The sequence below is a fragment of the Pseudomonas sp. MYb327 genome (assembly GCF_040438925.1).
Classification (GTDB): domain Bacteria; phylum Pseudomonadota; class Gammaproteobacteria; order Pseudomonadales; family Pseudomonadaceae; genus Aquipseudomonas.
In genome coordinates, this window is the sequence record NZ_CP159258.1 from 737,648 (window position 1) to 792,875 (window position 55,228).

The window sequence follows — 55,228 nt, forward strand, 5'->3', positions numbered from 1 at the left end:
CGCCCGAGGACCAATCCCGTGTCGCGCTGCAGGGCGGCATTGCCCGCGCCACCGAGAAACTGGTGGACAGCGGTGGCAAAGTGGCCGCGGCACCGGTGACCAAACCGGCGGCGCTGCTCAAGGTCCGGGTGGATCTGGCGGCCGATTTGAAAGCCAAGGTCCAGCCGGGCGACAGCGTGTTCATCTTCGCCCGCGCCACCTCCGGCCCACCCGCGCCGCTGGCGGCCAAACGCCTGACCGTGGCTGACTTGCCGGCGACGGTTGAACTGGGCGATGCCGACGCAATGATGCCGCAGTTGAAACTGTCGAACTTCCCTGAAGTCCAACTGGTTGCGCGCATCTCCCGCGCCGGCCAACCGACGGCGGGCGAGTGGATCGGTCGCAGCCAACCCTTGGCCAGCAGCACCACCGCGCCGCAAACACTGACCATCGACAGCCCGGATAAATAACAGGAAACGCCACTATGACCTCCATCGCTCGTATCACCCTGCTCAGCGTTGTTTTGGGGCTGAGCGCTTGTGCGGTCCAACGGCCTCCCGAGCAGCAAACTCCGCCACCGATTCCGCCGTCGCAGCCGAGCACCAAACCAGCGCCTTCGACGGTACCGAGCAAACCGACTACTCCGACCAAACCCGCTAAACCGTTGCCTCGCACTTCCGCGAGTTTTGCGCCGCCGCCGGGAGGGAATAGTCACTGGGATGCGAAGTTGGGTGTGTATGTGCTGGATGACCAGCCGAACACGTTCTATCGCCAGCGCACGTATTACCGTTGGGATAATGGCTGGAGCCGGTCGATCAGTCCGAAAGGGCCGTGGGAAGAGACGGATATCCACGGAGTGCCGGGTGGATTGGGACGGCAGTTCGGGCAGTGATGCAAAAGGCGACCTTCGGGGTCGCCTTTTTTGTGCGTGCGAAAAAATGTCGGGCTCGCCTGTAGGAGCTGGCTATAGCCGACCGGGTACTTGGACGGAGTGCATATCCATTTCTGCGGTAACGGCGGCTTAAGGTTCCGCCCTTACGGCGACTCACTTTTTTCAAACCGGTACGTGTCAAGGTACCTGTCGCCTTGCTCCTACAGTTGTTAGCCCGTTACGCCCTTAATCTCAGGGCGTTCTGGGTTTAGATACACGGCATCTGCCAGCCATGGCGGCCTGACAGCCGACCAGATTTTCATGTATCTCCCCCAACCTCTGTAGGAGCTGGCTTGCCAGCGATAGCGGTGTGTCAGTCGACGCATTGAACGCCTGGACGGCCGTCATCGCTGACAGGCCAGCTCCTACAGAGGAACGCGTATATCAGGAGGAAATTGCTCGGCTTTAAGGCCGCCATCGCTGGCAGGCCGGATCCTACAGGGATCTCAGGTGATGAAAGGGCTGCGCAAACAAAGACCAACTGGGCGACTGACCCGCTCAACCTTTCACAAAACCTTCATCAAATAGTTAATCCAGCGACATGTGCGAGTCATAGGGCTGACATGCCCGGTGCCTAAAGTCTGTTGAACTCAAATACAGCCACGGACGGCTGTTCAACCAGACAGAGAAGCCCATGAACGCAGCTATCCATGTCGATCACCTGAACAAGACCTTTGCGCGTAAAACCGCACTGGTCGACCTCGACCTGACCATCGCGGCCGGTGAGATGGTCGCGCTGATCGGCGCGTCCGGCTCAGGCAAATCCACCTTGTTGCGCCACCTCGCGGGCTTGGCCTGTTGCGATAAAAACAACGGCGGCAGCGTCAAGGTGCTGGGGCGGGAAGTGCAGGCGAGCGGGCGGCTCAATGGCAAGGTGCGGCGCCTGCGCGCCGACATCGGCTACATCTTTCAGCAGTTCAACCTGGTCAATCGCCTGAGCGTGCTCGACAACGTGCTGCTCGGTTGCCTGGGCCGCATGCCGCGCTGGCGTGGCAATTTGAGCTTGTTCAATGCCGAAGAAAAACAATTCGCCATGCAGTCTCTGGACCGCGTCGGCCTGGCTGATCTGGCGGCGCAGCGCGCTTCGACCCTGTCCGGCGGACAGCAGCAACGCGTGGCGATTGCCCGCGCCTTGACCCAGCGTGCCGAGGTGATTCTGGCGGATGAGCCGATCGCCTCCCTCGACCCGGAATCGGCGCGCAAGGTCATGGAAATCCTCGCCGACATCAACCGCCGCGACGGCAAGACCGTGGTGGTGACCCTGCATCAAGTCGATTACGCCACCCGCTATTGCCCGCGCGCCGTGGCGCTCAAGGGCGGGCGTATCCATTTCGATGGCCGCGCCGCCGAGCTCAGCGGGCAGTTCCTCAACGATTTGTATGGTGCCGACATCGACACCAGCCTGATGTGTTCCGACCAGCTTCGCCCGGTCGAAACCACGCCACGGCTGGTGATGGCGCGCGCGTGATAACTCTCGAATTCCCCAACCGTTCACCCTCAGGAAGCCTTTCCATGTTGAACCGTATCGGTCGCGTTTTTGCTGGTGCAGCACTGCTCGCCAGTTGCGTCATGGGCACCGCCCAGGCTGAAGAAAAAGCCATCAACTTCGGCATCATGTCCACCGAGTCCTCGCAGAATCTCAAGAGCATCTGGCAGCCGTTTCTGGATGACATGCAAAAGCAGACCGGCCTGAAGATCAACGCCACGTTTGCCTCCGACTATGCCGGCCTGATCCAGGGCATGCGCTTCAACAAGGTCGATGTCGCGTGGCTCGGCAACAAGGCGGCGATCGAAGCGGTGGATCGTTCCAACGGCGAAATTTTCGCCCAGACTGCTGCCGCCAGCGGCGCTGCCGGTTACTGGAGCGTGTTGATCGCGCGCAAGGACAGCCCGATCAACTCCGTTGAAGACATGCTGAAAAACGCCAAGAACCTGACCTTCGGCAACGGCGACCCGAACTCCACCTCGGGCTATCTGGTGCCGGGCTATTACGTGTTCGCCAAGAACCACGTCGATGCCGCCACTGCGTTCAAGCGCACCCTCAACTCCAGTCATGAGGTCAACGCGTTGAGCGTGGCCAAGGGCCAACTGGACGTGGCGACCTTCAACACCGAAAGCTGGGATCGCCTGGAAGTGACCCAGCCGGATAAAGCTGCGCTGCTGAAAGTGATCTGGAAGTCGCCGCTGATCCCCGCCGACCCGCTGGTGTGGAGCAAGGCCTTGAGCGACAGCGAGAAGCAGAAAATCCGCGATTTCATCTTCAGCTACGGCGACACCGATTCCGAGAAAGCCGTGCTCGCCGGCATGCAGTTAGGCAAGTTCCTGAAGTCCAGCGACGACCAGTTGTTGCCGATCCGTCAGCTTGAGCTGTTCAAGCAACGCACCACGATCAACGCCGACACCAAGCTTGAAGCGGCGGACAAGGCCAAGAAACTGGCCGACATCGATGCCGAGCTGGCCAAGCTGCAAGAGCGCATCAGTTTGCTTGAGAAGAGCGAAAAGAAGACCGCCAACGCCGGTTGATCCATGCCGCAGTAACTGTAGGAGCAAGCTTGCTCGCGATGACTGAGTGTCAGTCGACATTGATGCAGCCTGTCACGCCGCCATCGCGAGCAAGCTTGCTCCTACAGGGTTTTGTATCCGCCATGACGATGTGCATCGCTTCTTCGAACGCTTCTTAAGAGAAACCTCATGACCACTCTCCACGCTGAAGCCGTCGGCAAACAATCCTGGCCGCGATACGCCGGTTGGGGCCTGTTCCTGGTCTTGCTGGCCTGGGCCTGGCACGGCGCCGAAATGAATCCGATGGCGCTCTACCGCGATTCGGGAAACATGGCGACCTTCGCTGCCGATTTCTTCCCGCCGGACTTCCATGAATGGCGCTCGTACCTCAAGGAAATGATCGTCACTTTACAAATCGCCCTGTGGGGCACGGTGCTGGCCATTGTCTGCTCGGTGCCGCTGGGCATTCTCTGCTCGGAAAACATCACCCCTTGGTGGATTCACCAACCACTGCGCCGGGTGATGGACGCGTTCCGTTCGATCAACGAAATGGTCTTCGCCATGTTGTTCGTGGTGGCAGTCGGCCTGGGTCCGTTCGCCGGGGTACTGGCGCTGTGGATCAGCACCACCGGCGTGCTCGCCAAGCTGTTCGCCGAAGCGGTCGAGGCGATTGATCCAGGTCCGGTCGAAGGCGTTCGCGCCACCGGCGCCAGTGCCTTGCAAGAAGTGATCTACGGCGTGATCCCGCAAGTGATGCCGTTGTGGGTTTCGTACGCGCTGTACCGCTTCGAGGCCAATGTGCGCTCGGCAACGGTGGTGGGAATGGTCGGTGCCGGCGGGATCGGCGTGATCCTGTGGGAAAACATCCGCGCTTTCCAGTTCGTACAGACCTGCGCCGTGCTGCTGGTGATCATCGTCGTCGTCAGCCTGATCGACATCCTCTCGCAACGCCTGCGCAAGCGGTTCATCTGATTTTCGGAGGGGTGCCCACGGGCGCTTTTTTTAAAGCATGCAGTTGTCTAGACAAGATGAACCGGTGTACCGCGAACTGGCCGACATCCTGCGTCGGGAATTGGCTGGCTTTCGCGCCGGGGACTTCCTGCCGGCTGAAGTGCAGCTGGCCGAACGCTTCGGCGTCAACCGCCACACCTTGCGCCGCGCCATCGATGAGTTGGTGTTCGAAGGCAGCCTGTTGCGCCGTCAGGGCAAGGGCACGCAAGTGCTGGAGCGTCCGTTGATTTACCCAATGGCTGCCGACAGTGCCTACAGCCAGTCACTGTCGGCCCAAGGGTTGGGCGTCGAGGCGGTGTTGCTCAAGCGTCGCTACTGCTTCGCCAGCCGTGAAGAAGCGCAGCATTTGGGCATCGCCGAGATGGCACCGATGATCGAATTGCAGACTTTGCGCAAGCTCGATGGCCAACCGGTCAGCCTGATCCGCCATCGCTACTGCGCCAGCCATGCGCCGTTGTTGGCGGACTACAACGGTGGGTCTTTGCGCCAATACCTCCGTGAACGCGACTTGCCACTGACCCGCACCCAGAGCCTGATCGGCGCCCGTTTGCCCAACCGCGAAGAAGCCGCGCTGCTGATGATGCCCCGGCACTTGCCGGCGCTGAGTGTGTACACCCTTTCCCGCGATCGCGACGGCCGTGCGGTGGAGCTGGCCCAGTCCACCAGCCGTTCGGATCGCTTCCAGTACCAGGTCGTCACCTGATGGAGAACGCAATGCAAAACCCTGTTCCTCACACCGAACGGCAGCACTGGATCGGCGTGCTGGCCCGCGCTCGTCGCAGTGAATTGCACCCCTTCGAAGACGCACTGCGCGACATCGAATACCAACTGATCCGCGCCCCGGAAATCGGCATGACCCTGGTTCGCGGCCGAATGGGCGGCAACGGTGCGCCGTTCAACGTCGGTGAAATGAGCGTGACCCGTTGCGTGGTGCGCCTGGCCGACGGCCGTACCGGATACAGCTATCTGGCGGGGCGCGACAAGGTCCACGCCGAACTGGCCGCCCTGGCCGACGCGCATTTGCAGGGCGCGCAACAGCGTCATTGGTTGGCGGAAATGATCACGCCGCTGGCGCACGCGCAGTCCGAACGCAGGGCGCAGAAAGAGGCGGAAACCGCCGCCACCAAAGTCGAATTCTTCACCCTCGTGCGAGGAGAGAACTGATGAGCGCACAGCTGTTGCAACCGGCGTTCGCCGATCCGGTACTGGACGCCCAGCGCGGTTTTCGTGCGGCACTCAAGGCCCTGGCCGGCCCCGGTTCGATCCAGACCTTGCAGTCCACCCCCAGTCTCGAAGGGTTGGAACCGGCCACTTACGCACTGTGCCTGGCGTTGTTGGATGTCGACACGCCGCTGTGGCTGGCGCCGTCCTTCGACACGCCGTTGATCCGCGCCAACCTGTCGTTCCATTGCGGTTGCCCGCTCACCGCCAAGCGAGAGGACGCGCGATTTGCGTTGCTCGCCGCCAATGATCTGCTTGACCTCAGCGGCTTTGACCATGGCAACGACCGCTACCCCGATCAGTCCTGCACCTTGCTGGTTCAGCTGCCAGGCCTCGACGGCGGGGCAGGGTTGAAGTGGCGCGGACCGGGGATCGAAACCGAACACGGCGTGGCGTTGCCGGTGGCCGATGGCTTCTGGCGCGAACGTGAACGCCGCAACGAATTTCCCCGGGGCCTGGACCTGTTTTTTGCTGCCGGCCAAGACCTGATCGGTTTGCCGCGCAGCACCCGCATCGCAGAGGAGCGTGCCTGATGTACGTAGCCGTCAAGGGTGGCGAACAGGCCATCGACAACGCCCACCGTCTGCTGGCGAAAAAACGCCGGGGCGACACCTCGGTCACTGAACTGAGCGTTGAGCAGATCCGTCAGCAACTGCCGCTCGCCGTGGCGCGGGTCATGAGCGAAGGCTCGCTGTACGACGAAGAGCTGGCCGCGCTGGCGATCAAGCAAGCGGCGGGCGATCTGGTGGAAGCGATCTTCCTGCTGCGCGCCTACCGCACCACGTTGCCGCGCTTCAGCCCAAGCCTGCCGATCGACACTTCGAACATGCTGCTCAGTCGGCGCTTGTCGGCGACCTTCAAGGATGTACCGGGCGGGCAACTGCTGGGGCCAACCTTCGATTACACCCATCGCCTGCTGGATTTTGCCTTGCTCGCCGAAGGTGAATATCCGGGACCGCAAACAACCGCGAGCGCACGCCTCGAACCGTGCCCGCGCGTCCTCGGTTTGCTGGCCCAGGAAGGCTTGATCAAGAATGAGTCGGACAACAATGAAACCGTAGCGGACATCACCCGCGATCCGCTGGAACTGCCCGCCAGCCGCGCCGAGCGCCTGCAAGCGCTGGCCCGTGGCGATGAAGGTTTCTTGTTGGCGCTCGGCTATTCGACCCAGCGCGGTTACGGGCGCAACCACCCGTTCGCCGGGGAAATCCGCATCGGTGAAGTCGAGGTATGGATCGAGCCTGAAGAGCTGGGTTTCCCAATCAACCTGGGCAGCATCGAAGTCACCGAGTGCGAGATGGTCAACCAGTTCGTCGGCTCGGCCACCGAACTGGCGCAGTTCACTCGCGGCTACGGTCTGGCTTTCGGTCATGCCGAGCGCAAGGCCATGGGCATGGCGCTGGTCGACCGTGCGTTGCGCGCCGAGGAGTTCAACGAAGAGATCGAATCCCCGGCGCAGCAGGAAGAATTCGTGCTGATGCACTGCGATAACGTCGAGGCCGCCGGGTTTGTTTCGCACCTGAAATTACCTCACTACGTGGATTTCCAGGCCGAGCTGGAGTTGATCCGCAAACTGCGCAAACCTGCCGAGGGCAGCAATCATGAATGACCTGAAGCAGGCACCCGTGCGCGACGCGGCGTACAACTTCGCCTACCTTGATGAACAAACCAAACGCATGATCCGTCGCGCCTTGCTCAAGGCCGTGGCGGTCCCCGGTTATCAGGTGCCGTTTGGTGGGCGCGAGATGCCGCTGCCTTACGGCTGGGGCACCGGTGGCATGCAACTGACCGCGGCGATTCTCGGCGATGACGATGTGCTCAAGGTCATCGACCAAGGCGCGGACGACACTACCAACGCTGTATCGATCCGCCGCTTCTTCGCTCGCACTGCCGGTGTTGCGACCACGGAATGCACCCCGGACGCGACAGTGATCCAGACGCGTCACCGCATCCCGGAAACGCCGCTGCACGCCGATCAGATCATGGTTTACCAAGTGCCGATTCCCGAGCCGCTGCGCTTCATCGAACCGTCGGAAACCGAGACCCGGACCATGCACGCCCTCAATGATTACGGGGTCATGCACGTCAAACTCTACGAAGACATCGCCACTTTCGGCCACATCGCCACGGCCTACGCCTACCCGGTGATGGTCGACGAACGCTACGTGATGGACCCGTCGCCGATCCCGAAATTCGACAACCCGAAGCTCGACATGAGCCCGGCGCTGATGCTGTTCGGCGCCGGTCGTGAAAAGCGTCTGTATGCGGTGCCGCCGTTTACCCGAGTCACCAGCCTCGACTTCGAGGATCACCCCTTCGAAGCGCAAAAGTGGGACGAGTGCTGCGCCATTTGCGGTAGCCGTGAATCGTTCCTCGACGAGCTGATTCTCGACGATGCCGGCACCCAGAGCTTCGTCTGTTCCGACACTTATTACTGCGCCCAGCGCGTCAGCCAGCAGGAGCAGGGCCAATGAACCAGGCGCTGAAAAACGATCTGTCCGTGTCCACCGAACCTTTGTTGCAAGTGCGTGATTTGTCGCTGTTGTATGGACCTGAGAAGGGCTGTCAGGGCGTCAGTTTCGATCTGTATCCCGGCGAGGTTTTGGGCATTGTCGGCGAGTCCGGCTCGGGTAAATCGACCTTGCTCTCGTTGCTCAGCGGACGCCTGCCGCCGCAAAACGGCCGCATCAGTTATCGCGATAAACAGGGTCAATGGCTGGACCTGTACAGCGCCAGCGAAGCTGAACGCCGTACCTTGCTGCGCACCGAATGGGGCTTCGTCGAACAGAACCCGCGTGATGGCTTGCGCATGGGCGTTTCCGCCGGGGCCAACATCGGCGAGCGCCTGATGGCCCAGGGTGTGCGCAATTACCAGCAACTGCGCGGGGCGGGGATCGACTGGCTGAGCCAGGTGGAAATCGATCCACAGCGCATCGACGACTTGCCCCGTACCTTCTCCGGCGGCATGCAGCAACGCCTGCAAATAGCCCGCAACCTGGTGTCGAGTCCGCGGCTGGTGTTCATGGACGAGCCGACCGGTGGCCTCGATGTCTCGGTGCAGGCGCGCTTGCTCGATCTGCTGCGCGGCTTGGTGCGTGAGCTGGACCTGGCGGTGGTGATCGTCACCCACGACCTGGCGGTGGCGCGTCTGCTGGCAGATCGGTTGATGGTGATGCGTCGTTCGCGAGTGGTGGAAACCGGCCTGACCGACCAGATCCTCGACGATCCGCAGCACCCTTATTCGCAACTGCTGGTGTCTTCGGTGTTGCAGCCGTGAAGCCCCGTCCAACTGTGGAAACCGAGCGATGAATACCTTGATCGAGGTCCGTGACCTCTCGAAAACCTTCACCCTGCATCAACAGAACGGCGTGGTCCTCAATGTGCTGCGCGGCGTGGATTTCAGTGTGGCGGGCGGCGAATGCCTGGTGCTGCACGGCCAATCCGGCGCCGGCAAAAGCACTTTGCTGCGCACCTTGTATGGCAACTATCTGCCGGCGGGCGGCAGCATCCGCGTGCAGCACGACGGGCAATGGCTGGAGCTGGTGGGCGCCGAGCCTCGGGACATTCTTCAGGTGCGTCAACGCACCCTCGGATACGTCAGCCAGTTCCTGCGGGTGATTCCGCGAGTGGCCTGTCTCGATGTGGTCATGGAGCCGGCGCTGGCCCGTGGCTGGTCGAGACACCTGGCGCAATCGCGCGCCGAATTGCTGCTCACGCGCCTGAACATTCCGCAACGCCTGTGGCAACTGGCGCCCGGAACCTTCTCCGGGGGCGAACAGCAACGGGTCAACATCGCCCGCGGCTTTATGGTCGCGTGGCCAGTGATGCTGCTCGACGAACCGACGGCTTCGCTGGACGACAACAACCGTCAGGTGGTGCTGGAACTGATGAACGAAGCCAAAGAAGCGGGTGCCGCGCTGATCGGCATTTTCCACGACCGCGTCGCCCGTGAAGCGGTTGCCGACCGCCATCTCGACATGACGCCTGCCGTTGCAAGCCAAGAGGAATACGCCGATGCCCGTTGAACAGATCCTCAGCAATGCCCAACTGGTCACCGCTGACCGCGTGTTCTACGGCACCGTAGTGCTGCGTGACGGCTTGATCGCGGACGTCGCCGAAGGCCCGAGCCGCTTGCCCCAGGCCCAGGACCTCAACGGCGATTACCTGCTGCCTGGCCTGGTCGAGCTGCACACCGACAACCTGGAAAAACACATGACCCCGCGCCCCGGCGTGGACTGGCCGTCGCGTTCGGCGGTGCTCAGCCACGATGCGCAGATCATTGCGGCGGGCATCACCACGGTGTTCGACGCGGTGTCCATCGGCGACGTAAACCCCAAAGGCAATCGCATGCAGAAATTGCCGGCGATGCTGGAAGCGATCTCCAGCGCCTCCGACGCCGGGCTGACCCGCGCCGAGCACCGTCTGCACTTGCGCTGTGAACTGTGCCACCCGGACACCCTGAGTGTGTTCCGCGATCTGGTGGAGCATCCGTTGGTGCAACTGGTGTCGGTGATGGACCATTCGCCGGGTCAGCGCCAATTCGTGCTGGAGTCCAAGTACCGTGAGTACTACATGGGCAAATATCACCTGACCACCACCCAGATGGATGAATTCATTACCTTGCAAATGGCCAATTCCCGGGAATACAGCGACCGCTACCGCGCGGCGATTGTCGAGCATTGCCTGGGGCGCGGCTTGTCGGTGGCCAGCCATGACGACGCGACCCTGGCACACGTCGAGGAATCGGCGCGCTACGGCATGACCATCGCCGAATTCCCGACCACCGTCGAGGCGGCGCGTGGTTGCCGTGTGCAGGGCATGAAGGTGTTGATGGGCGCTCCGAACATCGTGCGCGGTGGTTCGCACTCGGGTAACGTGGCCGCCGCTGACTTGGCGGCACAAGGGCTGCTGGACATCCTTTCCAGTGACTACTATCCGGCGAGTCTGCTACAAGCGGCGTTTGCACTGGCAACGCAGAACAACCGGATCGGCCTGGCCGAATCGGTGCGCATGGTCAGCCTGGCGCCGGCCAAAGCCGCCGGGTTGAGTGATCGTGGTGAAATTGCATCGGGCTTGCGTGCTGATCTGCTGCAAGCGCGGAGCCTGGACGGCCTGCCGGTGGTCCAACAAGTCTGGCGACAAGCAAAGAGGGTGTTTTGATGGCGGGCAGGTTGATCTATCTCATCGGGCCTTCAGGTTCGGGCAAGGACAGCCTGCTCGATGCTGCGCGAACGCGGTTGGCTGAGCGTGGCTGCCGCATCGTGCGGCGGGTCATCACCCGTTCACCGGAAGCGGTAGGTGAAGCGGCGCAAGGCGTCAGCCCGGAGCTGTTTGCCGAGATGGAGGCTCAGGGCGCATTTGCCCTGAGCTGGCACGCCAACGGATTGGCGTATGGCATCCCGCGGGAAATCGATGACTGGCTGGCGGCGGGGCAGGATGTGTTGGTCAACGGTTCGCGCGGGCATTTGGCGCAAACCCGCGAGCGCTACCCGCACGTGCTGGTGTTGTTGCTCACCGTGGACCAAGTGGTGTTGCGTCAGCGCTTGTTTGCGCGCGGTCGTGAGTCCGTCGCGGAGATTGATCAGCGATTGGCGCGCAACGCGCGTTTCAGTGAAAGTCTGCTGGCTGACAATTCGGATGTGCATTTGCTCGACAACTCCGGCCCCATCGAACGTACGGTCGAGCGCCTGCTGGCCTGCATGCAAGAGCCAGCCGCATGCGCCTGACGCTGCTGGGCACTGGTGACGCCCGACAGGTGCCGGTCTACGGTTGCGAATGCCCGGCCTGCGTTCGGGCACGCGCCGATGACCGCTGGCGCCGACTGCCGTGCTGCGCGCTGATCGAATGTGGCGATCAGCGCTGGTTGATCGACAGCGGCTTGCCAGACCTCACCGAACGCTTCCCGCCGCGCAGCTTCAACGGCATCTTCCAGACTCACTACCACGCCGATCATGCCCAGGGGTTGTTGCACCTGCGCTGGGGCCATGGACTGGTGATTCCGGTGCACGGGCCAGTGGACCCGGAAGGGTTGGCTGACCTCTACAAACATCCCGGCATCCTCGATTTCAGCCAGCCTTTCGAGGCCTTCGAAACCCGATCCTTCGGCAGCCTGAGCGTGACGGCGCTGCCTCTGCTGCACTCCAAACCCACCCTTGGCTATTTGCTGGAAGGCGAAGGGCGGCGCATTGCTTACCTGACCGACACCGTTGGCCTGCCACCGGCCACCACGGAGTTTTTGCAACGTCAGCCGCTGGATGTGCTGGTGCTCGATTGCTCCATGCCCCCGCAGCCACAGGCTCCACGAAATCACAACGACCTGAACCAGGCGTTGCAGTGCATTGACGAGTTGAAACCGGCTTCGGCGGTGTTAACGCATGTCGGGCATACGCTGGATGCTTGGTTGATGGAGCATCGCGGCGCGCTGCCGGGTAATGTCCGCGTGGGGGTTGATGGGGGTGTGGTTTAACGCCAAAAACATCGCACCCTTCAAACCTGTTTCGTCAGCAATCCCTGCACATACTCCACAAACGCCCGAGCCTTGGCGCTGGCCATTCTGCCGGTGGGAAACACGGCCCACAGGTCTTGATCCGGCAACGTCCAATCCGGCATTACTTCCCTGACAGTACCGTCTGCAAGTTCTGGCGCAAACATCCACTCCGACGCCAAGGCCAGTCCTTGGTGGGTGAGTACGGCCGCACGCAGACCCTCGGCCGCGCTGACGCGGATGCGGCCGTTGATGATCACGGGCTGTTCTTCATCGGCCTTCTTGAACGGCCCATTGGCGCTGCCGCCCAGGCTGTAGATGATTGCCTGATGCGTGCTCAAATCAGTGGGGCAGGTGGGTTCGCCATGTTTGGCAAAGTAAGCGGGAGTACCGAGTACTACGCGCCGGCACTCGGCAATCTTGCGCGCGGTGAGGCCTGAGTCACTCAGGGCGCCCAGACGCAGAGCAAGGTCGACGCCTTCTTCGACGAGATTGATGTTGCGATCATCAAGCATCAGGTCGATGTTCAGTTGCGGGTTCTGTTCGAGGAACGGACCCAGGTGCGGCACGATGTGCAGCCGGCCGAAGGTCACGGCGGCGCAGATGCGCAGGTTGCCGCTCAGGCCGCTGGCGGCGCCGCGAGCGGCATTGTCAGCCTCGTCAGATTCTTCGATGGCGCGTTTGGCCCGTTCGAAAAAAGCCAGGCCGGCTTCGGTGGGGGTCAGGCCACGGGTCGAGCGCAGGAGTAGTCGCACCGCAAGCCGCGCCTCCAGTTGCGCGATGGCTTTCGAAACGGCGGGCTGGCCGATATCCAGGCGTCGGGCGGCAGCGGAAAACGAACCGGTTTCTACCACGTAGACGAAGGTTTCCATTGCGGCGAGGCGGTCCATCGTAGATCCCTGTGCAAGTTTGATTGTTATCGATTTGATGCTGTGAGCCGGGAGCCTGAGTGTAATCCGGGCTGATCCTGGCGCAACGGATCACACTCTGTAAAACAACCGGACGTCGTGATCGGCGTTTCTGTGCTTGAGTAAAGATAACTCTAGGGTTACTTTTGTTTGACCGAGGCAAGGAGGCTGTTGGTGCAGAGCAGGCTATTGATCAAGGAGCTGGAAGAGGCTGGTTGGGTGCTGGATCGAATCACGGGCAGTCATCACATCTTCGCTCACCGATACAACCCACACACGATTCCCGTCCCCCATCCGAAAAAGGATTTACCGATCGGGACGGTCATGAGCATCAGGAGGCGAGCCGGGCTGTTTTGCCCGCCCGCCAGTTACGCAGGAGATCCATAATGCAATATCCCATCTGTATCGAGTGGGGCGACGAGAACACCGCCATCGGTATTCAGATCCCCGATATTCCTGGTGCGGCGACCGCTGGGGATACGTTTGAAGATGCCTATAACGCCGCTGTGGAAATTGCCCACATATTGCTGCAGGAAATTGCCGCCGAAGGTCGGGATATTCCGATGCCAACATCGACGGCTGAACATCTCGGCAATCCTGATTTCATCGGGATGGGCTGGGGCATGCTGGAAATCGACATCTCGCCCTATATGGGCAAGACCGAAAAGGTCAACGTGACGTTGCCTGGTTATGTGATCCAGCGTATCGACCGTTATGTTCGCGAGCACAACGTCAAAAGCCGTTCGTCTTTTCTGGCGGATGCGGCGATGGAGAAGCTGGTTCGACACTGAGTCTTGTCGGCTCAACCGCCTTCGCGAGCAGGCTCGCTCCCACAAGGTTCGTATAAACCTGTGGCAGCGAGCCTGCTCGCGATGCTTTTTGGCTTGTTATGCCGTCGCCAATGAAGGCTTCTCTGAAACAGTCAAAAACCGCAACAGCGCCAACAGCGGGAACGCACTGCCCACGATCACAATCCACAACCAGCCACCGTGTTCATACACCGCACTGGCCACCGACGAGCCGAACGCGCCGCCGATGAAGATACTGGTCATGTACAACGCATTCAGGCGGCTGCGGCTTTTGGCGTCGAGGGCGTAGACCGCGCGTTGGCCGAGAACCATGTTCATCTGCACGCAGAAATCGAGCACCACGCCGGTCACCGCCAGGCCGATGACGCTGTAGGCCGGATGGATGAACGCCGGCAGGAAGCTCAGGCTGGCGAACAGCAGGGCCAGCAACGAAGCGACGCGCGTGTGGCCGGCATCCGCCAGTCGCCCGGCGATGGGCGCGGCGATGGCACCGATGGCCCCGACCAGCGCGAAAATGGCGATCTGCGATTGTGACAAGCCGTGATTGCGCGCCAGTTCCAGCGGCACGGCGGTCCAGAACAGGCTGAACGTGGCGAACATGCAACCCTGGTAAAACGCGCGCTGACGCAGGACCGGTTGTTTACGCAACAAGGTCCAGAGCGAACCCAGCAACTGTCCATAAGAAGCGCTGTGATCAGGCTGGCGCTTGGGAATCGTCAGGGCCAGCACGATGCTGATGGCCGCCATCAACACTGCCGCAATCACAAACATCGCGCGCCAGCCGAAGTGGTCGGCGATGACGCTGGACACCGGCCGCGCCAGCAGAATCCCCAACAGCAAACCGCCCATGATCCCGCCGACCACTCGACCGCGTGACTCTTCCGGTGCCAGGTGTGCCGCCAGCGGAATCAGGATTTGCACCGACACCGAGCTAAAACCCACCAGCAACGAAATCAGCAAAAACACATTCGGCTGATCAGTGAAAGCCGCGCCGAGCAGGCTGGCAATCGCCACCAGTGTGGTGATGATCATCAGCCGCCGGTTCTCCAGCAAGTCCCCCAGGGGCACCAGGAAGAACAGACCCAACGCGTAGCCGATTTGGGTCAGTGAAACGATCAGGCTGGCCATGGTGTTGGTCAGGCCAATGTCAGGCGCGATCAAACCGATGATCGGTTGCGCGTAGTAGATGTTGGCCACGATGGCGCCGCAGCAAAAGGCGAACAGCATCACCATGCCTCGGGTCATTGTCGCGGTGCCGTGGGGCACTTGGGTTGCTGGGTTCATAACGTGTCTCGCTGAACAGATGGGAATGCGCGCAGGCTAAAGGGCTGACTGAAACGGCGGAAGTGGGATTGGAGTGATAGCAGTCATTCCATTGCGGAATGAGTGACGAACGTGCGTGCCGTCGGCCGAGGGCCGTTGCGTCAGGACTTCAGAGTCCGATGATACATTCACTTACATCTTGTTCGATAGCGTGCTTATGTTCTCTCTTCATTGGAAGGCGTGACACCGCCGAATTGGTGTTTGCCGTCCTGACCGGCCATCCGAAGAAATGCCCACATTGGCCTGACAACTAGAATCAACAGGGGGATCACTTCAACGCGTCCTTTCAAGCGGGAGTATCACGATGAAAATCGTATCTTCGCTGGCGTTGGTGGTAGCGGTTGGGTCGATCTCTGGGTGCTCGACGGTGCCTGATCGTCAGGTCACCAACGTTCCCCTGAACGCTACTTCCATCAATGCCGGGAAAATTGCCCGGCCCATCATGATGTCTGACGGTAACGCAACGGTGTTCTGGTTCGCAGTCAGCGGCGAAAGCATGGGCAGTGCGCTGCCGGGGCGTTTGCAGGCTTATATCTACTCGGGAAGTTGTGCGAGCCTGGGTGCGAAACCGGCGTATGACATGAACGACGGTCCGAATGCACGGTTCTATTCAGCGGCGTCGCACCAGTATTTCTGGAAAAGCGCACCGGTCGCCTACGAGACGCTTCGAGCGGGCGGCTATTCGCTGGTTGTGCGTGAAAGCCCGGCGGACGGAAACCAGGATATTTTTTGCGGAAATTTGGGCTAGCGGCGGTCGTTAAACCTGTAGGAGCCGGCTTGCCGGCGATTGCGGTCGAACGGTCGACACTGATGTCGCCGGACCCATCGAAATCGCCAGCACGCCGGCTCCTACAGAAATGGACGTTTTCTCAGCCTTTACTGCGCATAAATCTGATCGAAAATCCCGCCATCATTGAAGTGGGTTTTCTGCACGGTGCGCCAGTCGCCGAAGGTTTTCTCAACCGACAGGAAGTCGACTTTCGGGAAACGGTCGGTGTATTTGGCCAGCACCGCCGGATCACGCGGACGCAGGTAGTTGGCAGCGGCGATTTCCTGGCCTTCCGGCGACCACAGATACTTCAGGTATTCCTCTGCGGCGGCACGGGTGCCTTTCTTGTCGACTGTTTTGTCGACTACCGATACCGGCGGCTCGGCTTCGGCGGAGACGCTTGGGTAGATCACTTCGAACTGATCGCGGCCGAACTCGCGGGCGATCATTTCCGCTTCGTTTTCGAAGGTCACCAGCACGTCGCCGATCTGGTTGGTCATGAAAGTAGTGGTCGCGGCGCGGCCACCGGTGTCCAGCACCGGTGCTTGTTTGAACAGCTTGCCGACGAAGTCTTTCGCCTTGTTTTCGTCGCCGCCGTTTTTCAGCACATAGCCCCAGGCTGACAGGTAGGTGTAGCGACCGTTACCCGAGGTCTTCGGGTTCGGCACGATCACTTGCACGCCATCCTTGAGCAGGTCCGGCCAGTCTTTCAGGGCTTTCGGGTTGCCTTTGCGGACGATGAACACGGTGGCCGAGGTAAATGGCGCGCTGTTGTTCGGCAGACGGGTGACCCAGTTGTCCGGGATCAGTTTGCCGTTGTCCGCCAGGGCGTTGATGTCGGTGGCCATGTTCATGGTGATCACGTCAGCCGGCAGGCCGTCGATGACCGAACGCGCCTGTTTGCTGGAACCGCCGAAAGACATCTGCAGGGTGATGTTTTCGTTGTGCTCGGCTTGCCAGTGCTTCTGGAACGCAGTGTTGTAGTCCTTGTAGAAATCGCGCATCACGTCGTAGGACACGTTGAGCAGGGTCGGTGCGGCCTGAGCCATGCTGGACAGTGCCAGGCCAGCGGCCAGAAGTGAGGCGCCAAAGATTTTTTTCACTGCGCATTCCTTGTTCATCAGAGTTTTTATTGAAAAGTGAGGCAATTTGCCAGCGACTATAGCCGGGCTGGCATAGGCCTTTAAAGATTAAAAAGCACTTTGCTTATTCCATTTTCTTGAACAATGCATTGCCGCAGCGCGAGCAGAAGGCCGCGCCGTGTTCGTGATTGCCTTTACGGCAGACCGGGCAATCGTGTTGCAGCTGTTCGCCACGCATCGCGTTGGCCAGTTCGGCGGTGAAAATACCGGTCGGCACAGCGATGATCGAGTAACCGGTGATCATCACCAGCGACGAAATCACCTGGCCCAAAGGCGTTTTCGGCACGATGTCACCGAAGCCCACGGTGGTCAGGGTCACGATGGCCCAGTAGATGCCTTTGGGGATGCTGGTGAAGCCATGCTCCGGGCCTTCGATCACGTACATCAATGTGCCGAACACCGTCACCAGCGTGCAGACACTGACCAGAAACACCACGATCTTCTGCTTGCTGCCGCGCAACGCAGACATCAGGTAATTGGCTTGCTTGAGGTAAGGGCTGAGCTTGAGCACACGGAAAATCCGCAGCATCCGGATGATCCGGATAATCAGCAGGTACTGCGCATCGGCGTAATACAGCGCGAGGATGCCGGGCACGATCGCCAGCAAATCCACTAGCCCGTAGAAGCTGAAGGCATAGCGCAGCGGTTTGGGCGAGCAATACAGCCGCAGGATGTATTCGCCGAGGAAAATGACGGTGAAGCCCCATTCGATGTAGGCGAGTACGTCGGCGTAGTTCTTGTGAATGCTGTCGATGCTGTCGAGCATCACGATCACCAGGCTGGCGAGGATGATCAACAGCAAAATGCCGTCGAAGCGCCGACCCGCCTTGGTGTCGCTCTGGAAAATCATGACGTAAAGGTCTTCACGCCAGTTTTTGCTGCTGTCCATGGAAAACGCCTGAACCGGGAATCAGCGCAGCCTAGGTTGATTCTCCCCGGGAGCGCAAGGCGCAGAGGCATTCGTGGCTTTGCCGAGCACTTGCGTCGTCGCACGGATCAGCCAGCAGGCAAGGATGAACGGCGTGGTCAGCGTTGGAAGACCAATAGCGGCGAACATTGGCGTCACCAGCAGCGCCAACGCAATGCCGACCAAGGGTCGCCACGGCTGCTGGCGTTGCGAATTGAAGGCGAGGGCGGCGAGCACCGCGTTATAGCCACCGAGGCCGAGCAGGGCGGTGTAAAAGTCGTGGTGCAGCAAACTCCAGCCCATGCCCGCCGCAGACGCCAACAACGCCCAGCAGAACGCGCGACGATCAGCGATCAGCAGCCCGGCGGCAATCAACGCACCGGCTAGCGGATGGCCGAGGAACATCACCTGGCCGAGACCCTTGAGTGGCGCGGCGAGCATATTCAGCGTGCTGACTTCGATCAAATGCGCCTGGGTCGAGGGCGTGGCGAAACACAGCAGCAACCAGCTCAGTCCGACGAAGGGCGCGGTATAGGCCGGCAGGTATTGGCTAAGCCGGGTGCGTTTGAGCCACTGCTGAGTGAGCATGGCGCTCAGGCCGCCAGCGGCGAGGATCAGCAGCGGCAACATGGCCGACCACGGGAAATACAGGCTCAGCAGCAAGCCGAGCAGTACGCCGTTGTAACTGAAGAGCCCGGCTTGGCGATCGGCCTTGGCATAGCCGCGACGCTGAGCGGTGAGCAACCCCGCGACGCCGCCGAGTAGAGCACCCCCCAGCAGGGCGGGCGTGGTAAACAGGATGGCGCAGAGGCATAGCAAGCCGCATAGCGGATTACGCTGGAGGAATATTTGACTGAAGCCGTTGAGCAAAGCTTCCGCCCAGTCGGGGCAGTGGGTGTTGAAGTGGTTGGCAGGCATTTTAATTCTGTGTGTCAAAGGGACCGAGTCGCCTGCATCGCTGGCAAGCCAGCGCCTACAGAAATACGCTGTCCCTGTAGGAGCTGGCTTGCCAGCGATGGGGCCGGTAGGGGCGCTCTAGATCAACGTCTCGATACGCAGTGAGTTAGTCGACCCCGGCTGCCCAAACGGCACACCCGCCGTGATCAATAACGTGTCGCCACGCTGCGCCATACCCTGGGCCTGGGCAATTTCCAACGCTGTGGAACACACTTCATCGACCTGACGCAGCCGATCATTGACCACCGAGTGCACACCCCACGCCACGGTCAAGCGACGAGCCGTCTGCAGATTCGGCGTGAGATTGAGGATCGGCACGGTTGGCCGTTCACGCGCAGCGCGCAGGCTCGACGTACCCGACTCGCTGTAGTTCACCAGCACCGCCACCGGCAGCACGTTGCTGATACGGCGAATCGCGCAACTGATGGCATCGGAAACTGTTGCCTCGGCTTTCGGTCGGCTGACGTCGAGCTGAGTCTGGTAGTCCGGGCCGTTCTCCACCTGGCGGATGATTTTGCTCATCATCTGCACCGCTTCCAGCGGGTAGTCGCCGGACGCGGTTTCGGCCGACAGCATCACCGCGTCCGCACCTTCGGCCACGGCGTTGGCCACATCGGTTACCTCGGCGCGGGTTGGCGCCGGGGAGAAGCGCATCGACTCCAGCATCTGTGTTGCCACGACCACCGGTTTACCGAGTTGGCGGCACGTACTGATGATGTTCTTCTGAATTTGCGGCACGCTTTCGGCCGGCACTTCCACGCCCAAATCGCCGCGAGCCACCATGATTGCATCGCTCAGCTCGGCAATCTCTCGCAGTTGTTCAACGGCCGACGGCTTCTCGATCTTCGCCATCAAGAACGCCTTGTCGCCGATCAGCGTGCGGGCTTCGCGGATGTCATCGGGTCGCTGCACAAACGACAGCGCCACCCAGTCCACACCCAGTTCCAGGCCGAAGCTCAGATCGCGGCGATCCTTGGCGGTCAGCGGACTCAGGTCGAGCACCGCTTGCGGCACGTTCACACCCTTGCGGTCCGAGAGTTCGCCGCCGTTGAGCACGGTGGTGTCGATGGCGTCGGCGTATTTGGTGACCACCCGCAGACGCAGCTTGCCGTCGTCGAGCAGCAGGTCCATGCCCGGCTCCAGTGCGGCGATGATTTCCGGGTGCGGCAGGTTGACCCGGCGCTCATCACCCGGCGTGGCGTCGAGGTCCAGGCGCAGGGCCTGACCTCGATGCAATTGCACTTTGCCCTCGGCGAACTTGCCAACCCGCAGTTTCGGGCCTTGCAGGTCCATCAGAATGCCCAGCGGATAATTGAGCTGGCGTTCGACTTCGCGGATCCACTGATAGCGCTTGGCGTGGTCGGCGTGATCGCCATGGCTGAAGTTCAGGCGGAAAATGTTGACCCCGGCCTGCACCAGCTCGCGGATGTCGTCGATCCCGTTGGTGGCGGGGCCGAGGGTGGCGAGGATTTTGACCTTTTTATCAGGCGTCATGTTTAGGGTTCTCGAGGATCAGAATGGCGCGGAAATCGTTGACGTTGGTGCGGGTCGGCTCGGTGACGATCAGTGCGTCCAGTGCCTCGAAGTAGCCGTAGCCATTGTTGTTGTCCAACTCGTCACTGGCGCTCAAACCGAGGGCGGCGGCGCGGGCGTAGCTATCCGGAGCCATGATCGCGCCCGCGTTGTCTTCGGAACCGTCGATGCCATCGGTATCGCCGGCCAGCGCATAAACGCCGGGCAAGCCCTTGAGGCTGTCAGTCAGGCTGAGCAAGAATTCAGCGTTGCGTCCGCCCCGGCCATTGCCGCGCACGGTCACGGTGGTTTCGCCGCCGGAGAGAATCACGCACGGTGCTGGCAATGGCTGTCCATGCAGGAGCACCTGGCGAACGATGCCGGCGTGGACCTTGGCCACTTCGCGGGATTCGCCTTCCAGGTCGCCGAGGATCAACGGGCTGAAACCGGCCTGGCGGCATTTCACCGCCGCCGCTTCCAGAGATTGCTGCGGTCGGGCGATCAACTGGAAATGACTGCGCGCCAGACTCGGATCACCGGGTTTGACGGTTTCCGATTCCGGGCTTTGCAGCCAGTTGCGCACGGATACCGGCACCTCGATGTTGTAGCGCTTGAGGATCGCCAGCGCTTCGGCTGAGGTGCTCGGGTCGGCCACGGTGGGGCCGGAGGCGATGACCGTGGCGAGGTCGCCCGGCACATCGGAAATCGCATACGTATACACAGTGGCAGGCCAACAGGCCTTGCCGAGACGGCCACCCTTGATCGCCGAGAGGTGCTTGCGCACGCAGTTCATTTCGCCGATGGTGGCGCCGGATTTGAGCAGCGCTTTGTTGATCGACTGCTTGTCCGCGAGAGTGATGCCGGCAGCGGGCAGGGCAAGCAACGCCGATCCTCCGCCCGAGAGCAGGAAGATTACGCGATCAGCTTCGGTCAGGTTGCTGACCAGCTCGAAGACACGCTTGGCAACGGCCTGGCCGGCAGCATCAGGCACGGGATGCGCGGCTTCGACCACTTCGATTTTTTCGCAGGGGGCGCCGTGACCGTAGCGGGTCACCACCAGACCGGACACTTCACCCTGCCAGCAACGCTCGACAACTTGCGCCATGGCGGCTGCGGCTTTGCCGGCGCCAATGACGATCAAGCGACCGCTGCGGTCGGCAGGCAAATGGGCTTCGAGGACTTGTTGCGGATGGGCCGCGTCGATGGCTGTGGCGAACAGCTCGCGCAGGAATTGTTGCGGATCGACCGACATGGCGGGCTCCCGGAATTCTTGTTATTTGGAGGGTAACTCGGTTCTGTAGGAGCTGGCTTGCCAGCGACCCAGACGCCTCGATATGTCAGGCAGACCGCGTCGACGCAATCGCTGGCAAGCCAGCGCCTACAGGGGGTGTGGCGTTATTTATCGCGAATCGAGAAATTCGCCATGTGTTCCAGGCCCTTGATCAGCGCCGAGTGGTCCCAGTTGCTGCCACCGATGGCTGCGCAGGTGCTGAACACTTGCTGGGTATTGGCGGTGTTCGGCAGGTTGATGTTCAGTTCCTTGGCACCTTGCAGGGCCAGGTTCAGGTCCTTCTGGTGCAGGCTGATGCGGAAGCCCGGATCGAAGGTGCCTTTGATCATGCGCTCGCCGTGCACTTCGAGGATCTTCGAGGACGCGAAACCACCCATCAGCGCTTCACGCACCTTGGCTGGATCGGCGCCGTTTTTCGAGGCGAACAGCAGGGCTTCGGCCACCGCCTGGATGTTCAGCGCAACGATGATCTGGTTGGCCACTTTCGCGGTTTGACCGTCGCCATTGCCACCGACCAGGGTGATGTTCTTGCCCATGGCCTGGAACAGCGGCAGGGCGCGTTCGAAGGCATCGCCATCACCGCCGACCATGATGCTCAGGGTCGCCGCCTTGGCGCCCACTTCACCGCCGGACACGGGTGCGTCGAGGTACTGCGCGCCTTTTTCGTTGATCTTGGCGGCGAAGGCCTTGGTGGCGGTGGGCGAGATCGAGCTCATGTCGATCACGACTTTGCCTTTGCCAACACCGGCGGCAACGCCATCGGCGCGGAACAGCACGTCATCGACCTGCGGGGTATCCGGAACCATGACGATGATGAATTCGGCTTCTTGCGCGACTTCTTTCGGGTTCGCCAGGGCGACGGCGCCAGCGGCGATCAGGTCGGCGGGCGCGGCGTCGTGGTGTTGCGAAAGGAACAGGCTGTGACCGGCTTTCTGCAGGTTCGCCGCCATTGGGTGGCCCATGATGCCGGTGCCGATAAATCCGATTTTAGCCATGAGAAAATCCTCTTGTTTTTATTGCTGCGTCAAACAAATGGGGAACCGCTTTTGTAGGAGTCGGCTTGCTGGCGATGGCATCACTGCGGTTTGCATGACAGACCGAGTTGCCTGGATCGCTGGCAAGCCAGCTCCTACAGGGATTGCGTAAATGATGCTTTTGTAGGAGCCGGCTTGCTGGCGATGGCATCACTGCGGTTTGCATGACAGACCGAGTTGCCTGGATCGCTGGCAAGCCAGCTCCTACAGGGATTGCGTAAATGATGCTCTTGTAGGAGCCGGCTTGCTGGCGATGGCATCACTGCGGTTTGCATGACAGACCGAGTTGCCTGGATCGCTGGCAAGCCAGCTCCTACAGGGGGCAGCGTCAAATTGCGTTGTGGGTTTTCAGCCAGCCCAAACCCGCTTCCGTGGTAGTCAGCGGCTTGTATTCGCAACCGACCCAACCCTGATACCCGATGCGGTCCAGGTGTTCGAACAGGAAGCGGTAGTTGATTTCACCGGTGCCTGGTTCGTTTCGCCCCGGGTTGTCCGCGAGCTGCACATGGTTGATCTCGCCCAGGTGCGATTGCAGGGTGCGGGCCAGATCGCCTTCCATGATTTGCATGTGATAGATGTCGTATTGCAGGAACAGGTTGGCGCTACCGACCTGCTCGCGAATCGACAGGGCTTGTGCCGTGTTGTTCAGGTAAAAGCCCGGGATGTCGCGGGTGTTGATCGCTTCCATCACCAGTTTGATGCCCGCCGCTTGCAGCTTTTCAGCCGCGTACTTGAGGTTGGCAACGAAGGTTTTCTCCACAGTGGCATCGTCAAAACCCTGCGGACGAATACCGGCCAGGCAGTTGACCTGGGTGTTGCCCAGCACTTTTGCGTAAGCGATGGCCAGATCGACACCGCCGCGGAACTCTTCAACCCGGTCCGGCAGGCAGGCGATACCGCGCTCGCCCTTGGCCCAGTCACCGGCCGGCAGGTTGAACAGCACTTGGGTCAGACGGTTGGCGTCGAGCTTGGCCTTGATTTCGGCCGAGCTGAAGTCGTAGGGGAACAGGTATTCGACACCACTGAAACCGGCCTTGGCGGCCGCTTCGAAACGGGCGAGGAACTCCTGTTCGGTGAACAGCATGGACAGGTTGGCTGCGAAACGCGGCATGGTGGTCTCCCGTAATTTTTTTGAGTTTCCCCTGTAGGAGCCGGCTTGCTGGCGATGACGTTGTATCAGTCACATCAAGGTCGATTGATGAACCGCAATCGCCAGCAGGCCGGCTCCTACAAGGGGAACGAACAGCTATTAATCCAGCAACGAAATCGCCGTCGGTGCGTCGTTGCCGACCAGCGCCAGGTCTTCGAATTCGTTGACGGCGTTGATCTCGGTGCCCATGGAAATGTTGGTCACGCGCTCCAGGATAATCTCGACGATCACCGGAACCTTGAACTCTTCGATCAGCTCCTGGGCCTTGCGCAGGGCAGGCTGGATCTGAGCCGGTTCGAACACTCGCAGCGCCTTGCAACCGAGGCCCTCGGCAACTGCGACGTGGTCAACACCGTAACCGTTGAGTTCCGGAGCGTTGAGGTTATCGAAGGACAGCTGCACGCAGTAGTCCATGTCGAAACCGCGCTGCGCCTGGCGGATCAGCCCCAGGTACGAGTTGTTCACCACCACATGAATGTACGGCAGCTTGAACTGCGCGCCCACCGCCAATTCTTCGATCATGAACTGGAAGTCATAGTCCCCCGACAGGGCCACGACTTTACGGTCCGGATCAGCCTTGACCACACCCAGCGCCGCCGGAATGGTCCAGCCCAACGGGCCTGCCTGACCGCAGTTGATCCAGTGGCGTGGCTTGTAGACGTGCAGGAACTGCGCGCCGGCAATCTGCGACAGACCAATGGTGCTGACGTAGCAAGTGTCTTTGCCAAACACCTGGTTCATTTCTTCGTATACACGCTGCGGCTTGACCGGCACGTTGTCGAAGTGAGTCTTGCGCTGCAGACTGGCCTTGCGCTGCTGGCAGTCTTGCAGCCAGGCGCTACGGTTTTTCAGCTTGCCGGCGGCTTGCCATTCGCGGGCGACTTCGATGAACACGGTCAGCGCGGCAGCGGCGTCGGAAACGATGCCCAGGTCCGGGGTGAACACGCGGCCGATCTGCGTGCCTTCGATGTCGACGTGAATGAACTTGCGGCCTTCGGTATAGACGTCAACCGAACCGGTGTGGCGGTTGGCCCAACGGTTACCGATGCCCAGCACCACGTCGGACTTGAGCATCGTGGCGTTGCCATAACGATGCGAAGTCTGCAAACCGACCATGCCCACCATCAGCGGGTGATCGTCCGGAATGGTGCCCCAGCCCATCAGGGTCGGGATGACCGGGATGCCGGTCAGCTCGGCGAATTCCACCAGCAAGTCGCTGGCATCGGCATTGATGATGCCACCACCGGCTACCAGCAATGGACGCTCGGCCTGATCGAGCAAGGCCAAAGCCTTCTCCACCTGAACGCGGCTAGCGGTCGGCTTGGCCAGCGGCAGTGGCTGGTAAGCGTCGATGTCGAATTCGATTTCAGCCATCTGCACGTCGAACGGCAGGTCGATCAGCACCGGGCCCGGACGGCCGGAGCGCATTTCATAGAATGCTTTCTGGAACGCGTAAGGCACTTGGCCCGGTTCCAGAACAGTGGTTGCCCACTTGGTCACAGGCTTGACGATGCTGGTGATGTCGACAGCCTGGAAGTCTTCCTTGTGCATACGGGCGCGGGGTGCCTGGCCGGTGATGCAGAGGATTGGGATCGAGTCCGCCGAGGCGCTGTAGAGCCCGGTGACCATGTCGGTGCCGGCAGGGCCGGAGGTGCCGATGCACACGCCGATGTTGCCGGCCTTGGTGCGGGTGTAGCCCTCGGCCATGTGCGAGGCGCCTTCAACGTGGCGAGCAAGGACATGATCGATGCCGCCGACTTTTTGCAGGGCGTTGTACAGCGGGTTGATGGCGGCACCCGGGATGCCAAAAGCGGTATCAACCCCTTCACGGCGCATCACCAGAACGGCGGCTTCGATTGCTCTCATTTTGCTCATGGTTTTGTGCCTCTTACGTTTTGTAATTGTATACAAGTGGCTTTGCGCAGAGTGTATTCACGGCGGACGGCGCAGGTCAATCCATTTTCTCAAGCGCTCGTTTCATTCGTCTGAAGCCCGATCTACTGTGGCTTTTCGTCGCATGTGGCGCTTTTCGAGAATTATTGTATACAAAAACATAAACCATTGTGTTCTATTTGTTGCATCGGGCTGCGGCACAAACGCGCATCCCAACGGCTTTCCGAAAAACAAAATGAGGACGGCACCATGAGCGCTTTAACCTTGAAAGTCGCAGTCAACCTGGTCAACGAGGCCATCACCGCGGGGCGGGCGATTTCCGCTGCACCGCTGACTATCGCGGTGCTGGATGCCGGCGGGCATCTGATCACCCTGCAACGCGAAGACGGCGCCAGCCTGCTGCGCCCGCAAGTGGCCATCGGCAAGGCCTGGGGCGCCATCGCACTGGGCAAAGGCTCACGCCTGCTGGCACTGGACGCCCAACAACGTCCGGCGTTTATCGCGGCGTTGAACAGCCTGGGGCAGGGCAGCGTCGTGCCGGCACCGGGTGGTGTGTTGATTCGTGATCACGCCGGAAATGTGCTGGGAGCGGTGGGGATCAGCGGGGATTTGTCGGATGTTGATGAACAGTGTGCGATCAATGCGATCGAGGCGCTGGGGTTGAGGGCGGATGCGGGGGTGGTGGCGTAACTTTTGTATTGATCTACAGCCATGGCCAGCAGGCTGGCTCCCACAATGGATCTGCGATGTGCACAACCCCTGTGGGAGCTAGCTGCTAGCGATAAATCCACCACGGTCTATCAGTCCGGCTCACACCCTTTAAGCACCAAACGAATAATCGTCTGCGCGGCCGCTTCATAATCCTCTTCATCCAGCTTGGCCTTGCCGGTGATGGCGGTGATTTGCCAGTCGAAGTCGGCGTAGGTCTGGGTGGCGGCCCAGATGCTGAACATCAGGTGGTTGGGGTCGATGGGGGCGATCTGGCCGCGGTCGATCCAGGTCTGGATGCAGTCGATGTTGTGCTTGGCCTGGCTGTTGAGTTGCTCGACCAGGTCGGCGCTCAGGTGTGGGGCGCCGTGCATGATTTCGCTGGCGAATACCTTGGAGGCAAATGGCAAGTCGCGGGAGATGCGGATTTTCGAGCGGATGTAGCCGCTCAGCACTTCGCTGGGCACGCCGTCGGGGTTGAACGGCGTCGAGGCCTGCAGGATCGGCTCGATGATACTTTCCAAAACCTCGCGATAGAGGTTTTCCTTGGACTTGAAGTAGTAGTAGACGTTGGGCTTGGGCAATCCCGCCTTGGCTGCGATGTCGCTGGTTTTGGTCGCAGCGAAGCCCTTGTCGGCAAATTCTTCACTGGCGGCACGCAGGATCAGTTGTTTGTTGCGCTCGCGGATAGTGCTCATAAACCAGGTGGTTCCTTGCCTGTTCTGGCGGTTGCGCATGGTATCACCGGCCTTCGGCGGCGCTCAAGAATGCGCCGTGCGACGCTCGGCCGGGCTATGCTGCACGGCATTCATTCAAGAAGGAACCCGATTCATGGCAGGAAGCAGTTTGCTGGTGCTGATCGACGACATCGCCGCGGTGCTGGACGATGTGGCATTGATGACCAAAATGGCCGCCAAGAAGACTGCCGGCGTGCTGGGCGATGATCTGGCGCTCAATGCCCAGCAGGTCAGCGGTGTGCGCGCGGAGCGGGAAATCCCCGTGGTCTGGGCGGTCGCCAAGGGCTCGTTTATCAACAAACTGATCCTGGTGCCCTCGGCATTGGCGATCAGCGCGTTCATTCCCTGGCTGGTTACGCCATTGTTAATGCTTGGCGGCGCTTACCTGTGTTTCGAGGGCTTCGAGAAACTCGCCCACAAATTTCTCCACAGCAAGGCTGAAGACCAGGCCGAGCATGCCGAACTGGTCGAAGCCGTGGCGGACCCGGCGGTCGATCTGGTGGCGTTCGAAAAGGAAAAGATCAAGGGTGCCATTCGTACCGATTTCATCCTCTCGGCGGAAATCATCGCCATCACCCTCGGCGTCGTGGCCGATTCGGCGCTGACCCAACAAGTCGTGGTGCTCTCGGGTATCGCTATCGTCATGACCATCGGCGTCTACGGCCTGGTGGCGGGCATCGTCAAGCTTGATGACCTGGGCCTGTGGCTGACCCACAAGCCGGGGCAGGTGGCCAAGAGCATCGGCGCCGGCATTTTGCGCGCAGCGCCGTACATGATGAAAAGCCTGTCGGTGATCGGTACGGCGGCGATGTTCCTGGTCGGCGGCGGCATCCTCACCCACGGCATACCGATGGTGCACCACTGGATTGAAAGTGTCAGCACAGGGGCGGGCGGTGCCGGGTTTATCGTGCCGACGTTACTCAATGGTGTGGCGGGGATTGTGGCAGGGGCGGTGGTGTTGGCGGTGGTGATGGTCGTCAGCAAGATCTGGCGTGCTGTCAAAGGCTAAAAACTGTAGGAGCCGGCTTGCTGGCGATGGGTCTTGAGTCTTGCAGGGTTCTTACGAACGCCATCGCTGGCAAGCCAGCTCCTACAGGTGATTTTTGCGAGGGCATGAAAAAGGCCATTCGATTCGCATCGAATGGCCTTTTTTGTTGCCGCCGGAATTACTCGGCAATCTGCAACTTGCGCGACTCGGTGTACACGTAACGCACCTTCTCGTACTCGAACGGCGAGTTCAACTGGCCGTAGCGGAAACTGGTCTGGTAGCGCTTGTCGATGCCACGCAGGATCCAGACTTCCGGATGGTTGGAGCTGACTTCGGCCACGTTGAGGAAGTTGATTGCGTTCTCGGCGCTGAAATCCACCAACAGACCACCCGTATCACGCAGGTTCGACGGCCCGAGGATCGGCAGCACGAAGTAGGCGCCGCCCGGTACGCCATAGAAGCCCAGAGTCTGACCGAAGTCTTCGTTCTGGCGCGGCAGGCCCATGGCGGTGGCCGGGTCCCACAATCCGGCGATGCCGATGGTGGTGTTGAGCAGCAGTCGACCGGTGATTTCCATCGAGCGCTGGCCCTTGAACTGCAACAGACTGTTCAGCAGATTTGGCACGTCGCCAAGGTTGTTGAAGAAGTTGCTGACGCCGGTGCGCAAGAAGCTCGGCGTGATGTAGCGATAGCCGTCGACCACCGGCAGGAACACCCATTGGTCGAACCGGTAGTTGAAGTGGTAAACGCGGCGGTTCCACTCTTCCAGCGGGTCGTAGACGTTCAAGGCGCTGAGCGTCGAGCGTTCGAATTCGCGTTGATCCAGCCCCGGGTTGAATTTGAGTTTGCTCAAGGGCTCCTTGAAGCCGTCACTGTCGACGACCACCGGGGCATTGGCTTTGCTGTTGTCGGCGTTGGCAACGCCTGCACAGAGTAACGCGGCGATAAGCAGGAGATATTTAGCCACGGAAGAACTCCAGCATGGCGTCGCTGTTGACGCGATAGTTAAGGTTGCCGCAGTGGCCGCCCAGCGGGTAAACGGTCAGGCGGTTGCCAAAAGTCTTGCGCAGGAAACCGAGGTCGCCCGGGCCGAGGATCACGTCGTCGGCGTTGTGCATGACGGAGATTTTCGGGCTGTTGTGCAGGTAATCCTCCAGCGCATACAAACTCACCTGGTCGATCAGTTGCAGCAGGCTGCCGCCGTCAGTGCGGGCGCGCCACATCGGGATCACTTGTTCGGTGATGTAGCAGTCGAAATCGCATTGCAGCGCCCGCTTGAGGTACGGCGTGAGGCTGGTGCCTTCGGTAATGGGCGTCTTCGGTGGCGTGATCAGGCCGCGACGGTTGATCAGGTCTGACGTGAAGGCAATGTCGGCCGCCGAGAAACGGAACGAGGTGCCGATCAGCATGGCCATCTGTTCATTGGTCAGGTGCTGCTTGGACTGTTGGAAGTCATAGAGCAGTGCGTCGTTGAGATCGATGTAACCCTTCTGCTGGAAGTAGCGGGTCAGTTTGTTCAGCACCAGTTCATAGAAGGTGGTGGTGTTGTTGATGCCCTTGACCTCGGTCTGGACCAGTCTGTCCAGGTTGGTGATCGAGGTGTAGAGATTGACCGGTGGATTGAGCAGCAGCACTTTCTTGAAGTTGAAGCTGCGACGGGTTTCGTCCAGGTGGGCGACGAATGCCGCATCCAGCGCACCCAGGCTGTAGCCCGTGAGGTAGTAATCGGTGACCGGCAGTTTCGGGTTTTGCGCCCGCACGGCCTGCATCACGCGGTACATGTCTTCCGCGTCGTCTTTGGTGATACCGGGCGTTGCAAAACGTGAAGCAGAGCTGATGAAGTCGAAGCTGGTGGGCGACGACAGCTGTACCACGTGATAACCGGCCTGGTAATAGAGCTTTTTAAGGTATTCGTTGAGGCTGCTGTCATAACGCGCGCCGGTGCCGGCGATCAGGAAGATCAGCGGTGCGGCTTTATCCTGGGTGGCGATGCGGTAGGTGAGTTTCTTCACCGCCCAAAAGTTGTCCGGTAATTCGAAAGCCCGCTCCGGGCGCAAGGTGAGGCTGCGGTCCGACTGATCGATGTCATCGTCCAGCGGCAACTCCGGACGCAGGTCCGGCGGCGTCGTGGCAATGGTTGCCTCGAACGGGTTGGTCAAGGGATAGCCATAACTGGCGGCGTCGATATCGACCGCCAGTGCGGACGCACTCAATATAAGGCCGCCAAACAGGGCGGCGAAGCGCAAGGATCGGAGCATGACTAAATCCCTTAGAAAAGGTGCCGAATTAAGTTCGCAGGCTATGACCACCGGATTTGTGCCTAAGTGCCACGCATCGGCACCAAACAGGCCTAATTTCGAAGTAATAGTAGCTGGACGATACACTTTGCAGTGATTGAATGACTAGTTAACTGTTGTTAGCGCTTGCGTAAGGCTGTCGGGGGATTAAGCTGGCCGCCGTTTTTCGCTTTTTGGAGTGCTCCATGTCCCGCCGTTTGCCCGTGATTCTGCTGCTCGTTTTGCTGCCGTTATGGCTGGCCGCCAGTTATGGCGCGCGTTATGGCTTCATGGAAGATGCGCAGTGGGTCGGCATCTGCGTAGATGACGCAAGTCGCTGGGAATGTCAGGTGCGCTCGAACCTGGGGCTGATGATTCACTTCCAGGTGTTGGGCTGGGGTGCGTTGGCGGCTGCCGTGATCGGCTTTTTGCTGCCGGGCCGGGCAGGGTGGTGGCTGGCGGTGTTGGCGCTGGTGTTCGGGTTTCCGGCGCTGGCGTTGTATAACACGACGATGGCAGTGTTTGCGGTAGTGATTGCGGGGTTGCGGTTGGTCAGGGCGCCTCGTAGCGCCTGATAGTCAGCTTTCGCGAGCAGGCTCGCACATTTGATCTACGTCGCACAGGGATTGCGTTCACTGAAGATCTACTGTGGAGCGAGCCTGCTCGCGATGGGCCATTAACTTCGCTGAACGGTTAAGCCTTGCGAATTCGAAGGCAGCGCCACAACGCAACAACCATCAATACACTCACCAGCGCCCATCCCCAGGCCTGCTGATTCTGCAAACCTTCACGAAACAGCTGCGGCGCAACGCTGGCGCCGATGATGAAGGTCAACAGGGCGATCTCCCGGCGCGGCACACTCACCGGACGGCACAGGTAAACGAGCGCTGGCACGATGAACGCGACGCTCGGGAAGCTACGGTAACGCGGGTCGAATACCAGCTCCAGCATCGTCACCGCTGCGGCAAAACCTGCCACTGCGAGGATCCAGCCCGCTCGACGCTCCAGCACGTTGAATGCCCATCCACGCCAACCGGTACGAGGGCTCAACGTCAGCGCTGCATGGGCCAGTACCAACACATTCAACGCGGTCAGCAATGCGACCCACAGCCACTCACTAGCAAAACGTGTGGTAACCCGTGCCAGATCGCCCCATGCACCGATCGAGCAAGCGGCCAGTGCGCCCAGCAGTGGCAGCACCAGCGCAGCGCGAGTGCTGCGTACACGTCCACCGAGAATCAGTGTGCCAAGGAAGATAAACCCGCCAACCACCAGCCACTGCGACCAGTACGGCACGTTCGACACCGGGCCGGCCAGCACGCCCTTGTCCTGACGATCGGCATCGAACAGCCCCCAGTAACCACCGACCGCACCCTCGCTGGCGCGTTTCCACGGTTGGTCGAAGGCTTCGATGAGGTTGTAGTGCCAGCCTTGCTGTTCGGCCATGGCGACAAAACCGCGAATGAATTTCGCTTCATTGACCCGACTCGGCAGCGCCGTTTCACGCTGGCGGCCTTCGCTCGGCCAGCCGGTTTCACCAATCATCACGTCCTTGGGCGCGAATTTATTACCGAACACTTGGCGCACTTCGGCCACATGATGCAGCGCGGCGTCGATGTTCGACGGATCATCTTCCCAGTACGGCAGCAAATGGATGGTCAGGAAATCCACGGCCGGTGCGATTTCCGGATGCTTGAGCCAAAACTCCCAGACGTCGGCATAAGTGACAGGTTGTTTGACCTGGCTTTTGACTTTGTTAATGAGCTTCGCCAGTTGCGCGCCAGTAACTTCCTTGCGCAACAGGGTTTCGTTGCCGACGATGACGGCGGTGACCACATCCGGGTTGGCGTTGGCCGAGGCGATCAGCAGGTCCACTTCCTTCTCAGTGTCCACCGGGTTGCTGTTGACCCAGGAACCAATCATCAGCTTCAAGCCGTGCTTACGCGCCAGTTCAGGCAGCGCGCCGAGGCCGGTCATAGAGTAAGTGCGGATGCACTCGAAGCTTTTGGACAGCAACGCAAGATCGGCGTCCATGCGCTCGGGACGCAAATTGAACGGTACGTCGAACGGCGACTGGTCCTTGTCGAACGGAGTGTAAGAGGCGCATTGCAACTTGTGCGTCGCGCTGGCGGCGTCCGGCAGAATCACCGGTTTACCGAGGCCGTACCAAAAGCCGCCGAGGGCAAACAGCCCCAGCAGGCAGGCGAATAGATAAGCAAAAAAAGGGAAGCGGGACGTCGCGGGCATGGTCAGGCCGTCTGGGAGCAAAGCGGCGCATGTTACCTGCATTTGCCCCGCGCTTGGTGCCTTGCATGATTTTGACATGCAAAGTTCGGGCGGATCGGCCGGTGCGTTGGCGCTGTCGCTGACTCATGGCGTTCTGATGTCGTTTCTCGATGCCTTGAGGTCGTTGGCAGAGCAGGTCTCCATGGGCGTCAGGTTGATTATCGGAGGCGTCAGTACCCTCGTTGATATCGCGCTGATGATCGATCGAGTTTGCGGGTGGGGCGCGATGGGGGCGCTGTGCACCATAACTATACGTTGACGCGACTCGGCATCCGTCGAGCGCAGCACTTTCGGGGAAGTAACGATGAAGATGCGACGACTTTTAGGCGCAGGTGCCGCTCTGGTGCTTGCGATTGGCTCCACATTCGCCAATGCCGAAAACAAAACCCTGAGCATCGGTTACGTTGACGGCTGGTCCGACAGCGTGGCGACCACTCATGTGGCCGCTGAAGTAATCAAGCAGAAGCTGGGTTATGACGTGAAGCTGCAAGCCGTCGCCACCGGGATCATGTGGCAGGGCGTGGCTACCGGCAAACTCGACGCCATGCTGTCGGCCTGGCTGCCGGTGACCCACGGCGATTACTGGGCCAAGAACAAGGATCAGGTCGTCGACTACGGCCCGAATTTCAAGGATGCCAAGATCGGCTTGATCGTTCCGGATTACGTGAAGGCCAAGTCGCTTGAAGACCTGAAAACCGACGACAGCTTCAAGAAACGCATTGTCGGCATCGACGCCGGTTCAGGCGTAATGCTCAAGACCGAGCAGGCAATCAAGGATTACGACCTGACCGGTTATCAACTCAAGGCCAGTTCCGGCGCCGGCATGATTGCCGAGCTGACCCGTGCCGAGAAGAAAAACGAATCCATTGCTGTCACCGGTTGGGTGCCGCACTGGATGTTCGCCAAGTGGAAGCTGCGCTTCCTCGAAGACCCGAAAGGCGTATATGGCGCGGCTGAAACCGTGAACAGCATCGGTAGCAAAGAGCTGGCGACCAAGGCACCGGAAGTGGCCAAGTTCCTGAAGAACTTCCAGTGGGCTTCCAAAGACGAAATCGGCGAGGTCATGCTGGCGATCCAGGAAGGCGCCAAGCCTGATGCAGCGGCGAAGGATTGGGTAGCCAAACACCCGGAGCGCGTGGCTGACTGGATCAAGTAATTACATAGAGCACGCTTGACCCTGTGGGAGCGAGCCTGCTCGCGAAGCGGTCTGTCAGTTGACCAAGATGTCGACTGACCTGACGGCTTCGCGAGCAGGCTCGCTCCCGCATTTATTTATTCTTGCTGGATTTTGGCAAATACGTCATGTCGTTCTAATACTAAGGTCGTCTGGAACCTGCCCCGCAGCCGCATACAGTGGATACGTTCCAACTAAATCTGTGCTGCGAGGATAAAAACAATGAACGACAGCATTTACCTCTCGATTCAAAACAGCCCGCGCTTCAAGGAGCTGGTTAGCAAGAGGGAACGATTCGCCTGGATTCTTTCGGCGATCATGCTAGGGCTTTACTCCGGATTCATCCTTTTGATTGCTTACGGGCCGCATGTACTGGGGGCGAAAATCAGCCCTGAGTCATCGATTACCTGGGGCATTCCGATCGGTGTCGGGCTGATTGTTTCGGCTTTCATACTGACCGGTATTTACGTGCGACGCGCCAATGGCGAGTTCGACGACCTGAACAATGCGATTCTCAAGGAGGCTCAGCAATGATCCGGCGTCTAATGGCTCTTCTGAGCATCGCAGCCTTCGCACCGGGCGCCTGGGCGGCTGACGCCCTGACCGGCGCCGTACAGAAACAACCGCTCAACGTGTCCGCGATTCTGATGTTCGTCGCATTCGTTGGCGCGACCCTGTGCATCACCTATTGGGCGTCCAAGAAAAACAAGTCGGCCTCCGACTACTATGCGGCGGGCGGCAAGATCACCGGTTTCCAGAACGGTCTGGCGATTGCCGGTGACTATATGTCCGCGGCGTCCTTCCTGGGTATTTCCGCGCTGGTGTTCACCTCTGGCTACGATGGCCTGATCTACTCGATCGGCTTCCTGGTGGGCTGGCCGATCATTCTGTTCCTGATCGCTGAGCGCCTGCGTAACCTGGGTAAATACACCTTTGCCGACGTGGCGTCCTATCGCCTCGGGCAAACCCAGATCCGCTCGCTGTCCGCTTGCGGTTCGCTGGTGGTGGTGGCGTTCTACCTGATCGCGCAAATGGTTGGTGCGGGTAAGCTGATCCAGTTGCTGTTCGGTCTCGACTACCACGTAGCGGTGATCCTGGTCGGTATCCTCATGTGCATGTACGTGCTCTTCGGCGGCATGCTGGCAACCACCTGGGTACAGATCATCAAGGCTGTCCTGCTGCTGTCCGGCGCTTCGTTCATGGCGCTGATGGTGATGAAGCACGTCAACTTCGACTTCAACATGCTGTTCTCCGAGGCGATCAAGGTTCACCCGAAAGGTGAAGCGATCATGAGCCCGGGCGGTCTGGTGAAAGATCCGATCTCGGCGTTCTCCCTGGGTCTGGCGCTGATGTTCGGTACCGCTGGCCTGCCGCACATTCTGATGCGCTTCTTCACCGTAAGTGACGCAAAAGAAGCTCGCAAGAGCGTGCTGTACGCAACCGGCTTCATTGGTTACTTCTATATCCTGACCTTCATCATCGGCTTCGGCGCGATTCTGCTGGTCAGCACCAACCCGGCTTTCAAAGATGCGGCTGGCGCGCTGTTGGGCGGTAACAACATGGCGGCGGTGCACCTGGCCAACGCGGTCGGTGGCAGTATCTTCCTGGGCTTCATCTCGGCGGTAGCGTTCGCGACCATCCTGGCGGTGGTTGCCGGTCTGACCCTGGCCGGTGCTTCGGCGGTGTCCCACGACCTGTACGCCAGCGTGATCAAGAAGGGCAAGGCTAACGAGAAGGACGAGATTCGCGTCTCGAAAATCACCACCATCGCTCTGGCGGTGTTGGCGATCGGCCTGGGCATCCTGTTCGAAAGCCAGAACATCGCGTTCATGGTGGGCCTGGCATTCTCCATCGCGGCGAGCTGCAACTTCCCGGTTCTGCTGCTTTCCATGTACTGGAAAAAGTTGACCACTCGCGGTGCGATGATCGGTGGCTGGATGGGGTTGATCAGTGCTGTGGGCCTGATGATCCTTGGCCCAACCATCTGGGTGCAGATCCTGCATCACGAGAAGGCTATCTTCCCGTATGAGTACCCGGCGCTGTTCTCGATGATCATTGCTTTTGTCGGGATCTGGTTCTTCTCGGTAACTGACAAGTCCACTGCTGCGGACAATGAGCGGGCGCTGTTCTTCCCGCAATTCGTTCGCTCGCAGACAGGTCTGGGTGCCAGTGGGGCGGTTTCGCACTAAGGCTTCGGATTTGGTTATGTAAATTGCGGTAAACAGAAATGCCCTGGTCGAGAGACCGGGGCATTTTTTTTGTTCGCTGATCGCCCTGTATCTGAAAAGGGTGTGGCGCGGCGATCCGAATTGGCCGTGAAGGTGGCCTGGCGGCCTACTTGCGATTACGGATGTACCCAATCCCTGTAGGAGCTGGCCTGCCAGCGATGGCGGTGTGTCAGGTGGCGCATGAACGCCTGAAGCGACGCAATCGCTGGCAGTTCAGCTCCTACAGGGGAAATGCGTACAAGCTCCCGACCATGTTGGCCGATAGGCCGCCTCGCGGTGTTTCGAGAGGTCAGGCACAAACAAAAACGGCCTCTATATAAATAGAGGCCGTTTCCGATGCAACCCAGACGTTATCGCAAGACAAGTCTTACTTGCGGTCTTCCAGCTTGGTGATGTCGCGCGACTCGTAGCCGGTGTACAGCTGGCGAGGACGGCCAATCTTGTAAGGGCTGGAGAGCATTTCTTTCCAGTGGGAGATCCAGCCAACGGTCCGCGCCAGGGCGAAGATCACGGTGAACATGCTGGTTGGAATGCCGATCGCCTTGAGGATGATCCCCGAGTAGAAGTCGACGTTCGGGTACAGCGAGCGTTCGATGAAGTACGGGTCGGTCAGGGCGATCTCTTCCAGGCGCATGGCCAGTTCGAGTTGCGGATCGTTGTTGATGCCCAGTTCTTTCAGTACTTCGTCGCAGGTCTGCTTCATGACCGTTGCGCGCGGATCGCGGTTTTTATAAACGCGGTGACCGAAGCCCATCAGTTTGAACGGATCGTTCTTGTCCTTGGCCTTGGCGATGTACTTGTCGATGTTGGAAACATCGCCAATTTCATCGAGCATGGTCAGAACGGCTTCGTTCGCGCCGCCGTGGGCAGGGCCCCACAGTGCAGCGATGCCGGCGGCGATACAGGCGAACGGGTTGGCACCCGAAGAGCCCGCCAGACGAACGGTTGAAGTCGATGCGTTCTGCTCGTGGTCGGCGTGGAGGATGAAAATCCGGTCCATGGCCTTGGCGAGCACCGGGCTGATCGGTTTGATCTCGCACGGCGTGTTGAACATCATGTGCAGGAAGTTTTCCGCGTACGTCAGGTCGTTGCGCGGGTACATCATGGGTTGGCCCATGGAGTACTTGTAAACCATCGCTGCCAGGGTCGGCATCTTGGCAACCAGGCGGATCGCGGAGATTTCGCGATGCTGCGGGTTATTGATGTCGAGGGAGTCGTGGTAAAAGGCCGAGAGGGCACCGACTACGCCGCACATGACGGCCATCGGGTGGGCGTCGCGACGGAAGCCGTTGAAGAAGGTCTTCAACTGCTCGTGAACCATGGTGTGGTTTTTCACGGTGCTGACGAACTGGGCCTTCTGCTCTGCGGTCGGCAATTCGCCGTTGAGCAGCAGATAGCAGGTTTCCAGATAGTCCGACTTTTCAGCCAGCTGTTCGATCGGGTAACCGCGGTGCAACAAGATGCCGTTGTCACCGTCAATATAGGTGATCTTCGACTCGCAGGAAGCGGTCGACATGAAACCAGGGTCAAAGGTGAAGCGGCCCGTGGCCGTCAGACCCCGAACATCGATAACATCGGGACCAACGGTGCCGGTTAAAATGGGCAGCTCGACGGGGGCTGCGCCCTCGATGATCAACTGCGCTTTTTTGTCAGCCATGTGGCCTCCTATTTATGCTTGAAATCATCAGACAGACCCCCCACGCAGGGCCCGCACCACTATAGTGAGATAAATTCGAATGTCAATTTGCCTAAAGTCTTGCTCCAGAAGGCTTTAACCGCACTTTTTTCTCGAAATTGCCTGCCGTTTACGCCTTTTATGTCAGTTGTGCAATCAGCTGTTTGGGTGAGGTCTTTGCGTTGTCATTAGTAGCCTAACTGTCTATACTCGGCAGCCGACCGCCAAGGGCTTTTGGGCTTGCTTTATTGGGGGTCGCCTCCCTGGGTGGTGGTTACCTGACCAGTGCACTCCCCAACAACTTTGCCCTGATTGTTAGGGGCTCTTCAGTGTGAAAAAAAAGCCGTGAAAAGCCAACGACCTGTAAACCTAGACCTAAGGACCATCAAACTCCCAGTCACTGCTTACACGTCCATTCTTCACCGTATCTCCGGTGTCATCCTCTTCGTGTGCCTTGCCATCATGCTTTACGCATTGGACAAGTCGCTGAGCTCCGAGGAAGGCTTCGGTCAGGTGAAAGCGTGTCTGACCAGTCCGCTAGCCAAGCTAGTGATTTGGGGCATCCTGTCCGCTCTGCTGTATCACTTGGTTGCCGGTGTGCGCCACTTGATCATGGACATGGGCATCGGTGAGACGCTGGAAGGCGGCAAGCTGGGCTCGAAAATCGTTATCGCCGTTTCCGTGGTGGTAATCGTTCTGGCAGGAGTTTGGATATGGTAACTAACGTCACGAACCTGTCGCGTTCGGGCCTCTATGACTGGATGGCGCAACGTGTGTCTGCGGTCGTTCTCGCGGCTTACTTCATTTTCCTGATCGGATACGTCGTGGCCCATCCTGGCCTCGAGTACGCCCAATGGCATGAACTGTTCGCCAATAACTGGATGCGTATCTTCAGTCTCCTGGCCCTCGTTGCCCTCGGCGCTCACGCCTGGGTCGGCATGTGGACCATCGCGACCGACTACCTGACGCCAATGGCGTTCGGCAAGTCCGCGACTGCTATACGTTTCCTTTTCCAGGCAGTATGCGGCGTTGCGATGTTCGCTTACTTCGTCTGGGGTGTGCAGATTCTCTGGGGTATCTGAGTCATGGCTAACATTCCAACGATTTCTTTCGACGCCATCATCATTGGTGGTGGCGGTGCCGGCATGCGCGCTGCGCTGCAACTGGCACAAGGCGGTCACAAGACTGCCGTAATCACCAAGGTATTCCCGACTCGTTCGCACACCGTATCGGCACAGGGTGGCATCACCTGCGCGATCGCGTCCGCTGACCCGAACGATGACTGGCGCTGGCATATGTACGATACCGTCAAGGGTTCCGACTACATCGGTGACCAGGACGCTATCGAATACATGTGTCAGGAAGGCCCGGCCGCAGTTTTCGAGCTGGACCACATGGGTCTGCCGTTCTCCCGTACTGAAACCGGTCGTATCTACCAGCGTCCGTTCGGCGGTCAGTCCAAGGACTACGGCAAGGGCGGCCAGGCTGCTCGTACTTGCGCCGCGTCCGACCGTACCGGTCACGCGCTGTTGCATACCCTTTATCAGGGCAACCTGAAAGCCGGCACCACGTTCCTGAACGAGTACTACGCTGTTGACCTGGTAAAGAACGGTCAAGGCGAGTTCGTCGGCGTGATCGCGATCTGCATCGAAACCGGCGAAACCACCTACATCCGTGCCAAGGCTACCGTTCTGGCAACCGGCGGTGCAGGTCGTATCTACGCGTCCACCACCAACGCCCTGATCAACACCGGTGACGGCGTCGGCATGGCTCTGCGTGCTGGCGTTCCGGTACAAGACATTGAAATGTGGCAGTTCCACCCGACCGGCATCGCCGGCGCCGGTGTACTGGTTACTGAAGGTTGCCGTGGTGAAGGTGGTTACCTGATCAACAAGCACGGCGAGCGTTTCATGGAGCGTTATGCTCCGAACGCGAAAGACCTGGCTGGTCGTGACGTTGTTGCCCGTTCGATGGTTAAAGAAATCATCGCCGGTAACGGCTGTGGCCCTAATGGCGACCACGTAATGCTGAAACTCGACCATTTGGGCGAGGAAGTGTTGCACAGCCGTCTGCCAGGCATCTGCGAACTGTCGAAAACGTTTGCTCACGTTGACCCGGTTGTTGCTCCGGTTCCGGTTGTTCCAACCTGCCACTATATGATGGGCGGCGTTGCCACCAACATTCACGGCCAGGCGATCACTCAGGACGCCGAAGGCGTGGACACCATCATCCCAGGCCTGTTCGCTGTAGGCGAAGTGGCTTGCGTATCGGTTCACGGTGCCAACCGTCTGGGTGGCAACTCGCTGCTCGACCTGGTGGTCTTCGGCCGTGCTGCCGGCCTGCACCTGGAAAAGGCGCTGACCGACGGTATCGAATACGACGACGCCACCGACGCCGATATCACTGCTGCATTGGCTCGTCTGTCCGCTCTGAACGAGCGTACCGATGGCGAAGACGTGGCAACCCTGCGTCGCGAACTGCAAAACTGCATGCAGAACTACTTCGGTGTATTCCGTACCGGCGAATACATGCAGAAGGGTATTGCCCAGCTGGCCGATCTGCGCAAGCGCATCGCCAACGTCAAGATCAACGACAAGTCGCAGGCGTTCAACACTGCGCGTATCGAAGCTCTGGAACTGCAGAACCTGCTGGAAGTGGCCGAAGCTACCGCCATCGCTGCCGAAGTACGTAAAGAGTCCCGCGGCGCTCACGCCCGTGAAGACTTCGAAGATCGTGACGACGAAAACTGGCTGTGCCACACCCTGTTCTTCCCGGGTGAGAAACGCGTCGCCAAGCGTGCCGTGAACTTCTCGCCGAAGACGGTTCCGACTTTTGAACCTAAGATTCGGACTTATTAAGGGTGGCCGCCATGTTGCAAGTCAGTGTTTATCGTTACAACCCTGATCAGGACGCTGCGCCGTTCATGCAGGAATTCCAGGTTGATACCGGTGGTAAAGACCTGATGGTGCTGGATGTGCTGGCCCTGATCAAAGAGCAGGACGAAGGTTTCTCCTATCGTCGCTCTTGCCGTGAAGGTGTTTGCGGTTCCGACGGCATGAACATCAACGGAAAAAACGGCCTGGCGTGCGTTACGCCGCTGTCTGCCGTTGTAAAAGGTAACAAGTTGATCGTTCGTCCTCTGCCAGGTTTGCCGGTTATCCGTGACCTGGTCGTCGATATGAGCATCTTCTACAAGCAATACGAGAAGGTTAAGCCTTACCTGCAGAACGATACTCCGGCTCCGGCCATCGAGCGTCTGCAGTCCCCGGAAGAGCGTGAAAAGCTCGACGGTCTGTACGAGTGCATCCTGTGTGCTTGCTGCTCGACCTCTTGCCCGTCCTTCTGGTGGAACCCGGACAAATTCCTGGGTCCAGCTGCACTGCTGCAAGCGTACCGCTTCCTGGCAGACAGCCGTGATACCAAGACGTCCGAGCGTCTGGCTTCGCTGGATGACCCGTTCAGCGTATTCCGCTGCCGCGGGATCATGAACTGCGTCAACGTATGTCCGAAGGGCCTGAACCCGACTAAGGCCATCGGTCACATCCGTAACATGCTGCTCTCGAGCGGCGTGTGATTCAGCTGCTGTTGTAAGTGTTGTACCGCTGTACCCGTAGAGGCTAAGGCGCGGGCTTCAACCCGCGCCATAGCTATAACCAGAGCAGCAGCTTAAAAGGCGGCGGCTCTTATTTTGAAGAAATGAGACAAGCAGGGGCATCCGGGCTGGTACCCGGACTATCAGTGTGATCCTAGTGGCTTGTTTTGGTCGCTGCATTCGGACTTCTGCAAGTTTGCTCGGTGTCGACACCGGTGGTGTTCCCCTAACCGAGGGTGACCAAGCATGCAAGAAAGCGTGATGCAGCGCATGTGGAACAGCGCCTACCTTTCCGGTAGTAACGCTGCCTATGTGGAAGAGCTCTACGAGCTCTACCTGCACGACCCTAACGCTGTGCCAGAAGAGTGGCGCACCTACTTCCAGAAGTTGCCTGCTGACGGCAACTCTGCCACCGATGTTTCGCACTCCACAATTCGCGATCATTTCGTCTTGCTGGCAAAGAACCAGCGCCGCGCCCAACCGGTTTCCGCCGGCAGCGTGAGCAGTGAGCACGAGAAGAAGCAAGTTGAAGTGCTGCGATTGATCCAGGCCTACCGTATGCGTGGCCACCAGGCAGCCCAGCTTGACCCGCTGGGGCTGTGGCAGCGTCCTGCACCTGCAGACCTGTCGATCAATCATTACGGCTTGACCAATGCCGATCTTGATACGACCTTCCGTGCCGGCGACCTGTTCATCGGCAAAGAGGAAGCGAGCCTACGCGAAATTCACGAAGCGTTGCAGCAGACATATTGCCGCACCATCGGCGCTGAATTTACGCACATCACCGATTCCGAGCAGCGCCAGTGGTTCCAGCAGCGTCTGGAAAGCGTGCGCGGCCGTCCGACGTACTCGGCCGACATCAAGGGTCACCTGCTCGAGCGCGTCACTGCCGGTGAAGGCCTGGAAAAATACCTGGGTACCAAATACCCGGGCACCAAGCGTTTCGGTCTGGAAGGCGGCGAGAGCCTGATTCCGATGCTCGACGAATTGATCCAGCGTTCCGGTTCCTACGGCACCAAGGAAATCGTCATCGGCATGGCCCACCGTGGCCGTCTGAACGTGCTGGTCAATACCTTCGGCAAGAACCCGCGCGAGCTGTTCGACGAGTTCGAAGGCAAGAAGAAGGTCGAGCTGGGTTCCGGTGACGTTAAATACCACCAGGGCTTCTCGTCCAACGTCATGACCACCGGCGGTGAAGTTCACCTGGCCATGGCCTTCAACCCGTCCCACCTGGAAATCGTATCTCCAGTGGTCGAGGGTTCGGTTCGCGCCCGTCAGGATCGTCGTAACGACCCGACCGGTGAGAAAGTCCTGCCGATCTCCATCCACGGTGACGCGGCATTCGCCGGTCAAGGCGTGGTGATGGAAACCTTCCAGATGTCGCAAACCCGTGGTTTCAAGACCGGCGGTACCGTGCACATCGTGATCAACAACCAGGTCGGTTTCACCATCAGCAACCCGCTGGACTCGCGCTCCACCGAGTACGCGACCGACGTTGCGAAAATGATCCAAGCGCCGATCCTCCATGTGAATGGCGATGATCCGGAAGCCGTATTGTTCGTGACCCAGCTGGCCATCGACTACCGCATGCAGTTCAAGCGTGACGTGGTGATCGACCTGGTCTGCTACCGTCGTCGCGGCCACAACGAGGCCGACGAGCCAAGTGGCACCCAGCCTCTGATGTATCAGCAGATCACCAAACAGCGCACCACCCGTGAGCTGTATGCCGATCGTCTGACCCAGAGCGGTGTCATCGACGCAGAGCGTGTTCAGGCGAAAGTCGACGAATATCGCAACGCGTTGGACAACGGTCTGCACGTAGTAAAAAGCCTGGTCAAAGAGCCGAACAAAGAGTTGTTCGTGGACTGGCGTCCGTATCTGGGCCACGCCTGGACTGCGCGTCACGACACTCGTTTCGACCTCAAGACCTTGCAGGAACTGTCCGCCAAGCTGCTGGAAATCCCGGAAGGCTTCGTGGTTCAGCGCCAGGTCTCGAAAATCTACGAAGACCGTCAGAAGATGCAAGCCGGCGGCCTGCCGATCAACTGGGGTTACGCCGAAACCATGGCGTACGCGACCCTGGCGTTCGAAGGTCACCCGATCCGCATGACCGGCCAGGACATCGGCCGCGGTACGTTCTCGCACCGTCATGCCGTGTTGCACAACCAGAAAGACGCGGGCACCTACATCCCGTTGCAGAACCTGTACGACGGTCAGCCACGTTTCGACCTGTACGACTCGTTCCTGTCCGAAGAAGCGGTACTGGCGTTCGAGTACGGTTATTCGACCACCACGCCTGATGCGCTGGTTATCTGGGAAGCCCAGTTCGGCGACTTCGCCAACGGCGCCCAGGTCGTTATTGACCAGTTCATCACCAGTGGCGAGCACAAGTGGGGCCGTCTCTGCGGTCTGACCATGCTGCTGCCGCACGGTTATGAAGGTCAGGGTCCGGAGCACTCGTCGGCTCGTCTCGAGCGTTACCTGCAACTGTGCGCCGAGCACAACATTCAGGTAGCCGTACCGACCACGCCGGCTCAGATTTATCACTTGCTGCGCCGTCAGGTGATTCGCCCACTGCGCAAGCCATTGATCGTTCTGACTCCGAAGTCGCTGCTGCGTCATAAACTGGCCATTTCGACCCTGGAAGATCTGGCCGAAGGTTCGTTCCAGACCGTGATCCCGGAAATCGATGCTCAAGACCCGTCCAAGGTCGAGCGCGTTGTTCTGTGTAGTGGCAAGGTCTACTACGACCTGCTGGAAAAACGCCGTGCCGAAGGTCGTGATGACATCGCCATCGTGCGTATCGAGCAGCTGTACCCATTCCCTGAGGACGACTTGAAAGAAGTCCTGGCTCCTTATACCAACGTCAAGCATGCCGTTTGGTGTCAGGAAGAGCCGATGAACCAGGGTGCGTGGTACTGCAGCCAACACCACATGCGTCGCAGCATCAGCAACCTCGACAAGTCTCTCGTACTCGAGTACGCGGGCCGTGAGGCTTCTGCTGCACCCGCATGCGGTTATGCATCGATGCACGCTGAGCAGCAGGAAAAACTGCTGCAAGACGCCTTTACTGTTTAACGCCTTCGCGCACCTGAAACCGAATTTAAGGACCCACAGATAATGGCTATCGAAATCAAAGCCCCCACTTTCCCGGAATCGGTTGCCGACGGCACCGTTGCCACCTGGCACAAACAACCGGGCGACGCTGTAAAGCGTGATGACCTGATCGTCGACATCGAAACCGACAAGGTTGTGCTGGAAGTGTTGGCCACTGCTGACGGCGTGCTGGGCGCTATCGTCAAGAACGAAGGCGACACCGTTCTGTCCGACGAAGTCCTGGGCTCCATCGAAGCCGGCGGCGCTGCTGCTGCCCCGGCTGCCGCTGCTGCTCCGGCCGCTGCACAAGCTGCTGCTCCAGCTGCCGAAGGCGAAGACGATCCTGTTGCTGCACCGGCTGCTCGCAAGCTGGCTGAAGAAAACGGCATCAACATCGCTTCCGTTGCCGGCACTGGCAAAGGCGGTCGTGTGACCAAGGAAGACGTGGTTGCAGCGGTTGCTGCCAAGAAAGCCGCTCCGGCTGCCGCGCCTGCCAAGGCTGCTGCTCCTTCGGCCGCCGCTCCTGTGTTCGCCGCTGGCGACCGCATCGAGAAGCGCGTACCGATGACCCGCGTTCGCGCCACTGTGGCCAAGCGTCTGGTTGAAGCTCAATCGAACATGGCAATGCTGACCACTTTCAACGAAGTCGACATGACCGAAGTCATGGCCCTGCGTTCGAAGTACAAGGACCTGTTCGAGAAGTCCCACAATGGCGTACGCCTGGGCTTCATGTCGTTCTTCGTGAAAGCGGCCACCGAAGCGCTGAAACGCTTCCCGGCTGTCAACGCCTCGATCGACGGCGGCGACATCGTTTACCACGGCTACGCTGACGTCGGCGTTGCAGTTTCCAGCGATCGCGGCCTGGTCGTACCGGTTCTGCGTAACGCCGAACTGATGAGCCTGGCTGAAATCGAAGGCGGCATCGCCACCTTCGGCAAGAAAGCCCGCGACGGTAAGCTGTCGATGGACGAAATGACCGGTGGTACTTTCACCATCACCAACGGTGGTACTTTCGGTTCGATGATGTCGACCCCGATCGTCAACCCGCCGCAAGCCGCTATCCTGGGCATGCACAACATTCTGCAGCGTCCTATGGCGATCAACGGTCAGGTCGTTATCCGTCCGATGATGTACCTGGCTCTGTCCTACGATCACCGTCTGATCGATGGCAAAGAAGCTGTGACCTTCCTGGTGACCATCAAGAACCTGCTGGAAGACCCGGCTCGTCTGTTGCTGGATATCTGATAGAAGCAGTCGCGAGCTGCAAGCTTCAAGCTGCCAGTAAAGGCAGTTTGGCTTGTGGCTTGCGGCTTCAAGCTTTTCGCTAAAGAGGATTTTTTGAATGTCGCAGAAATTTGACGTAGTGGTGATCGGCGCGGGCCCTGGCGGCTACGTGGCTGCCATCAAAGCAGCACAGCTCGGTCTTTCGACGGCCTGCATCGAGAAGTACACCGACAAGGAAGGCAAACTGGCCCTCGGCGGTACTTGCCTGAACGTCGGCTGCATTCCATCCAAGGCGCTGCTGGACAGCTCCTGGAAATACAAGGAAGCGAAAGAAGGCTTCGCGATCCACGGTATCAATCACGCTGGCGTGACCATGGACGTGGGTGCAATGGTTGGCCGTAAAGCCACCATCGTCAAAGGCCTGACCTCTGGCGTTGCGACCCTGTTCAAAGCCAACGGCGTGACCTCCATCGAGGGTCACGGCAAGCTGCTGGCCGGCAAGAAAGTTGAAGTCACCAAGCCTGACGGTTCGGTAGAAATCATCGAAGCCGAAAACGTCATCCTGGCTCCAGGTTCGCGTCCGATCGACATTCCACCGGCTCCGGTCGACCAGAATGTGATCGTCGATTCGACTGGCGCACTGGAATTCCAATCCGTACCTAAGCGTCTGGGCGTGATCGGCGCTGGCGTTATCGGTCTGGAACTGGGTTCGGTCTGGTCGCGTCTGGGTGCAGAAGTGACTGTCCTGGAAGCCCTGGACACCTTCCTGATGGCCGCTGACGCTGCCGTTTCCAAGGAAGCGCTGAAAACCCTGACCAAACAGGGTCTGGACATCAAGCTGGGCGCTCGCGTGACCGGTTCCAAAGTGAACGGCGACGAAGTCGTTGTGAACTACACCGATGCCAACGGCGAACAGAACATCACTTTCGACAAGCTGATCGTAGCCGTTGGTCGCCGTCCGGTGACCACTGATCTGCTGTCCGCTGATTGCGGCGTGACCCTGGACGAGCGCGGTTTCGTGCACGTTGACGATCACTGCGCCACCACCGTACCGGGCGTCTACGCCATCGGTGACGTGGTTCGCGGCATGATGCTGGCGCACAAAGCGTCCGAAGAAGGCATCATGGTTGTCGAGCGCATCAAGGGCCACAAAGCCCAGATGAACTATGATTTGATCCCTTCGGTTATTTATACTCACCCGGAAATCGCGTGGGTCGGTAAAACCGAGCAGGCCTTGAAAGCTGAAGGCGTAGAAGTTAACGTCGGCACCTTCCCGTTCGCAGCCTCTGGCCGTGCCATGGCTGCCAACGATACCGGCGGTTTCGTCAAGGTCATCGCAGATGCCAAGACCGACCGCGTACTGGGCGTCCACGTGATCGGCCCAAGCGCTGCAGAACTGGTTCAGCAGGGCGCAATCGGTATGGAATTCGGCACCAGCGCTGAAGACCTGGGCATGATGGTTTTCTCCCATCCGACCCTGTCTGAAGCCTTGCACGAAGCTGCTCTGGCAGTGAATGGCGGCGCCATCCACATCGCCAACCGCAAGAAGCGTTAAGACACAATAAGAAACCACGGCGGTACGGCCCGTCGTGAGCCTTGCATGCAAGACTCACCGCGGAATGTCCGCTGGACGCAGTCTTGCGTAGCTGCACCGGTTGTCCGGAAAGGCTACGCAAGCAGCAGTCACAGGTGGTGCGGCACTTGAACAAGTGCAGCACCGAATGCGCAGTACCTAACGAAGACGGTAATAAGCATGAATCTTCACGAGTATCAGGGTAAGCAGCTGTTCGCTGAGTACGGCCTGCCAGTTTCCACCGGTTACGCGGTAGACACCCCGGAAGCAGCAGCAGAAGCTTGCGACAAAATCGGCGGCAGCGAGTGGGTTGTCAAAGCCCAGGTCCACGCCGGTGGTCGCGGTAAAGCGGGCGGCGTTAAGCTGGTTCGCAGCAAAGAAGACGCTAAGGCATTCGCACAGCAGTGGCTGGGCAAGCGTCTGGTGACTTACCAGACTGACGCCAATGGTCAGCCAGTCACCAAGATCCTGGTTGAATCGTGCACTGATATCGCTAAAGAGCTGTACCTGGGCGCTGTCGTTGACCGTTCGAGCCGTCGTATCGTGTTCATGGCTTCCACCGAAGGTGGCGTGGACATCGAGAAAATCGCTCACGACACTCCAGAAAAAATTCTGAAAGCCACTATCGATCCACTGGTTGGCGCTCAGCCATTCCAGGGTCGCGAGCTGGCATTCCAGTTGGGTCTGGAAGGCAAGCAAGTTGCCCAGTTCGCCAAGATCTTCGTAGGTCTGGCCAAACTGTTCAAGGATCACGACCTGGCCCTGCTGGAAGTGAACCCGCTGGTGATCAAGGCTGACGGCGATCTGCACTGCCTCGATGCCAAGATCAACATCGACGCCAACGCCATGTACCGTCAGCCTAAGCTGAAGACTTTCCACGATCCGTCGCAAGACGATCCGCGCGAAGCGCACGCTGCCAAGTTCGAACTGAACTACGTAGCACTGGAAGGCAACATCGGTTGCATGGTCAACGGTGCTGGCCTGGCCATGGGTACCATGGACATCGTCAACCTGCATGGCGGCAAGCCAGCCAACTTCCTCGACGTGGGCGGCGGTGCTACCAAAGAACGCGTTACCGAAGCGTTCAAAATCATTCTGTCCGACACCAACGTCGCTGCAGTACTGGTTAACATCTTCGGCGGCATCGTTCGTTGCGACATGATTGCCGAAGGCATCATCGGTGCAGTGAAAGAAGTCGGCGTGAAAATCCCGGTTGTTGTGCGCCTTGAAGGCAACAACGCTGAGCTGGGCGCTAAAGTACTGGCAGAAAGCGGTTTGAACATCATCGCTGCTACCAGCCTGACCGACGCTGCTCAACAAGTTGTCAAAGCTGCGGAGGGCAAATAATGAGCGTCCTGATCAATAAAGACACCAAAGTTATCTGCCAGGGTATTACCGGTTCGCAAGGTAGTTTCCACACCCAGCAAGCCATCGAGTACGGCACCAAGATGGTGGGTGGTGTAACTCCAGGCAAAGGCGGCACCGAGCACCTGGGTCTGCCGGTGTTCAACACCGTTAAAGACGCAGTAGAAGCCACTGGCGCTACCGCCAGCGTGATCTACGTTCCGGCTCCTTTCTGCAAAGATTCGATCCTGGAAGCTGCTTTCGGCGGCATCAAGCTGATCGTCTGCATCACCGAAGGCATTCCTACCCTGGACATGCTGGACGCTAAAGTTAAGTGCGACGAGCTGGGTGTTACCCTGATCGGCCCTAACTGCCCAGGCGTGATCACCCCAGGCGAATGCAAGATCGGCATCATGCCAGGTCACATTCACTTGCCAGGCAAAGTCGGTATCGTTTCCCGTTCCGGCACCCTGACCTACGAAGCTGTTAAGCAGACTACTGACGCCGGTTTCGGTCAGTCGACTTGCGTCGGCATCGGTGGTGACCCGATCCCGGGTTCGAACTTCATCGACATCCTGAAACTGTTCCAGGAAGACCCGAAGACCGAAGCGATCGTAATGATCGGTGAGATCGGCGGTTCGGCTGAAGAAGAAGCGGCTGCCTACATCAAGGCACACGTGACCAAGCCGGTTGTTTCCTACATCGCTGGTGTGACTGCTCCTCCGGGCAAGCGCATGGGCCATGCTGGCGCAATCATCTCTGGCGGCAAAGGCACTGCAGACGAGAAATTCGCTGCTCTGCAAGACGCAGGCGTTAAAACCGTGCGTTCGCTGGCAGACATCGGCAAGGCCCTGGCCGAGCTGACCGGTTGGGCTGTCAAGTAAGCCTCGCGCTTAGCTGACGCTTCACCAAGCAAAGGCCACCTTCGGGTGGCCTTTGTGTTTTATGGCAACACCGATCTGTAGGAGCCGGCTTGCTGGCGATAAAGCTCCATGGCGTGTCAGACATACCGCCATCGCTGGCAAGCCAGCTCCTACAGTTCCATCGCAGATGAAAATTACGTACGTAAACGCGACACGAAAATGTCGCGTATCGGATAGTTTGCCCTCTAACAGTGCGTTTGCCGCCCAAATTCGTTAGGCTACGCGCCATTTTTGCGTTTGCGCCCACAAGGCTGCAACGCGCTAAAAGGGTTGGTCCCATACGGACTGACAGCATTTCCCTCACCCATAGGGAAATCCCTCTCTAAATTCCGATTCAGTAGTGTGGTATTTCCTTAATGAAAGTGTTGAAAGGCCAGGACATCCTGGCACTTGGTTTTATGACGTTTGCCCTGTTCGTCGGGGCCGGCAACATCATCTTCCCGCCTATCGTCGGTTTGCAGTCCGGGCCTCACGTCTGGATGGCGGCGCTGGGCTTTCTGATTACTGCGGTCGGTCTGCCGGTGGTCACCGTCGTGGCCCTGGCCAAGGTCGGTGGTGCCATGGATGCGTTGAGCAGCCCGATCGGCAAGATCGCCGGTGGCTTGCTGGCAGCCGCTTGCTACCTCGCCGTCGGCCCGCTGTTTGCGACGCCGCGTACGGCTACCGTGTCGTTTGAAGTCGGCCTTGCGCCATTGACCGGCGAGAGCCCGCTGGCGTTGTTCCTCTACAGTTCGGTGTACTTCCTGGTGGTGTTCTTCATCTCACTCTATCCGGGCCGTCTGCTCGATACCGTAGGACGTTTCCTCGCACCGCTGAAGATCATCGCCCTGGCCGTTCTCGGCATCGCCGCGTTCGCTTTGCCTGCGGGTGACATTGGCCATGCAACGCCTGAGTATGTAGCGGCGCCGTTCTCCCAGGGGTTCATCAATGGTTATCTGACCATGGATACCCTCGGCGCGCTGGTGTTCGGCATCGTGATCGTCAACGCCATTCGCTCTCGCGGTGTCGAGTCGCCGGCGTTGATCACCCGTTACGCGATCATTGCCGGTTTGATTGCCGGCGTGGGCCTGGCGCTGGTCTACGTCAGCCTGTTCCGCCTCGGTTCGGGCAGTCATGAAGTGGCGGCTGGCGCGACCAACGGCGCGGCGGTTTTGCATGCCTACGTGCAGCACACCTTTGGCTCCCTGGGCAGCGGTTTCCTCGCGGTGCTGATTTCTCTGGCGTGCCTGGTAACGGCGGTCGGCCTGACTTGCGCCTGTGCTGAATACTTCAGCCGTGTGCTGCCACTGTCCTACAAGACGTTGGTCATTATCCTCGCCGCGTTCTCCCTGTTGGTATCGAACCTGGGCCTGACCAAGCTGATTGCGTTCTCGATCCCGGTACTGACCGCGATCTACCCGCCGTGCATCGCCCTGGTGGCCCTGAGCTTCTGCAAGGATTTCTGGCATGAACAGGGCCGCATCGTCGGTCCGGTGATGCTGGTGTCATTCATCTTCGGTCTGATCGATGCCCTCAAGGGGGCCGGTCTCGCGGAGTGGATGCCGTCGCAACTGGCTCATTTGCCATTGAGCGAACAAGGTCTGGCGTGGCTGGTGCCGTCGGTAATGACCTTGGTGGTTGCGGTGGTTTGCGACCGTCTGCTGGGCAAGCGCGAAGAAGCCCTGGCTTAAGCGTTGTCGGCCCGCCACGAGCGGGCCTGCGGGCAAAGACAGAAATGCCCCGTATCAATCGATACGGGGCATTTTTTAGGTTCTTCACGGAATCCCGGGAAAGACAGAAACAAGAACGCCGATTTGATTGATGATGTTCGTGCGAGCAAACACATCTAAAAAACCGGCGTTCTTATGCGTGATATTAATACTTTCCTTCCTTTTTGGGAGGGCTTTTCTGTCGTCACCATCAAGCCCGATGGTGACGCCCTACAGATCGATCTGATTCCCCATGCCACCCGATTCCCTTCCTGCGGCGGCTGCCAAAAACCGTGTTCAACCACTCATGAGTATTGCGAGCGAACTGTTCGTGATCTTCCCATTCTCGGTCGCGCGGTACGCCTCAGCGTTTTGCTCAGGCGGGTTGGCTGCCGCGACTGTGGCAAGCGCATGGAGGCCGTCAGTTGGCTGGATCGCTATGCCCGCATGACGCGCCGCTTAGCCGATGCGGTCATTCAGACCTGCTAGCGCCTTCCCACCCTGCACGTGGCCCAGATGTTTGGGCTGCATTGGGACACCGTTCGGTTGCTGGAGCGTCGAGCCTTACAGGCGGCGTTGAGCACGCTGCCAAAGGCGCAACCACGACGCCTGGTGATGGATGAATTCGCGCTGTTCAAAGGGCATCGCTACGCCAGCGTGGTGTTGGATGCCGATACGCGACGAGTGCTATGGATCGGTGAAGGCCGCAGCCGGGCGGCGGTTCGGCCCTTTTTCGAGGAGCTGGGGCCAGAGGGGTGTGCTCGAATCGAAGCGGTGGCGATGGACATGAACACCGCTTTTGACCTGGAGGTTCGTCAGCACTGCCCGAAAGCGCGAGTGGTCTACGACCTCTTTCATGTGGTGGCCAAATATGGCCGAGAGGTGATTGATCGGGTCCGCGTCGACGAGGCTAACCGACTGCGCCACGACAAGCCGGCTCGCAAGGTCATCAAGCAAGCGCGGTGGCTGTTGCTGCGCAATCCAGAGAACCTGAAAAGGCCGGAACAACAGGTTCACTTGCAGGATTTGTTGGCGGCCAACCAATCGCTGATGACGGTTTATTTGATGAAAGCTGAGCTCAAAACGCTCTGGACGCCGAGTGCTGCTTGGGCCTGGAGATCGGCCTGGAAGCAATGGCTGCGCCATGCTCATGAAAGCGAAATACCAGCTCTGATCCAGTTTGCCAAACGGCTAAAGGGCTACTGGCGGGGCATCGTGAGCCGAGTGCGCTGGCCGATGCACACCGGTCAGTTGGAAGGAATAAACAATCGAATAAAAGTCATTAAACGGATGGCGTACGGTTACCGGGATAGCGAGTTCTTTTTCATGAAGATCAAGAGCGTCTTTCCCGGTAATCCGTGAAGAACCATTTTTTATGGGCTGGATGCAGTGTCTTTTTTCTTGGGCTAACGTCGAAGCACTGCAAAACCCTTTGTGGGAGCCTGCTCGCGATGGCGTCGATACATTCAATAGTGTTGTCGACTGACCCTTCGCAATCGAGAGCAGGCTTGCTCCCACAGGGATTGTGTATTTCGCAAATACATCACAAGGACCTGCATGTCGTTCATCCAAGCCAACCTGATCCACATCCTCGCTGCAATCTGGTTCGTTGTCTGCTGGGGCGGTTATACCCGCTATGCATCGTGGAAAGGCCGGGACACCGCGTGCCTGGCCAGTGTGCTGCACCTTTACCGTGAAGACTGGATGCGTCGCATGCTGCTGCGGGACAACCGCATTGCCGATGCCAGCGTAATCGGCAACCTGGAGCGCAACGCGTCGTTCTTCGCCTCCAGCACGCTGATTATCCTGGCCGGTATTCTCACGGTGCTCGGGGCTTCCGAACGGGCGGTGTCGTTGCTTGCGGATATCCCGATGGTGCAGCAGGCGTCCCAGGGGATGTCGGAGATCAAGTTGTTGTGCCTGGCGTTGGTGTTCGTCTATGCATTCTTTACGTTTAGCTGGTGCATGCGGCAGTACAACTTCGCGGCCATCCTGGTGGGTTCTGCGCCTATGGTCGGCGAGCGACATGTTTCCGAGCAGGAGCGCAAGGCCTTTGCCGCCCGCGCAGCGCGTGTCATCTCAATGGCCGCCAACCAGTTCAACTTTGGCCTGCGTTCCTATTACTTCGGCATGACCATGCTGGCCTGGTTTGTCAGCCCGTGGTTATTCATGTTGATGAGTGCCGGTGTCGTGTTCGTGTTGTACCGCCGCGAGTTTCACTCCGACGTCCTCGATGTGATGGTCTATACCCCTACAGAGGCGCCATTGCCCGAGGTGACGAAAGAGGCTGTTTGATGAGTATTCCTTTCTGGTGTGTGTTTGTCAGCGCGATATTGATATACGTGGCGCGTTTACCCGTGACCAAGGCGATGAAAGAGCAGGGCGGTTATAACAATCACCTGCCGCGGCAGCAGCAAGGACAGCTCACGGGTTTTGGTGCCCGGGCGGTGGCGGCGCATCAGAATAGTTTCGAGGCGTTCATATTATTTGCGGTGGGCGTGTTGATGGCGCATACCACGCAAACGGCGGGATGGCTGATCGATTCGCTGGCAATCATCTTTGTGATCGCGCGAGTTATTTACTTGGCGTGTTACTGGAAAGATCTGACCTGGCAGCGCAGTCTGGTCTGGCTGGTGGGTTTAATCTGTTCGCTATTGCTGATGATTAGTCCGACTTTTAGGACGATTTTGCTCTAATGCCAGGATGGCAAACAAAACAGCAGACAAAAGAAAACCCGCACTTGGCGGGTTTTCTTTTCACACGCTAAAAACGAATTAGTTTTTAGGTGCGGCTTCTTTTGCTGCGGCTTCGTTCGATTCGGCCTGAGCTTTGGCAGCTTCGGCGTTTTCTTTCGCAGCGTCGTTCACTTTATCCTGAGCTTTGTTCATGTCTTGCTGAGCTTGCTCAGCATGTTGGTTGGCATCTTGAGCTTTGTCCTCGGATTTTTTATCGCAGGCAGCGAGACCGAGGGAAGCGGTCAACATCAAGGCAATAGCTAAAGTCTTACGCATGGGGTGTTTCTCCTTATGGAAAATATCTACTGGCCTTTCGAGCACGGCCATTCGGGTTAAGTTCCTCAATTCGTTCAGATATATAAGATTATTCCCACGGGAACTTTTACGAATACGCCAGATACGATTTTCGCATACTAAGAAGAGTGTTTATCAAATGACCGAGAACCCCGTTTTTGAGCGCGCGACGCGATTTCTTTCGGCGCTCAGACATTGCCAGGTACTTGGGTTGCGCGTTCACAGCGCCAGCAGCAACGGACTAACGGTCATCCTGCCGTACAGCCCGCAGATCGTCGGTAACCCGCAAACCGGGGTCATACACGGTGGTGTGCTGACCACCCTGATGGACACCGCATGTGGCATGTCCACCCTCTGCGTACTGCCGGAGTTCGAAGTCTGTCCGACCCTCGACCTGCGCATTGACTACATGCACGCCGCCGAACCCCATAAGGATGTCTACGGTTTCGCCCAATGCTACCGGGTGACCACCGATGTGATTTTCGCCCGCGGCTTCGCCTATCAGGATGATCCCGAGCAACCCATCGCCCATGTGGTGGGCACTTTCATGCGCATGGGCAAGGGCATAAAAGGAACCAAAGGATTTGGCGGCGCCATCGCCGGAGGTACGAAATGAGCGAGTCGTTCCACGAACAGCTGCAACAGGCCCATGAGCGGGGGGACTACGCGCCGCTGTTGGACCTGATTCCTTACGCCAGACTGATCGGCGTCGAATGCTCGCGGGTGGGGGATGAGCTGCTGTTTCGGCTGCCGGCGAACAAGGACAACATTGGTAACCCTTTACTGCCAGCCATTCACGGTGGCGTGATTGCCGGTTTCATGGAGCTGGCTGCCGCGCTGCATCTGCTGGTTTCTACGGGAACG

The 55,228-nt window shown here is 59.2% G+C and carries 55 protein-coding genes and 1 pseudogene (2 of these 56 cut by a window edge); 40 read left to right on the forward strand and 16 right to left on the reverse strand.

What is annotated here, in order from left to right; translation table 11 throughout:
• From ccmI to phnP, 15 genes are all read left to right on the forward strand, one after another.
• A protein-coding gene (gene ccmI / locus ABVN21_RS03330) for a c-type cytochrome biogenesis protein CcmI (RefSeq protein ID WP_339553906.1) crosses the window boundary here: on the forward strand, positions 1-449 show its 3' end. Its footprint begins 754 nt before the window's first position; only the last 449 of its 1,203 coding nucleotides appear in the window; its start codon lies off the left edge, out of view; its stop codon occupies positions 447-449.
• 14 nt (positions 450-463) lie between these two features.
• A complete protein-coding gene (locus ABVN21_RS03335; RefSeq protein ID WP_339553905.1) occupies positions 464-871 on the forward strand; it encodes a hypothetical protein in 408 nt (135 codons plus the stop codon).
• Between the two features lie 673 nt (positions 872-1,544).
• Positions 1,545-2,378 carry a phosphonate ABC transporter ATP-binding protein gene (gene phnC / locus ABVN21_RS03340; protein WP_339553904.1) on the forward strand — a complete coding sequence of 278 codons (834 nt, stop codon included), beginning with the start codon at positions 1,545-1,547 and terminating at the stop codon, positions 2,376-2,378.
• A 44-nt stretch (positions 2,379-2,422) separates the two neighbouring features.
• Positions 2,423-3,433 (forward strand): phosphonate ABC transporter substrate-binding protein, encoded by a 1,011-nt coding sequence (gene phnD, locus ABVN21_RS03345; protein ID WP_339553903.1) that lies wholly within the window; start codon positions 2,423-2,425, stop codon positions 3,431-3,433.
• 168 nt (positions 3,434-3,601) lie between these two features.
• Entirely contained in the window at positions 3,602-4,384 is a 783-nt protein-coding gene (gene phnE, locus ABVN21_RS03350) for a phosphonate ABC transporter, permease protein PhnE (RefSeq protein WP_339553902.1), read from the forward strand.
• 37 nt (positions 4,385-4,421) lie between these two features.
• Positions 4,422-5,126 carry a phosphonate metabolism transcriptional regulator PhnF gene (phnF, locus tag ABVN21_RS03355; protein WP_339553901.1) on the forward strand — a complete coding sequence of 235 codons (705 nt, stop codon included), beginning with the start codon at positions 4,422-4,424 and terminating at the stop codon, positions 5,124-5,126.
• 11 nt (positions 5,127-5,137) lie between these two features.
• Complete coding sequence (phnG, locus tag ABVN21_RS03360; protein ID WP_339553900.1) at positions 5,138-5,587, forward strand: phosphonate C-P lyase system protein PhnG; 450 nt, start codon at positions 5,138-5,140, stop codon at positions 5,585-5,587.
• Positions 5,587-6,177 carry a phosphonate C-P lyase system protein PhnH gene (gene phnH / locus ABVN21_RS03365; protein WP_339553899.1) on the forward strand — a complete coding sequence of 197 codons (591 nt, stop codon included), beginning with the start codon at positions 5,587-5,589 and terminating at the stop codon, positions 6,175-6,177. Before phnG ends, phnH begins: the two co-directional genes overlap by 1 nt.
• Positions 6,177-7,253 (forward strand): carbon-phosphorus lyase complex subunit PhnI, encoded by a 1,077-nt coding sequence (locus ABVN21_RS03370; RefSeq protein ID WP_339553898.1) that lies wholly within the window; start codon positions 6,177-6,179, stop codon positions 7,251-7,253. Before phnH ends, ABVN21_RS03370 begins: the two co-directional genes overlap by 1 nt.
• A complete protein-coding gene (locus tag ABVN21_RS03375; RefSeq protein ID WP_339553897.1) occupies positions 7,246-8,118 on the forward strand; it encodes an alpha-D-ribose 1-methylphosphonate 5-phosphate C-P-lyase PhnJ in 873 nt (290 codons plus the stop codon). Before ABVN21_RS03370 ends, ABVN21_RS03375 begins: the two co-directional genes overlap by 8 nt.
• Positions 8,115-8,921 (forward strand): phosphonate C-P lyase system protein PhnK, encoded by an 807-nt coding sequence (gene phnK / locus ABVN21_RS03380; RefSeq protein WP_339553896.1) that lies wholly within the window; start codon positions 8,115-8,117, stop codon positions 8,919-8,921. The genes ABVN21_RS03375 and phnK overlap by 4 nt, the downstream gene beginning before the upstream one ends.
• A 28-nt stretch (positions 8,922-8,949) precedes the next feature.
• Entirely contained in the window at positions 8,950-9,669 is a 720-nt protein-coding gene (gene phnL / locus ABVN21_RS03385) for a phosphonate C-P lyase system protein PhnL (RefSeq protein WP_339553895.1), read from the forward strand.
• Positions 9,659-10,804, forward strand: a complete 1,146-nt coding sequence (locus tag ABVN21_RS03390; protein WP_339553894.1) for an alpha-D-ribose 1-methylphosphonate 5-triphosphate diphosphatase — start codon at positions 9,659-9,661, stop codon at positions 10,802-10,804. Before phnL ends, ABVN21_RS03390 begins: the two co-directional genes overlap by 11 nt.
• On the forward strand, positions 10,804-11,370 hold the full coding sequence (gene phnN / locus ABVN21_RS03395; protein WP_339553893.1) for a phosphonate metabolism protein/1,5-bisphosphokinase (PRPP-forming) PhnN: 567 nt from the start codon (positions 10,804-10,806) through the stop codon (positions 11,368-11,370). Before ABVN21_RS03390 ends, phnN begins: the two co-directional genes overlap by 1 nt.
• Positions 11,361-12,110 (forward strand): phosphonate metabolism protein PhnP, encoded by a 750-nt coding sequence (phnP, locus tag ABVN21_RS03400; protein WP_339553892.1) that lies wholly within the window; start codon positions 11,361-11,363, stop codon positions 12,108-12,110. Before phnN ends, phnP begins: the two co-directional genes overlap by 10 nt.
• Before the next feature lie 20 nt (positions 12,111-12,130).
• Here phnP and ABVN21_RS03405 read toward each other — a convergent pair whose 3' ends face one another.
• Positions 12,131-13,018, reverse strand: coding sequence for a LysR family transcriptional regulator (locus tag ABVN21_RS03405; protein ID WP_339553891.1), 888 nt, complete (start codon positions 13,016-13,018; stop codon positions 12,131-12,133).
• 192 nt (positions 13,019-13,210) lie between these two features.
• Here ABVN21_RS03405 and ABVN21_RS03410 point away from each other — a divergent pair, with 192 nt between their 5' ends.
• Entirely contained in the window at positions 13,211-13,423 is a 213-nt protein-coding gene (locus tag ABVN21_RS03410) for a type II toxin-antitoxin system HicA family toxin (protein WP_339553890.1), read from the forward strand.
• Complete coding sequence (locus ABVN21_RS03415; protein WP_339553889.1) at positions 13,423-13,827, forward strand: type II toxin-antitoxin system HicB family antitoxin; 405 nt, start codon at positions 13,423-13,425, stop codon at positions 13,825-13,827. The genes ABVN21_RS03410 and ABVN21_RS03415 overlap by 1 nt, the downstream gene beginning before the upstream one ends.
• A gap of 96 nt (positions 13,828-13,923) precedes the next feature.
• Here ABVN21_RS03415 and ABVN21_RS03420 read toward each other — a convergent pair whose 3' ends face one another.
• On the reverse strand, positions 13,924-15,129 hold the full coding sequence (locus ABVN21_RS03420) for an MFS transporter (protein WP_339553888.1): 1,206 nt from the start codon (positions 15,127-15,129) through the stop codon (positions 13,924-13,926).
• A gap of 343 nt (positions 15,130-15,472) precedes the next feature.
• Here ABVN21_RS03420 and ABVN21_RS03425 point away from each other — a divergent pair, with 343 nt between their 5' ends.
• Positions 15,473-15,916 carry a hypothetical protein gene (locus ABVN21_RS03425; protein ID WP_339553887.1) on the forward strand — a complete coding sequence of 148 codons (444 nt, stop codon included), beginning with the start codon at positions 15,473-15,475 and terminating at the stop codon, positions 15,914-15,916.
• A 128-nt stretch (positions 15,917-16,044) separates the two neighbouring features.
• On the opposite strand, the gene ABVN21_RS03430 is transcribed toward ABVN21_RS03425, so the two are convergent.
• From ABVN21_RS03430 to gcl, 8 genes are all read right to left on the reverse strand, one after another.
• The gene (locus ABVN21_RS03430; protein ID WP_339553886.1) at positions 16,045-17,040 is read right to left on the reverse strand and encodes a sulfate ABC transporter substrate-binding protein; all 996 of its coding nucleotides are present in this window, start codon (positions 17,038-17,040) and stop codon (positions 16,045-16,047) included.
• Positions 17,041-17,143: 103 nt separating this feature from the next.
• A complete protein-coding gene (locus tag ABVN21_RS03435) occupies positions 17,144-17,968 on the reverse strand; it encodes an ion transporter (protein WP_339553885.1) in 825 nt (274 codons plus the stop codon).
• A 21-nt stretch (positions 17,969-17,989) separates the two neighbouring features.
• A complete protein-coding gene (locus tag ABVN21_RS03440) occupies positions 17,990-18,904 on the reverse strand; it encodes an urea transporter (RefSeq protein ID WP_339553884.1) in 915 nt (304 codons plus the stop codon).
• Positions 18,905-19,021: 117 nt separating this feature from the next.
• Positions 19,022-20,437 carry a pyruvate kinase gene (gene pyk, locus ABVN21_RS03445; protein WP_339553883.1) on the reverse strand — a complete coding sequence of 472 codons (1,416 nt, stop codon included), beginning with the start codon at positions 20,435-20,437 and terminating at the stop codon, positions 19,022-19,024.
• Positions 20,427-21,707 carry a glycerate kinase gene (locus ABVN21_RS03450; RefSeq protein ID WP_339553882.1) on the reverse strand — a complete coding sequence of 427 codons (1,281 nt, stop codon included), beginning with the start codon at positions 21,705-21,707 and terminating at the stop codon, positions 20,427-20,429. The genes pyk and ABVN21_RS03450 overlap by 11 nt, the downstream gene beginning before the upstream one ends.
• A gap of 143 nt (positions 21,708-21,850) precedes the next feature.
• A complete protein-coding gene (locus ABVN21_RS03455) occupies positions 21,851-22,741 on the reverse strand; it encodes a 2-hydroxy-3-oxopropionate reductase (protein WP_339553881.1) in 891 nt (296 codons plus the stop codon).
• A gap of 367 nt (positions 22,742-23,108) precedes the next feature.
• Positions 23,109-23,891 carry a hydroxypyruvate isomerase gene (gene hyi / locus ABVN21_RS03460; RefSeq protein ID WP_339556651.1) on the reverse strand — a complete coding sequence of 261 codons (783 nt, stop codon included), beginning with the start codon at positions 23,889-23,891 and terminating at the stop codon, positions 23,109-23,111.
• 138 nt (positions 23,892-24,029) lie between these two features.
• Entirely contained in the window at positions 24,030-25,805 is a 1,776-nt protein-coding gene (gene gcl / locus ABVN21_RS03465) for a glyoxylate carboligase (protein WP_339556650.1), read from the reverse strand.
• Positions 25,806-26,072: 267 nt separating this feature from the next.
• Here gcl and ABVN21_RS03470 point away from each other — a divergent pair, with 267 nt between their 5' ends.
• Positions 26,073-26,513, forward strand: coding sequence for a heme-binding protein (locus ABVN21_RS03470; protein WP_339556649.1), 441 nt, complete (start codon positions 26,073-26,075; stop codon positions 26,511-26,513).
• Between the two features lie 110 nt (positions 26,514-26,623).
• Here ABVN21_RS03470 and ABVN21_RS03475 read toward each other — a convergent pair whose 3' ends face one another.
• Positions 26,624-27,229: a TetR/AcrR family transcriptional regulator gene (locus tag ABVN21_RS03475; RefSeq protein WP_339556648.1), complete on the reverse strand. Its 606-nt coding sequence runs from the start codon at positions 27,227-27,229 to the stop codon at positions 26,624-26,626.
• Between the two features lie 133 nt (positions 27,230-27,362).
• On the opposite strand from ABVN21_RS03475, the gene ABVN21_RS03480 reads away from it, so the two are divergent.
• Positions 27,363-28,277, forward strand: a complete 915-nt coding sequence (locus tag ABVN21_RS03480) for a DUF808 domain-containing protein (RefSeq protein WP_339556647.1) — start codon at positions 27,363-27,365, stop codon at positions 28,275-28,277.
• Positions 28,278-28,434: 157 nt separating this feature from the next.
• On the opposite strand, the gene ABVN21_RS03485 is transcribed toward ABVN21_RS03480, so the two are convergent.
• Together ABVN21_RS03485 and ABVN21_RS03490 are read right to left on the reverse strand one after the other, a co-directional pair.
• On the reverse strand, positions 28,435-29,223 hold the full coding sequence (locus tag ABVN21_RS03485) for a VacJ family lipoprotein (protein ID WP_339556646.1): 789 nt from the start codon (positions 29,221-29,223) through the stop codon (positions 28,435-28,437).
• On the reverse strand, positions 29,216-30,514 hold the full coding sequence (locus ABVN21_RS03490) for a serine/threonine protein kinase (protein ID WP_339556645.1): 1,299 nt from the start codon (positions 30,512-30,514) through the stop codon (positions 29,216-29,218). The genes ABVN21_RS03485 and ABVN21_RS03490 overlap by 8 nt, the downstream gene beginning before the upstream one ends.
• A 224-nt stretch (positions 30,515-30,738) precedes the next feature.
• Here ABVN21_RS03490 and ABVN21_RS03495 point away from each other — a divergent pair, with 224 nt between their 5' ends.
• Positions 30,739-31,107: a hypothetical protein gene (locus tag ABVN21_RS03495; RefSeq protein WP_339556644.1), complete on the forward strand. Its 369-nt coding sequence runs from the start codon at positions 30,739-30,741 to the stop codon at positions 31,105-31,107.
• Between the two features lie 118 nt (positions 31,108-31,225).
• Here the strand turns inward: ABVN21_RS03495 and ABVN21_RS03500 are convergent, their stop codons facing one another.
• Positions 31,226-32,821, reverse strand: a complete 1,596-nt coding sequence (locus ABVN21_RS03500; RefSeq protein WP_339556643.1) for a beta (1-6) glucans synthase — start codon at positions 32,819-32,821, stop codon at positions 31,226-31,228.
• Between the two features lie 34 nt (positions 32,822-32,855).
• On the opposite strand from ABVN21_RS03500, the gene ABVN21_RS03505 reads away from it, so the two are divergent.
• The 4 genes from ABVN21_RS03505 (at position 32,856) to ABVN21_RS03520 (ending at position 36,181) form a co-directional block, all read left to right on the forward strand.
• Complete coding sequence (locus tag ABVN21_RS03505) at positions 32,856-33,077, forward strand: hypothetical protein (RefSeq protein ID WP_339556642.1); 222 nt, start codon at positions 32,856-32,858, stop codon at positions 33,075-33,077.
• Between the two features lie 45 nt (positions 33,078-33,122).
• Positions 33,123-33,974: a glycine betaine ABC transporter substrate-binding protein gene (locus tag ABVN21_RS03510; RefSeq protein ID WP_339556641.1), complete on the forward strand. Its 852-nt coding sequence runs from the start codon at positions 33,123-33,125 to the stop codon at positions 33,972-33,974.
• A gap of 240 nt (positions 33,975-34,214) precedes the next feature.
• A complete protein-coding gene (locus tag ABVN21_RS03515) occupies positions 34,215-34,526 on the forward strand; it encodes a DUF485 domain-containing protein (RefSeq protein ID WP_008061165.1) in 312 nt (103 codons plus the stop codon).
• A complete protein-coding gene (locus ABVN21_RS03520) occupies positions 34,523-36,181 on the forward strand; it encodes a cation acetate symporter (RefSeq protein ID WP_339556640.1) in 1,659 nt (552 codons plus the stop codon). Before ABVN21_RS03515 ends, ABVN21_RS03520 begins: the two co-directional genes overlap by 4 nt.
• 406 nt (positions 36,182-36,587) lie before the next feature.
• Here the strand turns inward: ABVN21_RS03520 and gltA are convergent, their stop codons facing one another.
• Entirely contained in the window at positions 36,588-37,877 is a 1,290-nt protein-coding gene (gltA, locus tag ABVN21_RS03525) for a citrate synthase (protein WP_017337241.1), read from the reverse strand.
• A gap of 363 nt (positions 37,878-38,240) precedes the next feature.
• On the opposite strand from gltA, the gene sdhC reads away from it, so the two are divergent.
• The 13 genes and pseudogenes from sdhC to ABVN21_RS03590 all read left to right on the forward strand — a co-directional run bounded on the left by sdhC (position 38,241) and on the right by ABVN21_RS03590 (position 54,031).
• The gene (sdhC, locus tag ABVN21_RS03530) at positions 38,241-38,615 is read left to right on the forward strand and encodes a succinate dehydrogenase, cytochrome b556 subunit (RefSeq protein WP_016773673.1); all 375 of its coding nucleotides are present in this window, start codon (positions 38,241-38,243) and stop codon (positions 38,613-38,615) included.
• Complete coding sequence (gene sdhD, locus ABVN21_RS03535; protein WP_034146346.1) at positions 38,609-38,977, forward strand: succinate dehydrogenase, hydrophobic membrane anchor protein; 369 nt, start codon at positions 38,609-38,611, stop codon at positions 38,975-38,977. The genes sdhC and sdhD overlap by 7 nt, the downstream gene beginning before the upstream one ends.
• Before the next feature lie 3 nt (positions 38,978-38,980).
• Positions 38,981-40,753: a succinate dehydrogenase flavoprotein subunit gene (gene sdhA, locus ABVN21_RS03540; protein WP_339556639.1), complete on the forward strand. Its 1,773-nt coding sequence runs from the start codon at positions 38,981-38,983 to the stop codon at positions 40,751-40,753.
• An 11-nt stretch (positions 40,754-40,764) separates the two neighbouring features.
• Positions 40,765-41,469, forward strand: coding sequence for a succinate dehydrogenase iron-sulfur subunit (locus ABVN21_RS03545; RefSeq protein WP_008063297.1), 705 nt, complete (start codon positions 40,765-40,767; stop codon positions 41,467-41,469).
• 264 nt (positions 41,470-41,733) lie between these two features.
• The gene (locus ABVN21_RS03550; protein ID WP_339556638.1) at positions 41,734-44,565 is read left to right on the forward strand and encodes a 2-oxoglutarate dehydrogenase E1 component; all 2,832 of its coding nucleotides are present in this window, start codon (positions 41,734-41,736) and stop codon (positions 44,563-44,565) included.
• Positions 44,566-44,607: 42 nt separating this feature from the next.
• Complete coding sequence (gene odhB, locus ABVN21_RS03555) at positions 44,608-45,828, forward strand: 2-oxoglutarate dehydrogenase complex dihydrolipoyllysine-residue succinyltransferase (RefSeq protein ID WP_131107454.1); 1,221 nt, start codon at positions 44,608-44,610, stop codon at positions 45,826-45,828.
• Positions 45,829-45,925: 97 nt separating this feature from the next.
• On the forward strand, positions 45,926-47,362 hold the full coding sequence (gene lpdA / locus ABVN21_RS03560) for a dihydrolipoyl dehydrogenase (protein WP_034146350.1): 1,437 nt from the start codon (positions 45,926-45,928) through the stop codon (positions 47,360-47,362).
• Between the two features lie 198 nt (positions 47,363-47,560).
• Positions 47,561-48,727, forward strand: coding sequence for an ADP-forming succinate--CoA ligase subunit beta (gene sucC, locus ABVN21_RS03565; RefSeq protein ID WP_007919879.1), 1,167 nt, complete (start codon positions 47,561-47,563; stop codon positions 48,725-48,727).
• Positions 48,727-49,608 carry a succinate--CoA ligase subunit alpha gene (gene sucD, locus ABVN21_RS03570; RefSeq protein ID WP_339556637.1) on the forward strand — a complete coding sequence of 294 codons (882 nt, stop codon included), beginning with the start codon at positions 48,727-48,729 and terminating at the stop codon, positions 49,606-49,608. The genes sucC and sucD overlap by 1 nt, the downstream gene beginning before the upstream one ends.
• A 395-nt stretch (positions 49,609-50,003) precedes the next feature.
• Positions 50,004-51,317 carry a branched-chain amino acid transport system II carrier protein gene (gene brnQ / locus ABVN21_RS03575; RefSeq protein ID WP_339556636.1) on the forward strand — a complete coding sequence of 438 codons (1,314 nt, stop codon included), beginning with the start codon at positions 50,004-50,006 and terminating at the stop codon, positions 51,315-51,317.
• A 174-nt stretch (positions 51,318-51,491) separates the two neighbouring features.
• Positions 51,492-52,697: pseudogene (locus tag ABVN21_RS03580) on the forward strand (ISL3 family transposase).
• A 195-nt stretch (positions 52,698-52,892) separates the two neighbouring features.
• A complete protein-coding gene (locus tag ABVN21_RS03585; RefSeq protein ID WP_339556860.1) occupies positions 52,893-53,630 on the forward strand; it encodes a DUF599 family protein in 738 nt (245 codons plus the stop codon).
• Positions 53,630-54,031: an MAPEG family protein gene (locus ABVN21_RS03590; RefSeq protein ID WP_339556859.1), complete on the forward strand. Its 402-nt coding sequence runs from the start codon at positions 53,630-53,632 to the stop codon at positions 54,029-54,031. The genes ABVN21_RS03585 and ABVN21_RS03590 overlap by 1 nt, the downstream gene beginning before the upstream one ends.
• Before the next feature lie 78 nt (positions 54,032-54,109).
• On the opposite strand, the gene ABVN21_RS03595 is transcribed toward ABVN21_RS03590, so the two are convergent.
• Positions 54,110-54,346 carry a hypothetical protein gene (locus tag ABVN21_RS03595; RefSeq protein ID WP_034146354.1) on the reverse strand — a complete coding sequence of 79 codons (237 nt, stop codon included), beginning with the start codon at positions 54,344-54,346 and terminating at the stop codon, positions 54,110-54,112.
• Between the two features lie 157 nt (positions 54,347-54,503).
• Here ABVN21_RS03595 and ABVN21_RS03600 point away from each other — a divergent pair, with 157 nt between their 5' ends.
• Entirely contained in the window at positions 54,504-54,980 is a 477-nt protein-coding gene (locus ABVN21_RS03600; RefSeq protein ID WP_339556858.1) for a PaaI family thioesterase, read from the forward strand.
• Positions 54,977-55,228, forward strand: partial view of a PaaI family thioesterase gene (locus ABVN21_RS03605; protein WP_339556857.1) — the 5' portion only. Its footprint extends 201 nt past the window's final position; the window shows 252 of its 453 coding nt (coding positions 1-252); its start codon is at positions 54,977-54,979; its stop codon lies beyond the right edge, outside the window. The genes ABVN21_RS03600 and ABVN21_RS03605 overlap by 4 nt, the downstream gene beginning before the upstream one ends.

What these genes read in the sequence shown, in the direction of transcription:
- ABVN21_RS03450 (WP_339553882.1), bottom strand. Translation starts at nt 21,707, where the DNA reads ATGTCGGTCGATCCGCAACAATTCCTGCGCGAGCTGTTCGCCACAGCC.
- ABVN21_RS03470 (WP_339556649.1), top strand. Translation starts at nt 26,073, where the DNA reads ATGAGCGCTTTAACCTTGAAAGTCGCAGTCAACCTGGTCAACGAGGCC.
- sucD (WP_339556637.1), top strand. Translation starts at nt 48,727, where the DNA reads ATGAGCGTCCTGATCAATAAAGACACCAAAGTTATCTGCCAGGGTATT.
- ABVN21_RS03335 (WP_339553905.1), top strand. Translation starts at nt 464, where the DNA reads ATGACCTCCATCGCTCGTATCACCCTGCTCAGCGTTGTTTTGGGGCTG.
- phnL (WP_339553895.1), top strand. Translation starts at nt 8,950, where the DNA reads ATGAATACCTTGATCGAGGTCCGTGACCTCTCGAAAACCTTCACCCTG.
- gcl (WP_339556650.1), bottom strand. Translation starts at nt 25,805, where the DNA reads ATGAGCAAAATGAGAGCAATCGAAGCCGCCGTTCTGGTGATGCGCCGT.
- ABVN21_RS03425 (WP_339553887.1), top strand. Translation starts at nt 15,473, where the DNA reads ATGAAAATCGTATCTTCGCTGGCGTTGGTGGTAGCGGTTGGGTCGATC.
- ABVN21_RS03505 (WP_339556642.1), top strand. Translation starts at nt 32,856, where the DNA reads ATGCAAAGTTCGGGCGGATCGGCCGGTGCGTTGGCGCTGTCGCTGACT.
- hyi (WP_339556651.1), bottom strand. Translation starts at nt 23,891, where the DNA reads ATGCCGCGTTTCGCAGCCAACCTGTCCATGCTGTTCACCGAACAGGAG.
- sucC (WP_007919879.1), top strand. Translation starts at nt 47,561, where the DNA reads ATGAATCTTCACGAGTATCAGGGTAAGCAGCTGTTCGCTGAGTACGGC.
- lpdA (WP_034146350.1), top strand. Translation starts at nt 45,926, where the DNA reads ATGTCGCAGAAATTTGACGTAGTGGTGATCGGCGCGGGCCCTGGCGGC.
- ABVN21_RS03375 (WP_339553897.1), top strand. Translation starts at nt 7,246, where the DNA reads ATGAATGACCTGAAGCAGGCACCCGTGCGCGACGCGGCGTACAACTTC.
- sdhA (WP_339556639.1), top strand. Translation starts at nt 38,981, where the DNA reads ATGGCTAACATTCCAACGATTTCTTTCGACGCCATCATCATTGGTGGT.
- ABVN21_RS03515 (WP_008061165.1), top strand. Translation starts at nt 34,215, where the DNA reads ATGAACGACAGCATTTACCTCTCGATTCAAAACAGCCCGCGCTTCAAG.
- ABVN21_RS03500 (WP_339556643.1), bottom strand. Translation starts at nt 32,821, where the DNA reads ATGCAGGTAACATGCGCCGCTTTGCTCCCAGACGGCCTGACCATGCCC.
- ABVN21_RS03415 (WP_339553889.1), top strand. Translation starts at nt 13,423, where the DNA reads ATGCAATATCCCATCTGTATCGAGTGGGGCGACGAGAACACCGCCATC.
- phnE (WP_339553902.1), top strand. Translation starts at nt 3,602, where the DNA reads ATGACCACTCTCCACGCTGAAGCCGTCGGCAAACAATCCTGGCCGCGA.
- phnF (WP_339553901.1), top strand. Translation starts at nt 4,422, where the DNA reads ATGCAGTTGTCTAGACAAGATGAACCGGTGTACCGCGAACTGGCCGAC.
- ABVN21_RS03435 (WP_339553885.1), bottom strand. Translation starts at nt 17,968, where the DNA reads ATGGACAGCAGCAAAAACTGGCGTGAAGACCTTTACGTCATGATTTTC.
- phnP (WP_339553892.1), top strand. Translation starts at nt 11,361, where the DNA reads ATGCGCCTGACGCTGCTGGGCACTGGTGACGCCCGACAGGTGCCGGTC.
- phnD (WP_339553903.1), top strand. Translation starts at nt 2,423, where the DNA reads ATGTTGAACCGTATCGGTCGCGTTTTTGCTGGTGCAGCACTGCTCGCC.
- ABVN21_RS03490 (WP_339556645.1), bottom strand. Translation starts at nt 30,514, where the DNA reads ATGCTCCGATCCTTGCGCTTCGCCGCCCTGTTTGGCGGCCTTATATTG.
- ABVN21_RS03455 (WP_339553881.1), bottom strand. Translation starts at nt 22,741, where the DNA reads ATGGCTAAAATCGGATTTATCGGCACCGGCATCATGGGCCACCCAATG.
- ABVN21_RS03550 (WP_339556638.1), top strand. Translation starts at nt 41,734, where the DNA reads ATGCAAGAAAGCGTGATGCAGCGCATGTGGAACAGCGCCTACCTTTCC.
- brnQ (WP_339556636.1), top strand. Translation starts at nt 50,004, where the DNA reads ATGAAAGTGTTGAAAGGCCAGGACATCCTGGCACTTGGTTTTATGACG.
- phnG (WP_339553900.1), top strand. Translation starts at nt 5,138, where the DNA reads ATGCAAAACCCTGTTCCTCACACCGAACGGCAGCACTGGATCGGCGTG.
- ABVN21_RS03475 (WP_339556648.1), bottom strand. Translation starts at nt 27,229, where the DNA reads ATGAGCACTATCCGCGAGCGCAACAAACAACTGATCCTGCGTGCCGCC.
- gltA (WP_017337241.1), bottom strand. Translation starts at nt 37,877, where the DNA reads ATGGCTGACAAAAAAGCGCAGTTGATCATCGAGGGCGCAGCCCCCGTC.
- ABVN21_RS03520 (WP_339556640.1), top strand. Translation starts at nt 34,523, where the DNA reads ATGATCCGGCGTCTAATGGCTCTTCTGAGCATCGCAGCCTTCGCACCG.
- ABVN21_RS03600 (WP_339556858.1), top strand. Translation starts at nt 54,504, where the DNA reads ATGACCGAGAACCCCGTTTTTGAGCGCGCGACGCGATTTCTTTCGGCG.
- odhB (WP_131107454.1), top strand. Translation starts at nt 44,608, where the DNA reads ATGGCTATCGAAATCAAAGCCCCCACTTTCCCGGAATCGGTTGCCGAC.
- ABVN21_RS03510 (WP_339556641.1), top strand. Translation starts at nt 33,123, where the DNA reads ATGAAGATGCGACGACTTTTAGGCGCAGGTGCCGCTCTGGTGCTTGCG.
- phnC (WP_339553904.1), top strand. Translation starts at nt 1,545, where the DNA reads ATGAACGCAGCTATCCATGTCGATCACCTGAACAAGACCTTTGCGCGT.
- ABVN21_RS03545 (WP_008063297.1), top strand. Translation starts at nt 40,765, where the DNA reads ATGTTGCAAGTCAGTGTTTATCGTTACAACCCTGATCAGGACGCTGCG.
- ABVN21_RS03495 (WP_339556644.1), top strand. Translation starts at nt 30,739, where the DNA reads ATGTCCCGCCGTTTGCCCGTGATTCTGCTGCTCGTTTTGCTGCCGTTA.
- phnH (WP_339553899.1), top strand. Translation starts at nt 5,587, where the DNA reads ATGAGCGCACAGCTGTTGCAACCGGCGTTCGCCGATCCGGTACTGGAC.
- ABVN21_RS03390 (WP_339553894.1), top strand. Translation starts at nt 9,659, where the DNA reads ATGCCCGTTGAACAGATCCTCAGCAATGCCCAACTGGTCACCGCTGAC.
- ABVN21_RS03405 (WP_339553891.1), bottom strand. Translation starts at nt 13,018, where the DNA reads ATGGACCGCCTCGCCGCAATGGAAACCTTCGTCTACGTGGTAGAAACC.
- ABVN21_RS03480 (WP_339556647.1), top strand. Translation starts at nt 27,363, where the DNA reads ATGGCAGGAAGCAGTTTGCTGGTGCTGATCGACGACATCGCCGCGGTG.
- ABVN21_RS03590 (WP_339556859.1), top strand. Translation starts at nt 53,630, where the DNA reads ATGAGTATTCCTTTCTGGTGTGTGTTTGTCAGCGCGATATTGATATAC.
- pyk (WP_339553883.1), bottom strand. Translation starts at nt 20,437, where the DNA reads ATGACGCCTGATAAAAAGGTCAAAATCCTCGCCACCCTCGGCCCCGCC.
- ABVN21_RS03595 (WP_034146354.1), bottom strand. Translation starts at nt 54,346, where the DNA reads ATGCGTAAGACTTTAGCTATTGCCTTGATGTTGACCGCTTCCCTCGGT.
- phnN (WP_339553893.1), top strand. Translation starts at nt 10,804, where the DNA reads ATGGCGGGCAGGTTGATCTATCTCATCGGGCCTTCAGGTTCGGGCAAG.
- ABVN21_RS03420 (WP_339553888.1), bottom strand. Translation starts at nt 15,129, where the DNA reads ATGAACCCAGCAACCCAAGTGCCCCACGGCACCGCGACAATGACCCGA.
- ABVN21_RS03440 (WP_339553884.1), bottom strand. Translation starts at nt 18,904, where the DNA reads ATGCCTGCCAACCACTTCAACACCCACTGCCCCGACTGGGCGGAAGCT.
- phnK (WP_339553896.1), top strand. Translation starts at nt 8,115, where the DNA reads ATGAACCAGGCGCTGAAAAACGATCTGTCCGTGTCCACCGAACCTTTG.
- ABVN21_RS03585 (WP_339556860.1), top strand. Translation starts at nt 52,893, where the DNA reads ATGTCGTTCATCCAAGCCAACCTGATCCACATCCTCGCTGCAATCTGG.
- sdhD (WP_034146346.1), top strand. Translation starts at nt 38,609, where the DNA reads ATGGTAACTAACGTCACGAACCTGTCGCGTTCGGGCCTCTATGACTGG.
- ABVN21_RS03370 (WP_339553898.1), top strand. Translation starts at nt 6,177, where the DNA reads ATGTACGTAGCCGTCAAGGGTGGCGAACAGGCCATCGACAACGCCCAC.